The 56,053-nt window shown below is 67.2% G+C and carries 53 protein-coding genes, 3 pseudogenes and 1 other annotated feature (1 of these 57 cut by a window edge); of the genes and pseudogenes, 32 read left to right on the forward strand and 24 right to left on the reverse strand.

Features of this window, described 5'->3' with window-relative positions; genetic code table 11:
* Positions 1-182, forward strand: a 182-nt coding sequence (locus tag ABID41_RS18370; RefSeq protein ID WP_354298421.1) for a hypothetical protein, incomplete at its 5' end; no start/stop codon positions are given.
* On the opposite strand, the gene ABID41_RS18375 is transcribed toward ABID41_RS18370, so the two are convergent.
* The 3 genes from ABID41_RS18375 to ABID41_RS18385 form a co-directional block, all read right to left on the reverse strand.
* A complete protein-coding gene (locus ABID41_RS18375; RefSeq protein WP_354298422.1) occupies positions 127-780 on the reverse strand; it encodes a PEPxxWA-CTERM sorting domain-containing protein in 654 nt (217 codons plus the stop codon). The genes ABID41_RS18370 and ABID41_RS18375 overlap by 56 nt on opposite strands.
* Before the next feature lie 346 nt (positions 781-1,126).
* Entirely contained in the window at positions 1,127-1,522 is a 396-nt protein-coding gene (locus tag ABID41_RS18380; RefSeq protein ID WP_331930732.1) for a type II toxin-antitoxin system HicB family antitoxin, read from the reverse strand.
* Between the two features lie 8 nt (positions 1,523-1,530).
* Complete coding sequence (locus tag ABID41_RS18385; protein ID WP_354298423.1) at positions 1,531-1,719, reverse strand: type II toxin-antitoxin system HicA family toxin; 189 nt, start codon at positions 1,717-1,719, stop codon at positions 1,531-1,533.
* Positions 1,720-1,862: 143 nt separating this feature from the next.
* Between ABID41_RS18385 and ABID41_RS18390 the strand changes: the two genes are divergently transcribed.
* The 4 genes and pseudogenes from ABID41_RS18390 to ABID41_RS18405 form a co-directional block, all read left to right on the forward strand.
* Complete coding sequence (locus ABID41_RS18390) at positions 1,863-2,108, forward strand: hypothetical protein (RefSeq protein WP_354298424.1); 246 nt, start codon at positions 1,863-1,865, stop codon at positions 2,106-2,108.
* Positions 2,105-2,458, forward strand: a complete 354-nt coding sequence (locus ABID41_RS18395; RefSeq protein ID WP_354298425.1) for a hypothetical protein — start codon at positions 2,105-2,107, stop codon at positions 2,456-2,458. The genes ABID41_RS18390 and ABID41_RS18395 overlap by 4 nt, the downstream gene beginning before the upstream one ends.
* A 16-nt stretch (positions 2,459-2,474) precedes the next feature.
* Positions 2,475-2,786, forward strand: a pseudogene (locus ABID41_RS18400) (integrase core domain-containing protein); the annotation flags it as partial.
* A gap of 457 nt (positions 2,787-3,243) precedes the next feature.
* Positions 3,244-4,195, forward strand: a pseudogene (locus ABID41_RS18405) (transposase); the annotation flags it as partial.
* Positions 3,409-3,489: a sequence feature (AL1L pseudoknot), on the forward strand. (Overlaps the previous pseudogene by 81 nt.)
* Before the next feature lie 111 nt (positions 4,196-4,306).
* On the opposite strand, the gene ABID41_RS18410 reads toward ABID41_RS18405, so the two are convergent.
* From ABID41_RS18410 to ABID41_RS18430, 5 genes are all read right to left on the reverse strand, one after another.
* Positions 4,307-4,669, reverse strand: a complete 363-nt coding sequence (locus ABID41_RS18410) for a DMT family transporter (protein WP_354298426.1) — start codon at positions 4,667-4,669, stop codon at positions 4,307-4,309.
* A 3-nt stretch (positions 4,670-4,672) separates the two neighbouring features.
* Positions 4,673-5,761 carry a glycosyltransferase family 2 protein gene (locus tag ABID41_RS18415; protein ID WP_354298427.1) on the reverse strand — a complete coding sequence of 363 codons (1,089 nt, stop codon included), beginning with the start codon at positions 5,759-5,761 and terminating at the stop codon, positions 4,673-4,675.
* Complete coding sequence (locus ABID41_RS18420; RefSeq protein ID WP_354298428.1) at positions 5,761-6,360, reverse strand: hypothetical protein; 600 nt, start codon at positions 6,358-6,360, stop codon at positions 5,761-5,763. The genes ABID41_RS18415 and ABID41_RS18420 overlap by 1 nt, the downstream gene beginning before the upstream one ends.
* Positions 6,357-7,985 carry a hypothetical protein gene (locus ABID41_RS18425; RefSeq protein WP_354298429.1) on the reverse strand — a complete coding sequence of 543 codons (1,629 nt, stop codon included), beginning with the start codon at positions 7,983-7,985 and terminating at the stop codon, positions 6,357-6,359. The genes ABID41_RS18420 and ABID41_RS18425 overlap by 4 nt, the downstream gene beginning before the upstream one ends.
* Before the next feature lie 372 nt (positions 7,986-8,357).
* Entirely contained in the window at positions 8,358-9,221 is an 864-nt protein-coding gene (locus ABID41_RS18430; protein ID WP_354298430.1) for a LysR family transcriptional regulator, read from the reverse strand.
* A 346-nt stretch (positions 9,222-9,567) separates the two neighbouring features.
* Between ABID41_RS18430 and ABID41_RS18435 the strand changes: the two genes are divergently transcribed.
* From ABID41_RS18435 to ABID41_RS18445, 3 genes are all read left to right on the forward strand, one after another.
* Positions 9,568-9,735 (forward strand): hypothetical protein, encoded by a 168-nt coding sequence (locus ABID41_RS18435; protein ID WP_331930753.1) that lies wholly within the window; start codon positions 9,568-9,570, stop codon positions 9,733-9,735.
* A gap of 83 nt (positions 9,736-9,818) precedes the next feature.
* Positions 9,819-10,415 (forward strand): winged helix-turn-helix domain-containing protein, encoded by a 597-nt coding sequence (locus tag ABID41_RS18440; protein WP_354298431.1) that lies wholly within the window; start codon positions 9,819-9,821, stop codon positions 10,413-10,415.
* A gap of 107 nt (positions 10,416-10,522) precedes the next feature.
* Complete coding sequence (locus ABID41_RS18445; RefSeq protein ID WP_354298432.1) at positions 10,523-11,209, forward strand: sensor histidine kinase family protein; 687 nt, start codon at positions 10,523-10,525, stop codon at positions 11,207-11,209.
* A 26-nt stretch (positions 11,210-11,235) separates the two neighbouring features.
* Here ABID41_RS18445 and ABID41_RS18450 read toward each other — a convergent pair whose 3' ends face one another.
* Positions 11,236-14,166 (reverse strand): TonB-dependent receptor, encoded by a 2,931-nt coding sequence (locus tag ABID41_RS18450; protein WP_354298433.1) that lies wholly within the window; start codon positions 14,164-14,166, stop codon positions 11,236-11,238.
* A 365-nt stretch (positions 14,167-14,531) separates the two neighbouring features.
* Between ABID41_RS18450 and ABID41_RS18455 the strand changes: the two genes are divergently transcribed.
* The 6 genes from ABID41_RS18455 (at position 14,532) to ABID41_RS18480 (ending at position 18,974) form a co-directional block, all read left to right on the forward strand.
* Complete coding sequence (locus tag ABID41_RS18455; protein WP_354298434.1) at positions 14,532-15,101, forward strand: RNA polymerase sigma factor; 570 nt, start codon at positions 14,532-14,534, stop codon at positions 15,099-15,101.
* Positions 15,101-16,123: a FecR family protein gene (locus ABID41_RS18460; RefSeq protein WP_354298435.1), complete on the forward strand. Its 1,023-nt coding sequence runs from the start codon at positions 15,101-15,103 to the stop codon at positions 16,121-16,123. Before ABID41_RS18455 ends, ABID41_RS18460 begins: the two co-directional genes overlap by 1 nt.
* Before the next feature lie 121 nt (positions 16,124-16,244).
* A complete protein-coding gene (locus ABID41_RS18465) occupies positions 16,245-16,658 on the forward strand; it encodes a GlcG/HbpS family heme-binding protein (protein WP_331930765.1) in 414 nt (137 codons plus the stop codon).
* Between the two features lie 32 nt (positions 16,659-16,690).
* On the forward strand, positions 16,691-17,503 hold the full coding sequence (locus ABID41_RS18470; protein WP_354298436.1) for an SDR family oxidoreductase: 813 nt from the start codon (positions 16,691-16,693) through the stop codon (positions 17,501-17,503).
* A 134-nt stretch (positions 17,504-17,637) separates the two neighbouring features.
* Entirely contained in the window at positions 17,638-18,111 is a 474-nt protein-coding gene (locus ABID41_RS18475) for a DUF2721 domain-containing protein (protein ID WP_354298437.1), read from the forward strand.
* 437 nt (positions 18,112-18,548) lie between these two features.
* Entirely contained in the window at positions 18,549-18,974 is a 426-nt protein-coding gene (locus ABID41_RS18480) for an HlyD family efflux transporter periplasmic adaptor subunit (protein ID WP_354298438.1), read from the forward strand.
* A gap of 1 nt (position 18,975) precedes the next feature.
* Here ABID41_RS18480 and ABID41_RS18485 read toward each other — a convergent pair.
* The 4 genes and pseudogenes from ABID41_RS18485 to ABID41_RS18500 form a co-directional block, all read right to left on the reverse strand.
* Positions 18,976-19,833 (reverse strand): annotated as a pseudogene (locus tag ABID41_RS18485) (DMT family transporter); the annotation flags it as partial.
* Positions 19,830-21,281: an aldehyde dehydrogenase family protein gene (locus ABID41_RS18490; RefSeq protein WP_354298439.1), complete on the reverse strand. Its 1,452-nt coding sequence runs from the start codon at positions 21,279-21,281 to the stop codon at positions 19,830-19,832. The gene ABID41_RS18490 and the pseudogene ABID41_RS18485, both read right to left, overlap by 4 nt.
* 223 nt (positions 21,282-21,504) lie before the next feature.
* Positions 21,505-22,713 (reverse strand): type II toxin-antitoxin system HipA family toxin, encoded by a 1,209-nt coding sequence (locus tag ABID41_RS18495; RefSeq protein WP_354298440.1) that lies wholly within the window; start codon positions 22,711-22,713, stop codon positions 21,505-21,507.
* Positions 22,714-22,715: 2 nt separating this feature from the next.
* On the reverse strand, positions 22,716-23,393 hold the full coding sequence (locus ABID41_RS18500) for a helix-turn-helix domain-containing protein (RefSeq protein WP_354298441.1): 678 nt from the start codon (positions 23,391-23,393) through the stop codon (positions 22,716-22,718).
* Between the two features lie 274 nt (positions 23,394-23,667).
* Here ABID41_RS18500 and ABID41_RS18505 point away from each other — a divergent pair, with 274 nt between their 5' ends.
* Positions 23,668-24,618 carry a TetR/AcrR family transcriptional regulator gene (locus ABID41_RS18505; RefSeq protein ID WP_354298442.1) on the forward strand — a complete coding sequence of 317 codons (951 nt, stop codon included), beginning with the start codon at positions 23,668-23,670 and terminating at the stop codon, positions 24,616-24,618.
* Here the strand turns inward: ABID41_RS18505 and ABID41_RS18510 are convergent.
* On the reverse strand, positions 24,527-25,129 hold the full coding sequence (locus ABID41_RS18510; RefSeq protein WP_354298443.1) for a TetR/AcrR family transcriptional regulator: 603 nt from the start codon (positions 25,127-25,129) through the stop codon (positions 24,527-24,529). The genes ABID41_RS18505 and ABID41_RS18510 overlap by 92 nt on opposite strands.
* Positions 25,130-25,310: 181 nt before the next feature.
* Here ABID41_RS18510 and ABID41_RS18515 point away from each other — a divergent pair, with 181 nt between their 5' ends.
* Together ABID41_RS18515 and ABID41_RS18520 are read left to right on the forward strand one after the other, a co-directional pair.
* Positions 25,311-26,882 (forward strand): AMP-binding protein, encoded by a 1,572-nt coding sequence (locus tag ABID41_RS18515; protein WP_354298444.1) that lies wholly within the window; start codon positions 25,311-25,313, stop codon positions 26,880-26,882.
* Positions 26,883-26,912: 30 nt separating this feature from the next.
* Positions 26,913-28,112, forward strand: a complete 1,200-nt coding sequence (locus tag ABID41_RS18520; protein WP_354298445.1) for an acyl-CoA dehydrogenase family protein — start codon at positions 26,913-26,915, stop codon at positions 28,110-28,112.
* 36 nt (positions 28,113-28,148) lie between these two features.
* On the opposite strand, the gene ABID41_RS18525 is transcribed toward ABID41_RS18520, so the two are convergent.
* A complete protein-coding gene (locus tag ABID41_RS18525) occupies positions 28,149-28,991 on the reverse strand; it encodes a hypothetical protein (protein ID WP_354298446.1) in 843 nt (280 codons plus the stop codon).
* A 537-nt stretch (positions 28,992-29,528) separates the two neighbouring features.
* Between ABID41_RS18525 and ABID41_RS18530 the strand changes: the two genes are divergently transcribed.
* The 3 genes from ABID41_RS18530 (at position 29,529) to ABID41_RS18540 (ending at position 32,814) form a co-directional block, all read left to right on the forward strand.
* Positions 29,529-29,930 (forward strand): DUF2946 family protein, encoded by a 402-nt coding sequence (locus ABID41_RS18530; protein ID WP_354298447.1) that lies wholly within the window; start codon positions 29,529-29,531, stop codon positions 29,928-29,930.
* A gap of 65 nt (positions 29,931-29,995) precedes the next feature.
* Positions 29,996-32,131, forward strand: coding sequence for a TonB-dependent receptor (locus ABID41_RS18535; RefSeq protein WP_354298448.1), 2,136 nt, complete (start codon positions 29,996-29,998; stop codon positions 32,129-32,131).
* Positions 32,132-32,292: 161 nt separating this feature from the next.
* Entirely contained in the window at positions 32,293-32,814 is a 522-nt protein-coding gene (locus ABID41_RS18540) for an energy transducer TonB family protein (RefSeq protein WP_354298449.1), read from the forward strand.
* Here the strand turns inward: ABID41_RS18540 and ABID41_RS18545 are convergent.
* The 5 genes from ABID41_RS18545 to hutI are packed head-to-tail and all read right to left on the reverse strand — an operon-like array spanning position 32,811 to position 38,587.
* Positions 32,811-33,383, reverse strand: a complete 573-nt coding sequence (locus tag ABID41_RS18545) for a HutD/Ves family protein (RefSeq protein WP_354298450.1) — start codon at positions 33,381-33,383, stop codon at positions 32,811-32,813. The genes ABID41_RS18540 and ABID41_RS18545 overlap by 4 nt on opposite strands.
* Positions 33,383-35,050, reverse strand: a complete 1,668-nt coding sequence (hutU, locus tag ABID41_RS18550; RefSeq protein ID WP_354298451.1) for a urocanate hydratase — start codon at positions 35,048-35,050, stop codon at positions 33,383-33,385. Before hutU ends, ABID41_RS18545 begins: the two co-directional genes overlap by 1 nt.
* Positions 35,047-35,859 (reverse strand): N-formylglutamate deformylase, encoded by an 813-nt coding sequence (gene hutG, locus ABID41_RS18555; RefSeq protein ID WP_354298452.1) that lies wholly within the window; start codon positions 35,857-35,859, stop codon positions 35,047-35,049. The genes hutU and hutG overlap by 4 nt, the downstream gene beginning before the upstream one ends.
* Positions 35,856-37,385, reverse strand: a complete 1,530-nt coding sequence (gene hutH, locus ABID41_RS18560) for a histidine ammonia-lyase (RefSeq protein ID WP_435530039.1) — start codon at positions 37,383-37,385, stop codon at positions 35,856-35,858. The genes hutG and hutH overlap by 4 nt, the downstream gene beginning before the upstream one ends.
* Entirely contained in the window at positions 37,382-38,587 is a 1,206-nt protein-coding gene (gene hutI / locus ABID41_RS18565) for an imidazolonepropionase (RefSeq protein WP_354298453.1), read from the reverse strand. Before hutI ends, hutH begins: the two co-directional genes overlap by 4 nt.
* An 83-nt stretch (positions 38,588-38,670) precedes the next feature.
* Between hutI and ABID41_RS18570 the strand changes: the two genes are divergently transcribed.
* From ABID41_RS18570 to ABID41_RS18620, 11 genes are all read left to right on the forward strand, one after another.
* Complete coding sequence (locus ABID41_RS18570; protein WP_354298454.1) at positions 38,671-40,026, forward strand: formimidoylglutamate deiminase; 1,356 nt, start codon at positions 38,671-38,673, stop codon at positions 40,024-40,026.
* The gene (gene hutC / locus ABID41_RS18575; RefSeq protein WP_354298455.1) at positions 40,023-40,730 is read left to right on the forward strand and encodes a histidine utilization repressor; all 708 of its coding nucleotides are present in this window, start codon (positions 40,023-40,025) and stop codon (positions 40,728-40,730) included. Before ABID41_RS18570 ends, hutC begins: the two co-directional genes overlap by 4 nt.
* A gap of 138 nt (positions 40,731-40,868) precedes the next feature.
* The gene (locus ABID41_RS18580) at positions 40,869-41,447 is read left to right on the forward strand and encodes an ANTAR domain-containing response regulator (RefSeq protein WP_354298456.1); all 579 of its coding nucleotides are present in this window, start codon (positions 40,869-40,871) and stop codon (positions 41,445-41,447) included.
* Positions 41,444-42,400, forward strand: coding sequence for a CmpA/NrtA family ABC transporter substrate-binding protein (locus tag ABID41_RS18585; RefSeq protein ID WP_354298457.1), 957 nt, complete (start codon positions 41,444-41,446; stop codon positions 42,398-42,400). Before ABID41_RS18580 ends, ABID41_RS18585 begins: the two co-directional genes overlap by 4 nt.
* 223 nt (positions 42,401-42,623) lie before the next feature.
* Positions 42,624-43,847, forward strand: a complete 1,224-nt coding sequence (locus ABID41_RS18590) for a nitrate/nitrite transporter (RefSeq protein WP_354298458.1) — start codon at positions 42,624-42,626, stop codon at positions 43,845-43,847.
* 18 nt (positions 43,848-43,865) lie between these two features.
* The gene (gene nirB, locus ABID41_RS18595) at positions 43,866-46,322 is read left to right on the forward strand and encodes a nitrite reductase large subunit NirB (protein WP_354298459.1); all 2,457 of its coding nucleotides are present in this window, start codon (positions 43,866-43,868) and stop codon (positions 46,320-46,322) included.
* Positions 46,319-46,657, forward strand: coding sequence for a nitrite reductase small subunit NirD (nirD, locus tag ABID41_RS18600; protein WP_354298460.1), 339 nt, complete (start codon positions 46,319-46,321; stop codon positions 46,655-46,657). The genes nirB and nirD overlap by 4 nt, the downstream gene beginning before the upstream one ends.
* Before the next feature lie 2 nt (positions 46,658-46,659).
* Positions 46,660-49,314, forward strand: coding sequence for a nitrate reductase (locus tag ABID41_RS18605; RefSeq protein WP_354298461.1), 2,655 nt, complete (start codon positions 46,660-46,662; stop codon positions 49,312-49,314).
* Positions 49,304-50,083, forward strand: coding sequence for a uroporphyrinogen-III C-methyltransferase (gene cobA / locus ABID41_RS18610; RefSeq protein WP_354298462.1), 780 nt, complete (start codon positions 49,304-49,306; stop codon positions 50,081-50,083). Before ABID41_RS18605 ends, cobA begins: the two co-directional genes overlap by 11 nt.
* A gap of 126 nt (positions 50,084-50,209) precedes the next feature.
* Positions 50,210-51,025: an SDR family oxidoreductase gene (locus ABID41_RS18615; RefSeq protein ID WP_354298463.1), complete on the forward strand. Its 816-nt coding sequence runs from the start codon at positions 50,210-50,212 to the stop codon at positions 51,023-51,025.
* 76 nt (positions 51,026-51,101) lie between these two features.
* The gene (locus ABID41_RS18620; RefSeq protein WP_354298464.1) at positions 51,102-51,509 is read left to right on the forward strand and encodes a GlcG/HbpS family heme-binding protein; all 408 of its coding nucleotides are present in this window, start codon (positions 51,102-51,104) and stop codon (positions 51,507-51,509) included.
* Between the two features lie 112 nt (positions 51,510-51,621).
* On the opposite strand, the gene ABID41_RS18625 is transcribed toward ABID41_RS18620, so the two are convergent.
* From ABID41_RS18625 to ABID41_RS18640, 4 genes are all read right to left on the reverse strand, one after another.
* Positions 51,622-52,356, reverse strand: a complete 735-nt coding sequence (locus ABID41_RS18625; protein ID WP_354298465.1) for an SDR family NAD(P)-dependent oxidoreductase — start codon at positions 52,354-52,356, stop codon at positions 51,622-51,624.
* A 125-nt stretch (positions 52,357-52,481) separates the two neighbouring features.
* On the reverse strand, positions 52,482-53,396 hold the full coding sequence (locus ABID41_RS18630; RefSeq protein ID WP_354298466.1) for a LysR family transcriptional regulator: 915 nt from the start codon (positions 53,394-53,396) through the stop codon (positions 52,482-52,484).
* Between the two features lie 50 nt (positions 53,397-53,446).
* Positions 53,447-54,340 carry an AraC family transcriptional regulator gene (locus ABID41_RS18635; RefSeq protein ID WP_354298467.1) on the reverse strand — a complete coding sequence of 298 codons (894 nt, stop codon included), beginning with the start codon at positions 54,338-54,340 and terminating at the stop codon, positions 53,447-53,449.
* Positions 54,341-54,484: 144 nt separating this feature from the next.
* Positions 54,485-55,318, reverse strand: coding sequence for an oxidoreductase (locus ABID41_RS18640; RefSeq protein ID WP_354298468.1), 834 nt, complete (start codon positions 55,316-55,318; stop codon positions 54,485-54,487).
* Between the two features lie 279 nt (positions 55,319-55,597).
* Here ABID41_RS18640 and ahpC point away from each other — a divergent pair, with 279 nt between their 5' ends.
* Positions 55,598-56,053, forward strand: partial view of an alkyl hydroperoxide reductase subunit C gene (gene ahpC / locus ABID41_RS18645; protein ID WP_354298469.1) — the 5' portion only. The gene runs 108 nt beyond the window's last position; the window shows 456 of its 564 coding nt (coding positions 1-456); its start codon is at positions 55,598-55,600; the stop codon falls past the right edge of the window.

A 56,053-nucleotide genomic window follows, 5' to 3' on the forward strand; every position in this document is an offset into this window, starting at 1 on the left:
TGATAGCCAGGGTCGTGAAAGGCAAGCCGATGAGCGTGGACCTTCAAGGGCTGAGCGAAACCGAGGCTGCGCGACGGCTCGCCGAGATCGGGCCCTTGAAAACCAAGGGCCGGGTCATCGTGGACTTCAAGACGCCGGCAGAGAGCGCAGCGGCGCTCGCCGCTGTCCTCGCGCTCTCCTGAGCCCGGAGCCCACAAGACCGAAGCCGATGCTCATCATCGCCCACGTGGCGGGTTCAGGGACGGCGGTCGGGGGCCGATCGAAGTGCTCTAAGGTGTAAGTCTTTCCGGCGCTGCCCGGCTCCATCAACATGATCATGTAAAGATCAAGACGGTATTCCTCGTACTGCCAATAACCGCAGGGCTTATCGTAGAAATAGCAGCCATTGGAGTGCGTCTGCGTGTCAGGTGGCAGTTCGATATACAAAGTGAAGCCGTTGGGTGTTTGGGTAAACACGGGGGCGGAAACCCCCGACGCCTCCCACGGAATCGGCCAAAAGTGCGACGCGCCATCCCATGCGGTGAAATCGTCGCTATACTTGTATTCTCGCGACATGAGGGTCGCTGAAAAATCGTCGTAAGCTGCGATCGTTGCGTCAGATGTGAAGCGGTAGAATCCCGGTGCACCGCCGAGCCAGGCACCGCCGACATACAGCCGAGGATCTTCCTCACTGTAAGGCGCAATAACCCCCTGGAGCAGCACCGCTGCGTGCGCGACCGTCGCCACACCCGACCACGCGAGCACCGCAGCGCCCGCGAGCGTGCCCAACAGCTTCTTCATAGTAACTCTCGCCAGAGTGGCGTTAACCAACGCCCAGGGGCCCGGACTGTCAACCAGCGTTCTCCCAACGGGCGAGCGTCTCACCTGCTAAAATTCGGAGAACGCCGCCATGCACGACGGCCTGAGCACTGCTGCGCGCCTCCTGACGCCGGCCGGGGTCACCGTAAGAGGCGAGAAGGCGACCGCACCCCGGTTTATCCTCGCCCACCTACGTGAACGACGCCACCGTGACCCTGACGGACATCGACCGGCCAGCACAAACGGCTCGCTCTACGAGCTCTACTGATCCCTGCTGAACGACCTGAGCTACAGCGATCGCGCTGGCAGTCCTTCCGAACGGTGACCGCTACGCCGCTTCCATCGCACGACGCGCGGCCTGGAGCAGGAAGCCCGACCGGGTGAGCCCGTGCCCTTCGGCATAGGCGTCGATATCCTTCAGCGCCGGCTCGGGCAGGGTGACGTTGACGCGGACGGTCTTCACCGGGCTGTCGTTCAGGGGGACTAGGACGGCCACCGCCGAACGGTTCTCGGCATCCAGCATGACGCTCTCCAGGTTGGAGGGTTCGGGGATAGCCTCGCCATCCTCCACCATACCAGCCACATGCAGGGCCAAGGCCTCGGCCGCTTCGGCGCGGGCCTCGTCAAGGTTGGCCCCGGCGGTGATCACGCCGGGAAAGTCGGGAAACGAGACGCCGTAATCGCTGTCGGCGTCCTTATGGATCAGGGCGATATAGTTGCGCATCTCTCTGCCTATCTAAGGGATATGCCAGCTTGGCGTTCGATGGAGCGGAGCGTCCCAGTCGGGATGTCCCGCTTCGGATGAGGGACCGTCACCCGGCCCGGCTTGGTCAGGTGCTTGAACTGCTTATGCGAGCCCTTCTGGGCCACCTCGTACCAGCCGTCGGCGATCAGGGCGGAAATGATGTCGCGGCTGTTCATGTGTGTAGCGATACACACTGGACTAGTGCCGGTCAACTGAAATCCACATCAATACACACTAGTCAGGCGGCGCCTTAGCCGCCCGCGTCCCCTCTAAATTCCGGAGTGTCTGGCCCATGTCCCTTGAACCAGGCAGCGATCGCTTGCCCCATCCTCGAAAGATCGACACGGCCCTGATCGGGATCGTGATCACCATCGTCCTGCAGCTTGCCGGAGGTCTCTGGTGGGCTGCGACGATGAGCGGCCGCGTGGACAAGCTGGAGGCCGACGTTGCTCCAGCGCGCCAGGTGGCCGAGACGGTCGCCCGCCTGGACGAGCGGTTCAAGGCCATGGAGGCCAGCACCCAGCGCATTGAACGGAAAATGGACGCCGCGGAGACGCGCCGGTGAGCGGCCCGTTCAAGCGCCGCCCGGCCCCGTTTTCCGCCTTGTGGAGAGCCATCACCGACCCGGCCCTGGTGAAGGTCTGGGCGCGGGTTGGGGCCGGCGTCGCCATGACCGTAGCGGTCTTCGTCGCCGGGTATCTCATCGCACTTGGGCCGTGGAAGCCTGAGCACCAGGCCCGGCAAATCCTCTACCTGCTGATCCTGGCCGTTGGCTGCGAGGTGCTGATCCTCGTGGCCCTCGCGGCCATCTGGCGCATCGCCGTCGATCTGCACGGCGGGCGCGACGGCATCCACGTCACCATTGACCAGGACGGCCCAGCCTCGCCTGGCGACGGCCAGGAGGGCCGCCCATGACCCCCGACCCACCGGCGTTGACTGGCACTACATCGCGCCGGGCAAGCCGCAGCAGAACGGCTTCGTCGAGAGCTTCAACGGCAAGCTGCGCGACGAGTGTCTGAACGAGGAGGTCTTTGCCAACCGGGCCGAGGCCCGCGCCGTGATCGAGCGCTGGCGGCTCGACTACAACCACGTGCGCCCGCACTCGGCCCATGGCGGCCTCACGCCGGAAACCATGCGGCTGAACCCCGCGGCCGGCCGGCTGCGCAACTTGATCAGCTCCACCGGCCGGCCGCTACCGCCGGCGCTGGAGATCAACTATCAACCCCCTGGGCTCTCACAATGATCGAGGGACCAGAAGGGGGCAGGTCACCAGGGAACTCGCCGCTCTCACGAAAAAAGCCCGCCGGTTAGGGCGGGCTCTGATTGAATGATTGTGATCGGTTAGGACTTGGCCTGAGCGGCCTTGGCCGCCTCGATCTGTGCCGCCACCTTGTCTGGTGATCGGTATCTTCCACTTGCTCTTCTGGAGGAGACTCCAGAGGAGGTGTTTTGTCGCGTGAATCTAGAATTCCGGGCGGTGCAGGCGTCGGACCATTGCGGGAATGGGTGGAAAGGCTGTTCCCACTGAGCAGCGGTCCTTCTCCAAGGATCGCAACCTCGCCTCGGAGGCAGGGTGTCGCGGGGGAGAACGGAGCGGGGGGCCGCGCAACCGGCGACGCGATGCCTAAAGCCATGCACGGCGCTTGCGTGGGTGCGTTCGTGGCCTTCAGGATCCCTGGCAAATTTGCGTTTGGCGATTGAAGATCGGCTGCACCGCCCAAAGCGCTGAACGAGTGGGTGAAGAAGGCGGAGGTTGACGCCGGCAAGCGGGCCGGCGTGCCGAGCGATGTGGCCGAGCGGCTGAAGGCGCTTGAGCGGGAGAACCGCGAGTTGCGCCAAGCCAACGAGATCCTTCGCAAGGCGTCGGCCTATTTCGCCTGGGCGGAGCTCGACCGCCCGTTCAAGCGATGATCGGCTTCATCGACGATCACCGGGAGTGTTCGCCGAGAACTTCGCGGTCTATGGCGTGCGCAAGGTCTGGCGGCAGATGCGGCGAGAGGGCTTTTCGGTCACCCGCTGCGCCGTGGAGCGGCTGATGCGCGAGTTGGGCTTGCAGGGGGTGATCCGCGGCAAGCCGGTCCGGACCACGATCAGCGACAAGGCCGCGCCTTGCCCGCTCGACCATGTGAACCGCCAGTTCCACGCCCCGGCGCCGAACCGGCTGTGGCTGTCGGACTTCACCTATGTCGCCACCTGGGCGGGCTTCGTCTACGTCGCCTTCGTCATCGACGCCCCGGAGCAGCTTTGCACGAGCGGCGTCCGCAACGCTTGGGCGGCCTCATCCACCATTCCGACCGCGGGTCGCGATACGGGTCCATCAAGTACACCGAGCGCCTGGCCGAGGCCGGCATCGAACCCTCGGTCGGCAGTGTCGGCGACAGCTACGACAACGCCTTGGCTGAGACGATCAACGGTCTCTACAAGGCAGAGGTGATCCACCGGCGTGGGCCCTGGCGCTCCTTCGAGGCCGTCGAGTTCGCCACCCTCGAATGGGTCCACTGGTTCAACAACCGACGCCTGCTCGAGCCCATCGGCAACATCCCACCGGCGGAAGCCGAGGAACTCTATTACACCAGCCTGGACGCCACGTCTTTGGCTGCGTACTCAAACCAATCGGCCTCCGGCAAACCCAGCGCGGTTCAATCTGACTAAGCTGAGCGTTTTCGACAACTCACGTTGCGCCCTGTTGAGGTGGAAATCCGCTTCGCCTCCGCAGGGGCCAAATGTCTCGCCCCGCTCACGTTTAGGCCTGCGCCATCGCTGCTAGGGGGTGGTTTGGCTCACAACCACAAAGAAGCCGGCGAGGATCAGGCCGTAGCCGACGAGCATGGCCGGATTGAACGGCTCTTTGAAAAGCGCCCAGGCCGCAATGGGAACGAGCGCCGACCCGACCAGGGAGAAAACGTAGGCGCTGGAGAGCGGGACGCGGGTCAGCACGTAAAACCAGAAAAGCGCTGTCACTCCGTACCAGGCGAAGGCGCCAAGAAGCGGCCAGTTCTGAAGCACCCTTAACAGGAAGGGCCCATCGAGCCGAGTATTGTAGATGGAGGCATACTTGAACATCACCTGGCCAAGCGGCAGGGCGACGGCGAAGACCGAGCAAAGAACGGCGTCCCTCCAATGCATCGGTCAGTCGCTCCCCATTCGTTCCAGCGCGCGCAGATAGGGATGGATGGCGCGGGTCGGGGTGTTCATGACGTCGAAGTTGAGCGCTTGCAGCAGCAATTGCACCCCGATGATCACCGGTAAGGCGGCGGCCATCACTACGCCAGCGGGAGCCACATCGCCGGGGTCGCGGAGCGCGATCCAATGTAACCCGTAGACAGAGCCGAAGGCGAGCAGCAGCGCGCCGAGCACCATCTCCACCGTCGCGACATTGAAGTCGCGGAAGAAGTACTGGCCCGCGATGCGCACCAGGAAGTTGCGCCCATGCTTGAATGCAAACGGCCCCACCACGTCGCGGATGCGGAGGTTGGAGATCTCATCGCCATAGCGGGCTGGGATCGGCACGTCGCGTGCGACTGCACGTAAGGTTCCCAGGTGGTAGAGAATGTCGGTTTCAAAGAAGAAGCGACGCGCAACCTTCTTGTCGCGTATCTGGCGCGCGACACTGGCCTCGATGGCGGTGAAGCCGTTGGTCGGGTCGAAAATCCCCCAGTACCCTGTCGAGAGTTTGGCGGCAAAGGAGAGCATTGCGTTTCCGAAGATGCGGATTCTCGGCATCGGTCCGAGGTGGCCGACAGATGTGAAGCGATTGCCTTTGGTGTAGTCGGCCTCGCCCAGGAGGATCGGGGTGACGAGATGGGACAGGTAGCCTAGGTCCATCTGGTCGTCGCTATCGACCTTAACGAGAATCCGTCCGCCTCGCCGCTCGGCCTCGGCGTATCCAGCCAGGACGGCCCCGCCGACGCCTTGGTTTTCGGTCAAACGCAGCACCGCCACACGTGGGTCTAGGTCCTTTTGCATCTCTAGCAGGCCCGCCGTGTTCTGCGGACACGCGTCGTCGACGCAGACCACGCCTTCGACCCAACGCGGAATCTTGGCGATGACTCGTAGGATATGGGCCCGGGCCTTATAGCATGGGATGACGATCCAGACCCGTGCGCCGGCCAGCGCCCTTTGCAGGCCCGCGTCGTCCTGGCCAGCCAGGCCGGCGAGCACGACCGGATGGGTTGCACTGGCCGTCATCGGCGACGCAGCCGGTCGCTTCAGTTCCATCAGCCCGGCTCCCGGACGAGCGCGATCTGGTGGACGACTACCTCGCCGCCGCCGTTGGCGTCCAGATCGACACGCAGGCGCTTGATGACCGACTTGCGCCAGTCGCGCGCGCCTACCGGTGCGGCGCTCATGTCGTAGACAAGGATCGTAGTCCTCCCCAGCCGAGGAGGTTCAGTTCGCAGCGGCCGGTTCGTGAACCTTGCGGACTCCCCGTGCTTGGCGGTGGAGTAAAACATCGAGCCATCCCAGGGCCCGGCATCCTTAAGGCGCGTTAAGCGCACGACCAACAGGCCGCCTTCGGCGCCTCTTACGCCGACGGCGCCATCCGTGCGCAGGCCGGGGTCAGGCATCGTGCCATAGATTGCCAAGCCATCGCCAGGGCGGATACCGCCAAGCGCATTCAGTACCTCCACGCCGGAAGGATCGCGCGCCAAATCCCAGATTCTGATGACCTCCGCCTGTTCGCCGTCGAAGCGGAAGGTCCTGACAGCGTCGTCCCATTCGACCTTAGACCAGGTCGTCTGTACTTCCGGCGCATTGGGCTTGTCGCATGCGCTGAGCATCAACAGCGCGAGACCGGCGCTGAGCAGCCTCCTCATGGTGCTGTCTTCTCCATCTTGCGATCATAGATGCTCAAAGCCTCGCCCCTGAACGACCACGACCATTGCTCTCCGACAGGTCGGTCTCGGAGCACGACGAGATGGCGATAGCCGCGCGTAAGCTCTGGCGGCGGCGCGCCCGGATCGACGACCACGCTTGTGCGACCGTCGAGACGAAGGAAGGCAATGTGCCCATCGTTCATGTCGCTGGCGATGACCAGGGTCTTTGAGCCGGCCGTCAAGTTGCGGGCGATATGGAGCTCATGTTCCACGGCCCTATTGCGCCGCGCCAGCTCGCCGACCCATGCATCGTCGCTGCGGGTCGACAGCAAGCCGAGGATCACGAAGTAAGCCGGCCAGGCGACTCGAAGGCGCACACCGAAAAGCGTGGCGGCGGCGATCGCCACCGTGGCTACGAAAGCCAGCAGCCTTGAGCCGCCGAGATACCCGAAAGGAAAGCGCACGGCCTCAGGGGTCGTGAACGCCTCGATGGCCGTTCCGTCCCACGGGAAGAGTTGTACGCCCAGGGCGAAGACCAGCAGCAACCCGCAGGCCCCAAGAAGGATTAGAACGGCCGCCGGCAGGCGATCGCGCCATCTGGAAACCGCCTCCCAGCGGCTAAGCGGCCCCGCCGCCAGAAGCCAGAGCAAGGGCGTATAGAACTCGAAGTACCGTCCCCAAATTCGCCGAGTCTCGATGACCATGAACGAGACCTTGAAGGCGAAGATCGTCACCATCGCTATGGCGCCGGCCGCGCAGAGCAGCACAAAGAGGAAGACGACGTCACCTTGGTCAAGCTGCTCCTCAGTACGGCCCAGTAGCCGCAGGACAGGCTTGCGCAGCCCCGCCAGCACCGGCACGGCCATCAAGACCGCACACCAGGCGACCATCGAACCTGCAGCCAGAAGGGCGACGAACAGGCTGTCTGGACCGGGCGCGTGGCTGAGTTGCTGGCCGTAGTATGAACCCTGGAAGAACAACAGCGCCGCCGGCAAGGAGCGATCGGCCAAAAGGCCGATGGCCGTTCCGGTGGCCATGAAGGCTGCGGCGAACAGGATCAAACGTCCGCCCAGCGATGCCCAAGTCCCCTTTCTCAGCCAGGTGTCGATGAAGCTCACAACGACGAAGGAGATCGCCGCCACCAGGCCGTGCGGTTTGAGCAGGACCAGGATGGCGATCAGCGCGCCGGCGATGATCGCGTTCAGGCGCGGCCGCGACAGGTAGGTTTGGTGCAGCACCCAGGCGATGAGACAGAGCAAGCCAATGAACAGGCCTTCGGGCATCGCGGTGAAGACGAACCGATAGAACGGGAAGAGGGCGGCGATGAGCAGAAAGCCGAGCGCGGTCGTTCGGCCGCACGCCTTGACCGCAAGGGTGTAGAGCAGCCCTAAACCGCCGAAATAACTGGCCGCGCCGATCAGTCTCAACCAGGACAGGACATTGAGGGACAGGGCATCGACTAGCCGCATCAGGAAGAAGTAGACGGCATTGTCGACCGACTGCAGTTGCCGATAAGCGTCCGGATGGCTCAGCAACCGATCGCCGTAGAGAGCGCGGATGAGATAAGCGCCTTCGTCCCCAGCATAGAGCGGAAGTTCTGGAAACAAGCGATTGACGTAGAACAAGAAGACGCCAGCGCCAGCGCAGAGAGTCGCAGCCTGAATGGCCCTCGCCCCCCATCTGCGGAGTTGTTCTGTCAAAACTTCAGATCCCTCAATGCCGTCGGCGTCGCAGCCCACGCGGATGCACGAGATTCGCTCAGAGGGAAGCTATACAGCTGGGCGGATCAGAGATCACCACTCGCCCGTAAGGTGTGATGGCTGCGCGAGCGTGGCCGTCATCATCGCCCAGCGGCCATGGGCCCAAGTCGCGACGGCGCGCCCGACCGAGCAGCGGCGATCGCCCGCTCCAGTGCGGCGGTGTCCGCGCCGGCGATCATCTGATCGTTGACTAGGAAGGCCGGGGTCCCGTGGACGCCGAGCGCTCGCACTAACGCTTCAAGGTAGGCGCTGGCGAAGAAACTCAATGAGCGCGGACACTTTGCGCGGGGCACGGCGTCCAGGTGGGCGGACAACGAATAGAGCCGCCTGTGGCATGGGGAAATTTGACATTACGCGCCGCAGCCGGCCGGTCGCGATATGCTCGTCGGCCAGGAAGTCCGGCAGCATCACCACTCCCAGACCCGCGATCGCCGCGTCCACCAGAGCTTGTCCGCTGTCGGCCGTGAACCTTGCTCGGGGGCGCGCGACGATCACCCGGTCACCGTGTTGCAGCGGCCAGGTCTCGGTTCCCTGCGAGATCATGTCGTGGTTCATCAGGTCATCGGGGCTGGCAGGTTCGCCTCTCATCGCCAGGTAAGACGGGCTGGCGACCATCCGGCCGTCAATCGCGCTCAGGCGCTGTGCGATCAGCGCTGAATCAGCCAGGAATCCGACGCGAAGGGCAACGTCATAGCCCTCACCGACAAGGTCGACGATGCGGTCGCTGTAGGAGGTGTGAACGTGAAGCGCAGGGTGTGTGATCGCGAACTCTGCGATGGCGACCGCAAGTTCCAACGACCCGGAGGAGTTGGGAGCGGCGATCCGAAGTCGCCCTTTGAGCTCCCCGTGGGTGGAAAGCGCCTCCTGCGCCGCGTCGCACTCGTTGGCGATACGAATGGCGTGCTCGCGGAATGTTTCTCCAGCGTCAGTGATCAATGCCCCCCGGCTGGTACGGGTCACGAGGCGAACCTTCAGCGCCTCTTCCAGGCGCAGCAGGCGTCGGCTAACGACCGATTTCGAAATGCCGAGTCGCCGCGCCGCGCCGGTGATCCCCTGGGCCTCTGCAACAGCGACGAAGGTCTGCACGTCCTCCAGCCTCATGCCGGACGCCTGACTGTCATGGGAACCTCGGTGACAAGGCCACGAAACTCTAGCGCGGCCCCGGCGCATGATCGAGTTCAGCACTGCGGAGCGGTGTGAATCGTTGTGAAGCTATCAGCATGCTGACAGCCATCGTGTCGCGTAGTCAGCAACATGGGGTTGCGTGACTCGGCTCTATCAACGGCGAAAACGCCACGTCAGATTTGCTCCAAAAACGGAGCCGCGCATGCGAGATTTGGGCCTAGTGCGCGACGGCGTAAGCCTCAATCGCCTCTTGAGGATGCAACCTGACCAGGCCGCTGCCCTCCTTCGCGATAGGCAGACTGAAGCTGTGGCCGGATCAAACGTGCTGAAGCGTTGGTTGGCGATCGATGCAGCGAACCGGGTAGCGTGGGCTGACGTCAACGCCGCCTGGAATGATTTTGATGACGGCGACGATGATGAGATTTTGATCGCTATGCGGGTCGACGCCCGGCGCGCCGCGAAGCGACGCGCCAAGGAGGATGGGCGCTGACCGGCTGAAAAATTTTCGAACGGATCGGTGCGGGTTTCCAGTTGGCGCGCGACCTCATGGGCAGACCTCTGAGGGGACTGAACATGAACGCCACGGCGGTGAATGCTGCGAACAGGTCTGACGTTCACAGCGGCCCGATCTATCAGCCTGGAAGCGTCATCGCATTCGCGGACACTGCGCTCTGCTTCCGCACGTTCCGCCTCATGCCGGCAGCTCGAATTTTACTTTGCGAGGGCAGGCCGGTGGAGATCGGCAGCCGCGCCTTCGACCTCTTGCACATACTGCTGAGATCGCAGGGGGCCGTCGTCGAGCGCGAGACCATCATGCGTCAGGTCTGGCCGACGACGATTGTCGATGAGAGCAATCTCCGCTCTCAGGTATCGCAAGTCCGCAAGGCTTTGGGCGTGCATCGCGATCTGCTCAAGACTGTGCCCGGGCGCGGCTACCTGCTAGCCGCCGAAGTCGCGCCTCAGGGCGAGCATCGGGAGTGGCCGACGCCTCGGGTGACGCGGCCTGAGCAGATGCGAGAGTTCGCCGAGGCTGAGGGCCTGCGGTCTCTGCTTCGCTCCGTGCTCGACGAGCTCTGTCAGATGAGGCGTGAACTCGGAGTCGAGCGCGAGCTGCGCCTAGGAGCGGCTGCGCGTCAGCCACTGAACAGCGCGCGGGCGCTCCCCAGATAGCGCTCCACCTTGCGGGGCGAGCGCAGTGCGGTCTTGGCCGGATATCAATGAAGGCCCGTCCTCAGATCGCCCGATGTCAACTCGATATGCCTAGAGAGGATTGTCCCTTGTCAGTTTCAGGGCGTGCTGTCGATACAGGGCCCGGCGATGCGTTCCTGCTCGTTGAGGAAATCTGCCACCGGGTGATCAACGAGTACGCGCAATTGATCGCGTCCCTGACCGCCGCCGCTCAGGATACGCACGACGTCGTGGGACGCCGCGCCCTCGTGCGGGCCGCCGACACGCTGCACGACTATGCTGCGGCTCACCATGCCTTGCGCGCGCCGCCGTCAGGACAACGAGATCTTGCCGATTATCTGGAAGGCGTTTGCCTGGCCTTGTCCGTGGCGCGCCTTCGTCCGCGTGGGGTCAAGCTGTCGCTGTCGGCAGATGCCGTGGATCTGTCGGCGAGCCGCTGTTGGCGTGTCGGTCTGGTCATATCGGAGTTAATCTGCAATTTGCTTCGACACGGCTTCACCGAGCGGGCGGGCGACCTTCACATCTGCTTACGCCATGCGGACGGACAGATCTTGTGCCGAGTGAGTGGCGAGGGGGCTGGGTTGGAGCTGTTTGCGCCGGGCAACGGCCGCCGCATCATCCGCCGACTTGCGCGAGAGCTCGGCGGCAGCATCTGTTGGTCTGCGGGAAGCTGGGGGGGTTCCGTCGATTTGGTATTTCCGGCGGCGGAGCCCAGAAGCGATCGCAATGTGGTTGGCGAACGCTTCGACCACGGCGCTGACATTCAATGGCTATGACGGTGCGGGGACGTCGGCCGGGTTCTCTAAAAAATCGCTGATACGGTCAGCAGGAATCGACGTCGTCTCGGGTCGCCGTAGCGGCTGTAGCCGGACGTCGCCAGCCCAAGGGTCTGGAAGACAGCGAGACTACTCTCGCGAGGGGGCGCGCGGTCAAACACATTGATCACTCCAAGATCAACCTTGATTTCTCGAGCCGCGCTGGCCAGCGGCAGCTCACCGCGCCAGCTGACATTGAGATCGACATAGGTTTGAGCGGGCACCCTCATTGAGCCTTGGATCGCTTTTGCGGCGGCGATGAGGGTGGGATCCTGGTCCTCCGCCGGCGGGATAATGCGATAGCTGCCGAAGTATTGCATGTTCGCGCCGACGGTGACTTGCCCGATGCTCCAGTCGGCGCCGAGGTTCGCCCGTTGCGCCAGCGGGCTTGTAAGATAATTGACCTTGTTCACGCTCGACCCAATGGGCGTGATGCTGCGCTGGCGGAGATAGTAGGCGCCCTCGCCATAGACGCGCAGCCTGCCGTCTAGCAGCGCCGCCCGCCAATCCAGGCTCGCGTCGATCATGTCAAACTCGGCGCGGGCGGAGTTGTCTCGCCTCGCATCCAGCGCAACGATTGGGCCGGCGGTGTAACCTCGCGCACGGTCGGCGTCCGTCAGCGGGCCGCGGGTGACGCGTTGCGGCCAAAGGTGCTCGAATTGGAGGATAGTCGCCATGTCCGGCGCGAAGATTCCGCGCGTCTTGCGAATACCGGAATAGTCGACGGTCAGGCGGGGACCCTCTTCGCCGAGTGGCGTCAAGATCACGCCGAACGATGCTGTATCGACCTTGACCGATTGCAGATCGAGCGACCCTCCGGAGGTCAGTGAGAATGTCTCGGCCGGGCCGCCGCGTTGGGGATCTGAAGTTCGCGTCTGCGATTTCGCTTGGAGCAACTCGCCCATCAACGGCGGTGCTGCGCTGGTGGCGTAGCTTGCCCGTAGGGCCAGCCACTGCGCCGGCGTGACCTTGGCCCCGAGAGTGAAGGAGGCGTCAGTGTAACGATGGTCGAGCCGCTCGCTGTCGGGCGCGTAGGGGTTGCGGGCAAACTCGTCGGCCTGGCTGTCTCCGCGCACCGCCAACTGGACCTCCAAGTTCCGGAGCAAGGGCGTGGCTTGCGGTCCGAAAACCGGCGCTCTGAATTCACCATATAGGGACGTCGTCACTGTTCGGCGGGCGGCGATCGTGGAAACGGTGGAGGTTGCGCCCGACCCGGTTACGACGTCGTAGGCGGGCACGCTCTCTGTGTTCTCTTCCGCCAGCAGGGATAGTGTCGCGGGCCCATGCGGTGTCTGAAACACCGGCCCGGCCAGGCGCAAGGAAAGGTTCCGCAGCTCGGTCTCCAGCGTCAGAGCGCGCAGCGTGGTTCCAATGCCCGGGATCAGTGCGGCTTGAAACGCTTCCCAGTCGCCAAATGGACTGACGGGGGGCGCATTTGCGACGAAGGGCCTTCCGTAGAACGGCTTGCGTTCAGCGTATGCGTACCGCGCTGAACCGATAGCGGCTTCCGCTGTTGCGCGCCATCCCCGAGGCAGTGGAGCAACGACGCCAACGGCGTAGCGAGCGCTATCGATCTCGGTCGTCCGTTCGCCTTCGGCGGCTTCGATTGGGTAGGTGACCTGAATGGCCTGCGTGAAGGGGTTGAGCGGGGAGGTGGCGGGAAGGTTGCCGAAACCGTCGACCTGCCGCCAGCGATAGCGCCCACGATTCCAGAGCATGACCGCGTCGGCATAGGCCTCTACGTCGCCGTCGAAGCGATGACGAACATTGGCGAGGATAGCCGCTGTTCGCGGCGTCGAGCTGAGTTGGCTAGCAGCAGCTCCCTCGGAGAGCTCAGAGCTGATTCTGCCGGCGTTCAGAGCGATCGCTTGGGCGATCTCCGAGGAGTTTCCCGACAGACCGGGGGGCAGATAGCTGAAGGTGGAACTAAGCGTCTCGCCGCCGTATGCCGGCTTGAGTACAAGCGGGCCGGAGTTCAGGCTCGTGACGAACACCGCCCCGCCGCCCGTCTTGTTCGATTGTTGTGGAGCCAGATCGGAGTTGAGCTTGGCGTCGCGAGCAACGAAGTCGCGCTCGCCGTTTAGGAGGGGCTCTGCCTGCGAGCCCGCCGCGAACAGCATGAGGTCGGTACGCCCATCATTGAGCGATGCGCCGATGCGCCCTTCAAGCGTGATCTGTCGCGCGTCGCCGCGTGATGTCACGCCGCCCGCAGCATGCAGCTCGACGCCCGTTAGCCCACGCGCCAGGACGATGTTGACCACGCCGCCCTGAGCTCCGTAGCCATAGATTCCGCCCGCGGCGCCTGTAAGCACCTCCACGCGATCGATGGCGTGCAGGGGCAAGGCGTTCAGGTCAGGCTGCAGGAAGCCCTGGACCTGCGCAGGGATGCCGGGCATGCGCCGGCCATCAATGAGGACCAGGGTCGCCTCGGGGCCGAGCCCTCGCAGATCGATCTGCGAATTGGTCGCCCCGTTGAAGTCAAGACTGGGGCTTACGGTCGTCGTGTTCGACGGAACGCGGCTGGCGAAGTACTGATCGAGATTGTCGCGGCCGGCATGTTGAATTTCGGACCCAGTGGCCACGCGATAGGGTTGGATGTCGGTCTCAAGGCGGCGGATGTCGGCGTTCTGGCTTCGGCGACCGATCACCAACACCTCGGGCACAGTGACATCCTGGCGCGCCAGCGTCGGCGCGGACGGACGTTCGACAACGAACAGGCCGGTCGACGAGCGTCTCACGATAAGGCCGCTGTCCTGAAGGAGGCGCTTTAGAGCGGCCTGAGGCGGCATGGCTCCGCGAACGCCTGGCGTTTGTTTGCCAGCCGTTACTTCGCGGTCGAAGAGCAACTCGATTCCGGCCTGTTGCGAGAGCTGAAGCAACGCTTCCGTGAGCGAGCCGCCACGAATATTGAGCACCATGGCCGATTGCGCCGCCGCAGGGCCTGCCGCAGCGAGCACAAACAACCCGAGACCTACACCAACTGCACGACCTGTCACGCCACCCCCCTCTTGCCGTCAGCCGTGCATCATTTTCAAATTGAGACAACGTTGTTTTTTTTGTTTGGGGAGCCGTCTGGCGCGACTTTGGGCGGATTGTCCCATTCATCCGGCACAAACGAGGGCGTGCAAGGCAATTGGCTCCGGCGTCTTGTTGTCGAAAATCAAGGTGATCGAGTAGTGACGCAGAGGGTGATTTGTCGAGAGCTTGCTCTTGAGTTGAGGTTCGACGATCAGGGAACAAAGAAAATAATGCGGGAGTCGGCGGCTGTTGCGACCTCACATCGATGGAACTGGTCGGTACATGCGCCTGGGGAGCGGCCGACGCCCGGCCTCGCGTTGCGAGTCTCGGCGTGAGCGATAGACCTTTAGCTGTTCAGGCTGGGCCGCTGCGAGACGGCCTTACCCGCTATTTCAGAAACCGAGTGCCGGACCCGCACGAGGCGGACGACCTCGTCCAGGAAGTATTTGCTCGGATTGTAGCTCGCGACAGTGAAGAGCCGGTCGGCCATCTTGGCGGGTACGTGTTCGCGATCGCCGCCAATGTTCTGGCCGACCGTGCGCGTCGCCGCTTTGCCCGCAGGGCCGAGGCCCATGTGGAGTTCAATCCCGACAGCCATGGCGACGAGGATGTAGATCCTCATCGCATCTTGGCTGCAAAGGAAGATCTTCGCGGCGCGATCGAAGCCTTGCTGGCTCTGCCGCTTAGGACCCGGAGAATATTCATCCTGCGGCGCCTTGAAGGGCGGACTTCGCGCGAAGTGGCCGAGCAGCTGGGCATTTCGGTCAGCGCTGTCGAGAAGCATATGGTGCGCGCCGTGCAGCATCTGAGTGTTGTCCGGAAGGGACGGAAGTGATGCGGGAGGTGCTCACCCTCGACCGCTTGGCGGCGATGTCTCCCGACGAAGCGGCGGCGCTGCTGGTCTATCGACGCTCGGATGGCGCAGCTGACATTGACGCCGGTGTGCTCGCCGCCTGGCTGGCTCTTGATTCCAGTCATGCTGCCGCTTGGGAGGACGCCCAAGCCGCCTGGTCGGATTTCGACGGCGTCGTAGACGACGAAGTTATGGCAGCGTTGCGAGCGGACGCGCGCTCTGCGCGCCCGGAGAAGCCGAAATGGGCGCTGCAGGCGGCCGCGACGGCCGCGGTGATCATGTTGGCCGTCGTGGCCGCCGTCGGCGTCACCCAGTGGCTGCCAAGCGATCGCCAAGTGGCTCCAGCCATTGCTGTTCGCCAGCCTGAGCAGACGTTCGCCAATATTGAAGATGCGCCACAGACCTTCCAGCTCGCCGACGGAACTCAAATGACACTTGCGGGCAGAAGCTCAGCGAGCGTGGCGATGAGTAGCGCGCGGCGGGAAATTCGGCTTTCGCGCGGACGGGCGTTCTTTGCGGTGGCGCATGATGCGCAGCGTCCATTCGTGGTGCTCGCCGGCGAGCAGGCGATCGTCGCGTTGGGCACCCGCTTTGACGTGCAACTGCGTCCCGGTGAGGTGCAGGTGGTCCTGGAAGAAGGCCGGGTCTCTGTCAGTTCTGCGGGAAGTGGCGTGACGCCGATCGTGCTGAATCCTGGGCAACAGCTGATCGCGTCGGAGGGGAAGACGCCCGTGGTGGCTGCGGCGAACTTGGCCGTCGAAGGAGCGTGGCGCGAGCGCTACGTGGTGTTCAACAACGTGACGCTGGCCAACGCTGCGGCCGAATTGAACCGGCAGGGCGCGGGTCGCCTTGTCGTGCGCGATCCTGCGGTGGCCTCGATACGCATCAGCGGCCGTTTCAAGGCGACCGATCTTCCGCGCTTCGGACGCTCGATCTCTGAGCTCCATGCGGTCCGGCTCGTGCAGATCGGTCCGCAAGAGTGGGAGATCGTCGCCCGCCGTTAGCAGGCGCAGCGGCAGACGACCGCCGAGGCATGTCACTCCACGCCCCTTCACGTCGCTGCACGAGCGGCGTCTCGGCGGACAGGTGAAGATCGCTCCGTAGCCAAGAGGCAGGGAGCGTCAAATGCAGATCAATTCATATATCGCTCAGGCGATCATTGACGGCGCAGAGGTCAAGGCGCGCGAGGTCGGCCTGCCGGTGATCGTCGCGGTGCTGGACGCGGGGGGACACCTGAAGGCGTTCCACCGCATGGACGGCGCCGTTCTCGGCTCCATCGACATCGCGCTGCGCAAAGCAAAGACCGCGGTTCTGTTTGGAGCCGAGAGCGAGGCGGTGTGGGAATACTGCAAGCCCGGCGCCCCTGCCCCCGGCCTTGAGAATACGAACGGCGGCCTCGCTCCGTTCGGCGGCGGCATTCCACTGAAGGACAGAGACGGTTCGATCCTGGGCGCCCTAGGCGTCTCGGGTGGGTCCGTCGCTCAGGACATGGAAGTCGCCCGGGCCGGCTACGCCGCCTACCAGGCCACCGTCGCCTGACCCACTGATCTCAAACAAGCAAGGGACCCGTCATGGGCAAGAAGATTCTCATCACTGGAGCCGGTTCTGGCTTTGGCAAGGGCGCTGCGATCGGCATGGCCAGGAACGGCCACGACATCATCGCCACGGTTCACGTGGCCTCGCAGGTCACTCCGCTCCGCGAGGAGGTGGAGGCTCTGGGCCTGAGCGATCGGATCAAGGTCTACCGGCTGGACCTGACCGACCAGTACGACATCCAGCAGGCCATCGGCCTCGACTTCGACATCCTCTGGAACAACGCCGGCATGGGCGAGGCCGGGCCCGTCTGGGAAATCCCCGTCGATCTGGTCCGGAAGAACTACGAAGTGAACGTCTTCCTGCCGCTGGTGCTGACCCAGGGCGTGGTTCAGCGCTGGGTCCGCGAAGGCAAGGCCCAGGGCAAGAAGGTGGTGTTCACCTCCTCGATGGGCGGCCTCTTCACTCCGGCCAACTGGGGGACCTACGTCTCGACCAAGCACGCCCTGGAAGCCTTCGCCGAGGCGATGCAGCAGGAACTGGCCTCCTACGGGATCAAGGTGCAGACCATCAATCCGGGCGCCTACTACACCGGCTACAACGAGACCATGGCCGACAATCCGTTCCGCTGGCTCGACGACAGCAAGAACTTCACCAAGCGCGCCGACCTGCGGAAGGGCTTCGACGATTTCTTCGCTACGCCCGAAGGAAAGATGGACCCGCAGGAGATGATCGACCGGATGATCGAAATCGTCCCGGCCGACACTGGCAAGTTCCGCAACGTGGTCCCGAAGAAGATCGAGGACATGCTGAAGGACCATCAACTGGCCGCCTGGGAAAACCAGATCTGATGAGGTCGGGAGCGAGGGCGATCCCCTTAGTCGCCTTCGCCTCCGCAGGCCCGGACCGGCGACCCGAGTCTCCAGCCGCCGCCGGTCCGGTCGCCCGAACATGAGACTTCTCCAGCAATGAGGAGGCCGGCGCCATGGCGGCAGAGGTCAGCAATCCCTTCGTGGCGCTCACGTTCATCGTGGGGCCGGCCATTTTGACCAACGCCTGTGCGATCCTTCAGAACAGCGCGACTATGCGTTACGGACTGGCGATCCCTCAGTGGCGTGAATTCCGCGCTTCGATCGCCGTCGGCGATGGCGCACTCGAGCAACTTTATTCCAACCCGCAGGCGGCCTCGGCGGCGGCTGAGAAGCGTATTCGCCTGCTCCTGCGGGGTCTGAACCTGCTTTACACGGCCGTGGCGGTCTTTGCGCTCGCAAGCCTCCTGGGGCTGACGGGCGCTGTGCTGGCGACCGAAGGGCATCCGGAGGTGTCTGTCTGGCTCGTCGTCAGCTGCGGCGGTGCGGGACTGGTGCTGATGTTCGCCGCCATGTCGATGTTCGTCTCGGAGAGCCGCTGCGCTCGCGACATGCTGGAGCTCCAGCTCGACATGCCAGGGGGCGAGTAGGCGCGGGACAGGTCCCACGCGTCCATCAACCAATGGCGAGCACCCCATTCGGGGCCTTGCGCGCCGACAAGGAGATTCCGCGCGCGAACACTACGCGCAAGGTGCGCATCGGCCGATAGATCGGATGCTCGAGACGATGGCCGCAGCTGACGCGGACGAAGCCGCCATGATGGTCGCTGCAATGGTCGGCGCTGTCGCCCTCGCCCGCGCCGATGCCGACGCAGCGCGGTCAGCCGAGTTTCCTGAGCGAGTGCGCCGGCTCGGTAAGCGGCCCTAGAACACCCCTTCCTGAACGCCGAATTCGATGTGAACCGTGACCAGTCCGGCGTGATCCGGGCCAAGCGCGCGACCTAGAGGCCAACCTCGCCAAGGCCGGTGCGGCTGAAGCCGCCGCCTAGGCGGCGCTGGAGCTGGCGCTCCAAGACCAGGCCCACGCATTGATCCGCGCGCCAGTCGACGGCGTTGTCGGCGACCGCAAGGTCGAACCCGGGGAGTATGTGCAGCCGGGCGCCCAAATGATGCGGGTGGTTCCGCTCGGAGCGGTCTATGTCACGGCGAATTTCAAGGAGACGCAGGTGGCCCGGATGCTGGTCGGGCAATCCGCCAAGATCAAGGTGGACGCATCGAATGGGCCGGCCTTGACCGGGAAGGTAGTCAGCTTTGCGCCCGGCTCCGGATCGCAATTCTCGCTGCTTCCTTTCGAGCCGGGCGCTGGCAACTTCACCAAGATCGTCCAGAGGGTTCCTGTGCGGATCCGGCTGGATCTGGGCCAGTCTGATCTGTCGCGGCTGCGGCCGGGACTTTCGACGACCGTGACGGTGATGCTGAAGGACGGGCGTTGGCGGGGTCGCGAAGGGCGATGACGAGACCGGCTGACAACAAGGCCAAGCCGAGAATCTGATGCATCGTCGGCCACTCGCCGGCGACTGGTACGCCGATCAGGATTGCGACAGCTGGGGCCATGGCCGGAAACAGTGACGCGCGCCCTGGCCCCAGGTTCTCCACGGCCCGCGAGAAGGCGAAAAGGGCGATAACGCCGGAGAGCGCGCCCAGCATTACGGCCTGCTGCAGTAGCACCCAGGGATCGAGCGCTAGGAGCGGGGCGGCGCCCCTCCACGCGAAGTAGATCGGCGTATACGCCAGCGCCGACAAGACGGAGACAGCGGCAGTCGCCGGCAGGGCCTGAATATTCCACCGGCGCTGCAACACGGTGAAGACTGCCCACATGGTTCCGGCGGCGGCGAAGAGAAGGTCGCCTTTCCAGGCGCCTGCCATCGCTCCGAACGCGCCCGCGCCTGCAGTTGTCGTCAGGCCGGCGACGATGATGGCCATCCCGACGATGCGTTGGCGGCCGGGGCGCTCACCGATTAGTAGGGCCGACAGGACCATGCCCATCAAGGTGACCATGCCGAGTTGGATGACGGCGCTGTGGGCGAGCGGCGCGAAGATGAAGCCGGATGCTCCGACCAGAACAAACGGCGGCCCGGCCAGCAGGGCCAGAGCCGCTCCACGGCGCCAGCCCACGTCGGCCAACCGCATCGGCTTGTGAGTAAGTAGCCAGGGGAGCAGCAGCAGCCCCGCGGTCGTATAGCGCAGGAACGCTAGGTCGGCGGCGGTCAGACCGATCTGTATTCCCTGGCGGGTGACGGCGATGTAGCCGCCCCAGATGACAGCGGCGACAAGGCCGCAGAATAGACCAACGCGTTCACGGCTCCTGGTCACAGCCGCACGATGACGGACTTAGTCTGCGTATAGTGTCCGAGTGCTTCGATCCCCTGTTCGCGACCATAGCCGCTGAACTTGAAACCTCCGCAAGGCGTTTGGACGAAGCCGCCGCCGTATTCATTGACGACGATCCGACCGGCCTCCAGACGAGCTGCGACGCGGTGGACTCGGCCGATGTCACGGCTCCAGACACCGGCCGAGAGGCCGAAGTCGCTGTCGTTGGCGATCCGGATTGCGTCTGCTTCGTCCTTGAAGGGGATGACGACGACGACGGGGCCAAAGATCTCTTCACGCGCCAGGATGTGGTCGTTATCGACGCCCGTGTAGACCGTCGGGGCGATGAACCAGCCTCCGCCAAAACGGTCGCCTTCCAGCGCCGTCCCGCCCACAGCGCAAGTCAGGCCGTCAGCGTCTGCAATCTCAAAGTAGCTGAGAACCTTCTCGTACTGGGCGAGGGTCGTCATCGGCCCTGAAGTCGCGTCTGGCTCGGGACCTACGCGCAGCGCCTCAACCTCGGCGACCAACTTCTGGACGAAGGCGTCGTGAATGGACTCCTGCACCAAGAGCCTCGTGCCGGCTGCGCACCACTGCCCGCTGTTCCATGTGAAGGCGCGGACTGATCCTGCTGCGGCCGCGTCGAAGTCCGCATCGGCGAATACGATGTTCGCCGACTTGCCGCCAAGTTCCAGCGTGAGAGGAAGGATGCGTTCCGCGGCGATCCGCCCGAGGTCTTGCCCCGCGCGGACGCTGCCGGTGAAGGAGATCTTTTGGACGAGCGGATGGGCGGCCATCGCGCGGCCGACCGGGGGGCCGGCGCCGACGACGACGTTCAGCAGACCGGGGGGCAGTACCCCTTCGTCCACTGCCAGGCGGGCCAGTTCCACTAGTGATCCCGGCGTGTGTTCCGAGGGCTTGGCTACGATGCTGTTGCCGGCCGCCAGAGCGGGGGCGATCGCGCGCGCCGCCTGATGCATCGGGGCGTTCCAGGGGAGGATGACGCCGACCACGCCAAATGGGTCGCGCCGCGTATAGACGTGGTAGTCGGGACCCTCATTGATGATCTGACCGTCCATCACGTTGACGATGCCGCCATAGAACTCAAAAAACTGGGCGGTCAGGTTGATCAGGGCCGGCATCTGACCCGCAGGCTTTCCCGTTTCTTGGCTCTCAATTTCGCCTAGCCGTTCACCGTTTGCGCGGATCACCCTGCCGAGCTCAACGAGTATGCGGCCTCGTTCGGAGGGGCGCATATCCCGCCACGCCTCCTGGGCGATATGTGCCGCGTCGACCGCCGCGTTTAGGTCTTCCGGCCCGGCCTCGGCGACCAGCTTCATGAACCCGCCGGTGCGCGGATCGAATTTGTCGCGGTAGCGTCCGGTAAGCCCGACCACGGCCAACGTTGGCAGGAGGGAAGTTTGAGAAGAACGGCCCATCGCTTCCTCCATGGATCTATCCATTGGAGTCCTACAGGCCCCCGGGGGCATGTGGTCGTTCAGTCTTGTGAAGCGGTGTGAAACAGAGTCGGGCGGCAACCCTTAAGGATCTCCCACCTGGCAGGGGCATTGCCATGCTGATGTAGGCCGCCGCTCCCTGTCACCGAATTGAGGCAATGGTCGCCTGGGGCGTTCGACGGCAGCCGGTCCGTTCGGCGCTTGGCCGGCGCGCTAGCTAGGTGCGAGCAAGTGGAACGCGGTCAAGCTGGCTGAGCACGGCGGCGCGAACGTCGTCGCTGATCGGCAGGTGTGCTTGTCTCCCAGCCCAGGTTTGGCGAAAAGCGGAGACGGTTTCGCGGGCGATCTTTTGGGTCAGTCGTCGTGGCGCGCCGGACCCGTCCGCCAAGGCGGCGAGCTCATCCTCGCCAAAGTCGGTCCAGGCTTTGCTGCGCGCCACCTTCAGGGCGGCGTTGTCGTCGGGCAGGTAGGCGAGGGTCGATACGAAGTCATAGGCCGGTGCGAGCGATGGGGTGCGCCCGTCTCGGTAGATGAGCGACCAGTTTTTCAGATGCATATCGGCGTTGCCGATCAGGGCGCTGAACACGAGGCGGCGGACGAACTCGGCATAGCCGGTCTCCCCGGTCTCGCGCCAAAGGACTTGGCCGATGTTGCGGTAGGAGGCGCGCTGGTACTTGGTCTCCGGAAAGACCCCAAAAACCTGAGCGAAGTCTTCGACGTGGACCCGTACGCCACCGGCTGGGCGGTCGAACCGCTCGACGGCGTACGCTAAGCCCTGCAGTCGACCAATGTCGTCCGGTAGACGCGCGATTTCTTCGAGACTGAGGAGGCGCACGGCTGGGACCTCGATGCCGATGGCTGCGGCCAGGCTCATCATTGAGAATTCGTTCTCCGACACGCCGGCGAACCGTGTGGACGGAAGTTTGACTATCCAATCGCCGCCCACCCCCTGAGCCGGGATGGTGAGGCCGCCTTGCGCCTTCTCGACCGCCGAGAACTTCAACTGAACACCAGCGAGAGAGAACCGAAGCGCCGTCGCCTCGCCGCCGCCATAGAAGCGTGCCGGTTCAGCATCGCTCGGCAAGGGCGCGTCCTGTGGACGCAAGACGACGGCGCCGGGCAGGTCGTCGCCAAGCGTCGCCAGAAGATGCAGCTCGCGCGTGGGCTTCACACCGGCGCGCTTAGCCAAGTAATCGCGAAGCGGGCCTTCCGGCAGCAGGTTCGAGAAGTAGGGATGCACCCGCGCCCGTGTCGCGCGGACGTCGCGCAGCAGGCCGCCTGAAGCGCTTTTGAAGGCGAGGCTGAGGGTCGGGCGATCGGGATCATCGGCGTAGGCGTCGTCGAAGGCGAAAATCGACTGGTCGCCGCCAAGATATGTGAGCGCGCCCACGCGACGCTCACCGAGCCAGACATCAAGACCGGCCATGGCTAGTCCTCGTCGTCCAGGGAGTAGGCAGGGCGCCTCTCGCCGCGGCCCGCGAGCGCGAGGGCTTCGGTGAGAAGCTTCTGAAGCTCAGCTGTCGCAGGCTCGAGGCGTTGCGTGCTGTGCGCCTCTAAAGCCTCGTCCACCGCGATAGCCGCCGCGAGGACGTTCTTGCGAACCCATGGCGGTACGTCGGACGGATCCAGCTTCCGAAGATCGTCGGCGGCGTCGGCCACTCGCTCGTTAAGGCCGCCGGCCATGGCCTGCAGGGTGTTCGCCGCATCGTGCATGCGCGTAGCGATGTCCCGCAGATGCTGGCGATCGTCCTCGTTGGTCGTTTCCCGCACCAGAGCCTCCACAGCGTTGAGCGCCGTGCGAGGCGCCAACATCAGTTCAAGGTCCAGCGCCCGCGCCAGATCCTGCAGGGTGGAGACCTTGGGATCGATGGCGCCGCTCTCGATGCGGGAGATGTGGGCCTGCGGGATGCCAGCGCGCCCGCTTAGATCACGTTGGGACCAAGCCTTGGCGACGCGCGCCTCCCGGAGGTGAATTGCTAAAGCGGACATGATGATAACGACTTCGACATCAACTGAGAGATGTGATGTGATATCACACATCAAGCCTCCCCGAGTCAATGATGTTGTTTGTAGCATCAAAACACCACGTGATATCTTGAATGACATCTTGCTGGGCTCCGGCTTCACCGGCCTGAAGGGCATCGTCCAGGGCGGGGTCTCCAACGAGAACGATGTGAATCGGCCCCGCCCGCGCCTTCGCCGCCGGCGCGCTGCGGGCCGAGGCTGTTCTGGGGCGACGGCTGCGAGCCTGGGCGAGGAGATGGTGGCGCATATCCGGTCCGGCGGACCCTTGGTGAGCGCCCGCTAGCGCGCCCTCCGGGCTTGTGTGCTATGAGGGGCGCAGGGCGCGCCTCTCGTGCGCCTGCCAGCGAGCGCGGAATTGGACACAGCCCACAGGGTGACGCGCCAGGAGCTCTATGAGCTGGCCTGGACGAAGCCGATGACCCAGCTCGCCGCCGATTTCGGCATCACCGGCAATGCGCTGGCGAAAATCTGCGACCGGCTGCTGGTGCCCCATCCGCGGCGCGGCTATTGGGCCGCGGCGGACAGGTCGCGGCGCGATCCGCGACCGCCCCTGCCGCCCGCGCCGCCCGATTGCGAGGAGGAGATCTTGATCTCCTCGCGCCGCTCAACGTCCCGGCGCGAGCAGACCCGGCTCAGCCTGGCCGCCCGGCGCGAACACATCGCCGAGGCCGCTGCGGAGCTCGTTCTGCGCGACGGGCCCAATGCGGTGAACATGAAGGCGGTGGCCCGCGCCGCCGGCGTTAGCGAAGCGTTGGCCTACCGCTACTTCCCCAGCGTCGTGGAACTGCTGGCCTTCATGGCGCGCCGAGAGCAGGCGCTGATGTCGGAGATGCAGCAGGCGAAGATGGAGGGTCTGCCGACCTACAGCGAACTGGCCCAGGCGGCGACGGTGGGGTTCCTCGATTATGTGGCCAAGCGCCGGGGCCTGCTCCAGGCCCTGCTTTCCAGCGCCGAACTGCGCCGCACCCTGACTTCGGAGCACCGCAACCGGATGGCCTGGGCCGCGCAGGCGAGCGCTACGCGGATGGGTCAGGAAAACGGCGTGCCTGAGGCGATCGCCACGCCGGGCTGGCAAATCCTGCGGGCAGCGGCCAACCGGGCCGGCAAGCTCCTGGCCGGCGAGGCCATCGACCGCGAGACGGCCGGGCGGCTCTCCTCGGCGATCATGGACGGCGCTCGGAAACGGCTCTTGAACCTGAAACCCGACGGGCCGGTCAGGCGGCTGGGCGCGGCGGCAAGCGCTGAAGGCCGCCCTCGGTCATCTCGAGGGCCAGGGAGAGTCCCAACGCCGGATCGAGCCTCTTAGCAAACACCATGGCGCCGGCCTCCTCGGGCAGGGCCGCGAGGATATGGACGGCGGCGATCGCGTCGCTGCGAGCCACGCCGTACTGCTCGCGCAGGGCCATGGCCAGGCGCCGCATCAGCCGGCCATAGAGCGCCCGGAGGTCGGGCTCGATCGCCCTGGCCAGGAACGGATCGGAGAGCAGGATGTGCAGCAGCGGTCCGTGCCGGGCCACGTGCTCGAAATAGGCCGCGGCGCAATCGGCCGCCATGCGTCCTGGCCGGCCCGAGCGCAGGATCGGCTCGAGGGCCGCGGCCATGACCTCGAGATGCTCCCGCAGGATGCGGTTGGCCAGAGCCTGCTGGGTCGGAAAGTAGGCATAGATCAAGGCCTTGCTGATCCCGACGCGCTGGCTCAGCGCCTCCAGGGGCAAGGGCAGGGAGCCTTGTTCGACGATCAGTTGGGCGGCGCCGTCCATGATCTGGCGCTCTCGGGCGCTGCGGCTGAGACGGGCGCCGGCTTGAGGCTTGGCCATGCGCATTCCTAGCAGGTTCGTTCCGTTCGCAGAAGGAAGGCCGGAGCCGTGCTGGAGCTATTGACGGATACACCAATAGAACTTTAGCTGGGTGTCATTGGACGGCGGGCGCATGCTGCCGTCTTCGGCCTCAAAACGGCGACCAGAGACCGGCGAGGCGCAGTCAGGCGGAGGGAAGCGCATGGACGGCTCGCAGCAGCAATTGGACTTGGCCGAACGGGTCACCCGCGCCATCGGCTTCGGGATGATGCATGCAGTCTGGGCCGAGGTTCAGCCCGACAAGGTGGCGATCTTCGATCCCGACGGCCGCACCCGGACTTTCGGTCAGCTCAACGCCAACGCCAACCGGATCGCACGGCTGCTCCGAGAGGCGGGGCTGAAGCCGGGCGAGGGGGTGGCTCTGCTCTGCACCAATCGCGCCGAGTTCGCCGAGGTGATGAGCGGCGCCATGCGGGTGGGCCTGAGGCTGACGCCGATCAACTGGCACATGACCGCCGAGGAGATCGCCTATGTAATCAAGGACTGCGAGGCCAAGGCCCTGTTCGCCGACGCCGCGGTGGCGACGGCGAGGGAGGCCGCCGCGTCCTGCCCGGACCTGCGCCTGAAGGTGGCCATCGGCGGGGCGATCGGCGGCTTCGCCGACTATGACGCCACGCTCGGCCAGATGGATGCGACCGACATCCCAGACCCGCTGCGCGGCTACACCATGCTCTACACCTCGGGCACCACCGGTCGGCCGAAGGGGGTCTACAAGCCGAGCCACCCGGGGCCGGCCTACAGCCACGACTACGACCGCGAGCATGACCTGCACATGTGCCTGGGGCCCGCCTATCACGCCGCGCCGCTGATGGGCGACGTGCGCCGGCCGCTGCTGAACGGCGTGCCGCTGGTCTTCATGGACAAGTGGGACAGCGAGAAGGTGCTGCGCACCATCGCCGAGAAGAAGGTCACCAACGCCCACTTCGTGGCGATCATGTTCCAGCGTCTGCTGGCCCTGCCGGACGCGGTGAAGCGCAGCTACGACGTCAGCTCGATGAAGACCGTCTCGCACGGCGCCGCGCCCTGTCCGCCGGAGGTGAAGCGGGCGATGATCGAGTGGTTCGGGCCGGTGCTGTCGGAATACTATGCCGGCTCCGAGGGCGGCGCGGGGTTCATCATCAAGTCCGAAGAGTGGCTGCGGAAGCCCGGCAGCGTCGGCCGCCGACCCAGCAAGGACGCGGCCATCATCCTGGACGAGGAGGGCAATGAGTGTCCGCCCAACGTGCCGGGCGCGATCTACATGAAGGTGCCGGCCGAGGGCTTCGAGTACTTCAAGGACCCGGGGAAGACCCAGGGCTCGCGCAAGGGCGGCCTCTTCACCATGGGCGACATCGGCTATCTCGACGAGGACGACTACCTGTTCCTCACCGGGCGCAGCGCCGAGACCATCATCTCCGGCGGGGTGAACATCTACCCGCAGGAGGTGGACAACGAGCTCATCAAGCACCCGGCGATCGAGGACGCCTGCACGGTGGGCGCGCCCAACGACGAGTGGGGCGAGGAGGTGGTCTCGGTGATCCAGCTCAAGGCCGGCCACGAGCCGTCCGAGAAGCTCGCCGACGAGATCCTGGCCCACGCGCGGGCCGCGCTCGCTCGCTACAAGCAGCCCAGGCGACTGGAGTTCGTCGAGGCGCTTCCCCGCAGCGAGGCCGGCAAGATCCTGCGCAATCGGGTCCGCGCGCCCTTCTGGGAAGGCCGCGCCCGCCAGATCTGAAATCAACCCGACCGCGTCAGGAGCACCTGCATGTTCGACACCGAACCGGATCTGGAAGCCTTTCGGGCCGAAGCCCGCGCCTGGCTCGCCGCCAACTTCCCGCCCTCCCTGTCCTCGCGGCCGGAGGTCGCCGCCACGGCCGGCGGCGACGTGGAGGCCGACGCCGAGCGCTGGCGGATCGCCATGGGCGAGAAGGGCTGGGGCACGCCCACCTGGCCGGCGCCCTATGGCGCGGGCCTCGAGCCGGCGCAGGCCCAGGTGCTGGCCCAGGAACTGTCGCGGCTGGGCGCCCAGAACCCCATCGGCGGCATGGGCACGATGATGTTCGGCCCAACCTTGCTGGAATACGGGAACGAAGAGCAGAAGGCCCGCCACCTGCCGCCGATCGCCCGCGGCGAGTTGCGCTGGTGCCAGGGATTCTCCGAGCCGGGAGCCGGGTCTGACCTGGCCGGCCTGCAGACCAGGGCCGAGGATCGCGGCGACCACTTCCTGGTCAACGGCCAGAAGATCTGGACCAGCGGCGCGCACCATGCCGACTGGTGCTTCTGCCTGGTGCGGACGGACACGACCAAGAAGCACGAGGGCATCAGCTTCGTGCTGATCGACATGCGCACGCCCGGAGTGGACCCGCGGCCGATCCGGCTGATCAACGGCGCCTCGCACTTCTGCGAGGTGTTCTTCACCGACGTGGTGGTTCCCAAGGAGAACCTGGTGGGGCCGCTGAACGGCGGTTGGACGATCGCCAAGCGCCTGCTGCAGCACGAGCGGAAGGGCCTGGCCGCCGCGGCCCAGGCGCAGCGCGCCGAGGCCCGGGCCAGCGTTCCGGAGATGGCCAAGGAATATGTCGGCGTGGACGAGCAGGGCCGGCTCGCTGATCCCGACCTGCGCACCCGGATCAGCCAGTTCGACATCGACCTGCGCTGTTTCCAGCTCACCAACGCCAGGGTGGCGGCTCAGGCGAGGCGGGGGCAGGAGGTGAACGCCACCACCTCCATCCTGAAGCAGGTGGGTTCCTTCCTGCGCCGCGACGGCGCCGAACTCATCGCCGAACTCGCCGGCTGGCGAGGCATCGCCTGGGAGGGGGATGAGTTCACCGAGGCCGAGCTCGCCGACGGCCACAACCTCTTCTACAGCAAGGCTGGCGGCATCGCCGGCGGCTCGCAGGAGGTGCAGTACAACATCATCGCAAAGCGCATCCTGGGCCTGCCCGACCCCACGGCTTCGGCCTAGGGGCGGCCCCTCTCCCAGCCGGAGAGGGGAAGCGCCTCAGTTCGCCCAGAGCGGCGAGGACGCCTTCATGAAGCGCAGGCAGTAGAGCACGCGCCCGAGATCGGGGCCGCCGTCCTTGCCCTGGATGACCACCTCGTACCAGACGTTCTCGGTCTTCGGGCTTTCGGTGAGCTTCAGGATCTTGGTTCGGGCCATATAGTCGATCCCGGCCTTCAGCGGCCCGGCCAACTGCTGCACTTCCAGCGCCCCGAACAGGCCGACGGCGGGCTTCAGCTTCGCCATGGCCGCCGAGCGGGTCATGTGGGCCAGGCGCACCACGTGCGACGGGGGCAGGATCCCCAGGTCGCGATAGGCCGGCAGGTCCTCGGTGATGGTCTCCCGGCTTCGGGCCAGGGCTTCGGCCGCCACCTGCACGGAGAGGCCATGGTTTTCGTCGCCGACGGCGATGTCACCGAGAATGCGAAGGGTTCCCGGGGCCGCAGGAGCCTGGGCGTCCATCCGGCGGGCGAGCTCGGAGCCGGCGTCGAGGCCGTTTCCGCCGGCCGTGCCCTCGCAGATGAGCGCATCGGCCTCGTTGAACATGACCAGCCGCGCACGTTCGGCATCTGGGGTCACCTCCACCCGGACGGCTTCGTTATCTACGGTGGCCTGGGTGAAGTAGAGCGAGAGGCCGCCGGTCTCGAACCAGCGCTCGCCATAGATGTCGAGCAGTTGGGGGACGAACTGGTCCATGTGGATAGACCCAGGCACCGTGCCGCCTTTGAAGCCCAGTCTGGAGGCGGTGGCGTCGCTGTGGATGGAACCCTCCGCGCCGCTGAACATGTTGCGCGGGTTGCGGAACTCGCCTCTCAGCGGCGACGCCGTCTGAAGGTCGGTCATGGCGGTCTCCCTGGTCTGCTTCTTCTGTGTCAGGTGGTTTCAAGCTCGCCCATCTCGGGCGTGGTGGAAAGGTCGGGTTTGGGCTCCACGTCATCGGCGCGGGCCGCAACTCAGCGCTCTTGGCCTTGGTGGCTTAAAGGCGGCGCGGTCGATGCCGTAACGACTGTAGAACAGCAGCGCGACGATCCCGGGCAGGATCGTGCAGGGCCCGTAGACGATGGCCAGACCAGGGTGAGCGAGATCATCTCCGCGTCCGGTCCCAGGCCGAAGCTTATCTTGCTTCCCAGTGAGATCCGGCCCTCGCGGGCGGCCGTCAGCGACATCTTACCTCCCGTAGTCCGCCGGCCGCGCCGGTCTTCTTCCGTCTGGGCCAGCTTGGCCGCCACGATGGGCAGCTAATGCGTTATTGGAGCGTTCGTCAACAATGGTGGACCATGTAGACGCAAGCCGCCCATCGCCAAGACCGCGGGGGTGTCGGTCGGATCGGGACAATCACCTAGGCGACATCGTGAGGCGTCGGTCCTAGAAAGCGGGGCTGTGAGCGCGATCCGCACCTTTCTTGAGCAACATCGCTGGCTGGCCGTTTGGCTGGTCGGCGCGACGTTGTTGATGAAGGTGACGGTGCCGGCAGGCTTCATGCCCGGCCTGTCGGACGGCCAGATGCTAGTCGAGCTCTGCACCTCCCAGGGGGCGCAGACGCTGCTGGTCGAGCTTGCGGGCCAATCCGATGGCCACGATCCGGCGGACCGTAAGACGTTCGAGCCGCCCTGCGCCTTCTCGGGCCTGTCGTCGCCGGCGCTCGCCGCCGTCGATCCGGTCCTGCTGGCGATCGCGATCGCGTTCATCCTCGCCACGGGATTCCTTGCGACGCCCCGCGCGCCTCGGGTAACCCGATCCTTCCTGCGTCCCCCGCCCATAGGGCCGCCGCAACTCTCCTGATCCCCCTTCGCCTTTCGATTTTAGCGGCGCGCGGCCTCCCCGTGCGCCTGGATCAGGATTCATCCATGTCCGTTATTCTCAACGCCGCGCGCTCGGCCGCGGTCGTTTATGCCCTGTCTGCTTCGAGCGCGCTCGCCCAGGAAACCCTGGCCCTGCCTTCCATCGATGTCGCGTCCGGTAGTCTCGCCAATGCGCCCGGAGAGGCTCTTTCGCGCACCACGCTTGCGCCGCTGCGATCCACCACGAGCGATGCGGCGGCGCTGGTCGCCCGGACGCCCGGCGTCAGCACGTTCGGCGCTGGCGGCTTTTCCGGCCTGCCGGTGATCCGGGGGCTCGAAAGCCAGCGGCTGACCATCCTGGTCGATGGGGCGTCGATTGACATCTCCTGCCCCAACCAGATGAACCCGCCCTTGTCCTACGTCGATCCTCAGACGATCGACGCGATCAACGCCATCACCGGGGTGACGCCCGTGAGCATGGGCGGAGACAGCATCGGCGGGGCCATCCTGGTGGAAACCGCCGCGCCGCGCTTCGCCAAGGCGGGCGGCAGGCTGGTGACCGGCGAGGTCTCGACATACTACCGCAGCAACGGCGGCGGGGTCGGCGGCGCGGTCCTGTTCACGGCCGCCGATGATCGGCTCAGCTTCGCCTACTCCGGTTCCTTTGCGCAGGCCGGAAACTATGAGGGCGGGTCAGGCGACGGCGAGGTCCGCTCGACCGAACACCAGAAGACCGATCATGCGATCAGCCTTGCAGCCCAGACCGATGCGGGCCTGTTCGAGCTGAAGGGTGGGTACCATTACGCGCCCTATGAGGGCTTTCCGAACCAGTACATGGACATGACGTCCGACCGGTCCTGGCACCTGAACGGTCACTGGAAGGGCCTGTTCGATTGGGGCGACCTGGACCTCCGAGCCTTCTATCGCGACACCGACCACGAGATGAATTTCCTGGCGGACAAGGGGGGCGACGCCGGGCGCGCCATGCCCATGAACACCGAGGTCCACAGCGCTGGCTCCACGCTCAAGGGCGACATATTGCTGAGCAATCGAGACACGCTGCGCCTGGGCGGCGAGTTTCACCATCAATGGCTCAACGATTATTGGCCGGCGGTCGCGGGCAGCGCGATGATGGGGCCTGACACCTACGTCAACGTGAACGGCGCCAAGCGCGACCGGCTCGGCGTCTTCGCCGAGTGGGAGGCGCTGTGGACTCCCCAGGTCACGACGCTGGTCGGCGTGCGCAACGATCAGGTCTGGATGAATACGGGCAGGGTGCAGCCCTATTCGACATCCATGATGAACATGGCCGACGCCAAGGCCGCCGCGGCGTTCAACGCCGCCGACCGCCAACGGCACGACAGCAACTGGAGCGCCATGGCCCTGCTCCGCTATGCGCCCGACCAGCGCACGACCTTCGAGGTCGGCTATGCCCGCAAGAGCAGGTCTCCCAACATCTACGAGCGCTACAGTTGGGGGCGCGGTTCAATGTCGAGCCGGATGGTCGGCTGGTTCGGCGACGGCAACGGCTATGTCGGCGACGTTGCGCTGGAGCCTGAGCGAGCGGACACGGTGAGCGCCGCGGCGAGCCTCAAAGGCGACGGCGATGGCTGGGCGCTGCGGATCGCGCCTTATTACACGCGCGTTCACGACTATATCGACGTGGTCAAGCTCGCCGATTTCACGGACACGACCGGCGCCCCGACGGGTTTCGCGCAGTTGCAGTTCGCCAACCGCAAAGCTGAGTTCTACGGCGTCGATGTCTCGGGCGCTGTTCCCCTGTGGCGTTCGTCCGCAGCCGGCTCGACTAGGTTGACCGCGACGGCGAGCTGGCTTCGCGGGCGCAATCTCGACGGTGGCGGCGCGCTCTATCATCAGATGCCGTTCAACGCGAAGCTCGGCCTGGAGCATCAGCTCGGTGGCTGGGAAAGCGCGGCTGAACTGGAACTCGTGGCCGACAAGAACCGGGTCGATGCGAGGCGCAACGAGCCCCGCACGGCGGGGTATGCGCTGATCAACCTGCGCACCGGCTATGCATGGGGGCGCTATCGGCTGAACCTCGATGTGCAAAACCTGCTCGACAAGGACCATGACCTGCCGCTCGGCGGCATGTCGCTCGGCGACCTTAGGGCGACGGGGGACTTGAGGCCGGTTCCCGGCCGGGGCCGCTCGGTCAATATCGGATTGGCTGCGACGTTCTGAGCATGGCCAGTCCCGCACGGCCGTTGGCCAGCGCAGATGCCTCGAGGACCTTTGCGGTCCTCGGGTCACTGCTCGTGCACGGAAGCTTGCTTGCAGCCGTTCTGCTCGCGAGCAACACCGCCCGCTCCGCGCGTGAGGGCGGGGCAGGCGCTCCCATCGTCATGATCACGCTGTCCCCCGGGATCGCCCCCGGGACGCGGATGATCGCCAGGGAAGCTCCTCATGCGCGTGATGAGGAGCGATCGGCGCCTCGGGACGTTCGCACGACGGCCGCGCCGGCGTCGCTGGCCATGGAGGTTCAGCGCTCCGCCGTCGCGACGCCCGCCGCGTTCTCGTCGTCGCCGGCCAGCGAGGCTGGAGCGCCGCCTTCCAGGTCGCCCGAGCGCGCGACTGACCCGCCTGCGGCCCCGGAGGCTGATCGCGCAGCCTATGGGGGCCGGCTGTGGGCATGGATCGCCGCTCGACGGCCGGCCGGCATCCATTTCGAGGGCGAAGCGCTGGTGCGCTTTTCCGTCGATCGCGACGGCCGGCTGCGCAAGCTCTCGCTTGATCGATCCAGCGGCGCCGGCCAGCTCGACCGGCTTGCGCTTCGCACCGTCCGCCTGGCCGCGCCGTTTCCGCGACCGCCGGAAAGTCTGGCCGCGGACGAGTCCGAATTCACCCTGGCCTTTCATTTCAACTAGGCCGTGGCGTCGGTCAGATCGACCACGTACACCGTCGCGTCGGTGGCGTAGAGCGTGAGCGCCTGGTCGGTGGGCGCCAACAGCACGGCGTCATCGGGCTCCAGTTCGATGTCGACCGATCCCCTGGCCAGCACCCGATCGCGGACCAGCACCAGCCGGGCTCCGGAAGCCGGCGCGGTCACGCGTTTGCGCCGGACGTCGACCCTTGTGACGGCCGCCGAACTGACGGCGCGCCGGGTCATGACGTTGAGGTCGCTGACCGGCCCGTTCGGGACGCGCCCCATGATCGCCACGTCACCCGGAAAGCTGGCCGGAGCCGAGTCCGGACCCAGCTCCAGGTCGGCGCGCCCGTCAAAGCTCAGCACGAGGCGGCCCGAGAGCACGGTGAGGATGCGGTCGACGCCCGGAAAGAGTGAGAACGGGCCATCCTCCCGGACCTGCGCCATGCTCACCCGCCAGCGGAAGTCCTCGAAGCCGGCGCCGGGCGGCCAGGCCGCCACCTCACGCGTTACGCCGCCGCCGTTCTTCCAGGGCGTGGCGGCGCGGTCGGCGGCGCGCAGAACCTGCATCAGCCGAGGATGCCCGGCAGGTCCAGCTTCTTTTCGCGAGCCACCTCGAGGGCGATCTCGTATCCGGCGTCGGCGTGGCGCATCACGCCGGTGGCCGGGTCGTTCCACAGCACCCGCTCGATACGCTTGGCGGCGGCCTGCGTGCCATCGCAGACGATGACCATGCCCGCGTGCTGGGAGTAGCCCATGCCGACGCCGCCGCCATGGTGCAGGGACACCCAGGTCGCGCCGGAAGCGGTGTTGAGCAGGGCGTTCAGCAGCGGCCAGTCGGAGACGGCGTCCGAGCCGTCCCGCATGGCCTCGGTCTCGCGGTTGGGGGAGGCGACCGACCCGGAATCCAGATGGTCGCGTCCGATGACGACCGGAGCCTTCAGCTCGCCCTTGGCGACCATCTCATTGAACGCGAGGCCGAGCCGGTGCCGGTCGCCCAGGCCCACCCAGCAGATCCGCGCCGGCAGGCCCTGGAACTTGATCCGCTCTCTGGCCATGTCGAGCCAGTTGTGCAGATGCGGATCGTCGGGGATCAGCTCCTTCACCTTGGCGTCGGTCTTGAAGATGTCCTCCGGATCGCCTGAGAGCGCGACCCAGCGGAACGGCCCGATCCCGCGGCAGAACAGCGGACGGATGTAGGCCGGCACGAAGCCTGGGAAGTCGAAGGCGTTCGCAACGCCCGCGTCCTTCGCCACCTGGCGGATGTTGTTGCCGTAATCGACGGTCGGAACGCCGGCCTCGCGGAAGGCCAGCATCGCCTGGACATGCTCGGCCATGGAGGCGCGGGCCGCTTCCTCGACCTGGCTCGGGTCCTGTTCGCGCATGGCGAACCAGCGCTCCAGCGTCCAGCCCTTGGGCAGGTAGCCGTTGACCGGGTCGTGGGCTGATGTCTGGTCGGTGAGCAGGTCGGGCCTCACGCCGCGGGCGAGCATCTTTGGCAGCACCTCGCAGGCGTTGCCGAGCAGGCCGACGGAGATCGCCTGCTTCGTGCGTGTCGCCTCCTCGATGATCGCCAACGCCTCGTCCAGGCTCTCCGTGGCGCGGTCGAGATAGCCGGTGCGCATCCGCATCTCGATCCGGGAAGGCTGGCACTCGATCGCCAGGCACGAGGCGCCCGCCATGACGGCGGCCAAGGGCTGGGCCCCGCCCATGCCGCCGAGCCCCGCGGTCAGCAACCAGCGCCCCGAGAGGTCGCCGCCATAGTGCTGGCGGCCCATCTCGGCGAAGGTCTCGTAGGTCCCCTGAACGATCCCCTGGGTCCCGATGTAGATCCACGATCCCGCCGTCATCTGGCCGTACATGGCCAGGCCTTTGCGATCGAGCTCGTGGAAGTGCTCCCAGTCGGCCCAGTGCGGCACCAGGTTGGAGTTGGCGATCAGCACCCGCGGGGCGTCCGTGTGGGTGCGGAACACGCCTACCGGCTTGCCGGACTGCACCAGCAGGGTCTCGTCGTCCTCCAGCCGCCGCAGGGTCTCGACGATCCGGTCATAGCTCTCCCAGTCGCGCGCGGCGCGGCCGATGCCGCCGTAGACCACGAGCTCCTCGGGCCGCTCGGCGACATCGGGATGCAGGTTGTTCATCAGCATCCGAAGCGGGGCCTCGGTCAGCCAGCTCTTAGCGGTGCGTTCGGCGCCGGTCGCCGGGCGGATCACGCGGGTGGGGTCTTTGCGGGTCATTGTTTGGCGAAGTCCAGGCAGGCATTGAGGACGTCAATGAGGGCGGCGCGCATGGCGCTGGCGCGGGCGGCTTCGTAGGGCGTCGGCCAATTGTCCGGGCTTGGCGGGCCCGGTGGTTCGTCCATGTAGCCGCGGCAGGCGAGTTCCATCTGGATGGCGTGGACCCCCTGGCCGGGCTGTCCGTAGTGACGCGTGGTCCAGCCGCCCTTGAACCGGCCATTGGTGACGCGGTTGAACGGGCTGGCGTCGCACGCGGCCTCCACCGCGGCGGTCAGCTCGCGCGCGCAGCTCCGGCCGGCGTTGGCGCCGATGTTGAAATTCGGCAGCTCGCCCTCGAACAGCCGCGGGATGACCGAGCGGATCGAATGGGCCTCGTAGAGCACGACCTTGCCGTGAAGGGCGAGAAGCCGGTCCAGCTCGCCGCGCAGGGCGGCATGGTAGGGATCGAAATACTCGACGCGGCGGCGCTCGATCTCGGCGGCGTCGGGCCCGCCCGCCCGATAGAGCGGCTCGCCGTCGAAGGTGGTCGTGGGGCACAGCTCGGTCGTCGCCTGGCCGGGATAGAGCGAGGCGCCCGACGGATCGCGGTTCACGTCGATGACGGTCCGGCTGACGGCTGTGCGGACGGTCGTGGCGCCCAGAGATGGTGCGAAGTCATAGAGCTGTTCGATCCACCAGTCGGCGTCCTTGCGCGCCAGCCATGGCGAGACCACCTGGGCGGCGACCTTTGCCGGGATCTCGGTCCCGGTGTGAGGGAAACTGACGACGAGCGGCGCCGTCCCCCGGTGGATCTGCAGCCAGTCGGTCATGCCACACCCGGGAGCGACAGCGCCGCGGCCGCGGCGATCTTGCCCGACCGCACGAACGCGTTGGCGGCCTCGATGTCCGGGTGGAAGTGGCGATCGTCGTCGAGGTGCGGGACCTGGCCGCGCAGCAGGGTGCGGACTGCTTCCAGCGCCGGGCTGGAGGTCAGGGGACGGTGGAAGTCGCAGCCTTGCGCCGCGGCCAGCAGTTCGACGCCCACGACCGCCGTGGCGTTGCGCGCCATCGGCAGCAGCCGCGCCGCGCCGTGTGCGGCCATCGAGACGTGATCTTCCTGGTTGGCGGAGGTCGGGATGGAGTCGACGCTGGCCGGGTAGGCCCGCTGCTTGTTCTCCGAGACGAGCGCCGCGGCCGTCACCTGCGGGATCATGAAGCCCGAATTCAGGCCGGGCTTGGGCGTCAGGAACGCCGGCAGGCCGGAGAGCGCCGGGTCGACCAGCATGGCGATACGCCGCTCGGCGAGCGATCCGATCTCGCAGACCGCGAGGGCGATCATGTCGGCCGCGAAGGCCACCGGCTCGGCGTGGAAATTGCCGCCCGACAGCGCCTCGTCGGTCTCGGCGAAGATCAGCGGATTGTCCGAGACGCCGTTGGCCTCGTAGCCCAACGTCGTGGCCGCCTGGCGCAGGACGTCCAGAGCCGCGCCCATGACCTGCGGCTGGCAGCGCAGGCAATAGGGGTCCTGGACGCGCTCGTCGTCCTTCAGGTGCGAGGCGCGGATCGCCGAGCCCGCCATCAAGGCCCGCAGAGCGTCGCTGGTCTCGATCTGGCCAGGCTGGCGACGCAGCGTGTGGATGCGGTGGTCGAAAGGCGTGTCCGAACCCTTGGCGGCCTCCGTCGAGAGAGCGCCGGTGACCAGGGCCGCCTGGAACAGCCGCTCGGCGTCGAACAGGCCGGCCAGGGCGTTGGCGGTGGAGAACTGGGTGCCGTTCAGCAGCGCCAGCCCCTCCTTCGGCCCCAGAGCCAGGGGCTCCAGGCCCGAGGCGCGCAGCGCCGCGTCCGCAGGTTGGCGCACGCCGCCGACTTCGATCTCGCCGACGCCGATCATCGCGGCGGCCATGTGCGCGAGCGGGGCCAGATCGCCCGAGGCGCCGACCGAGCCCTGGCTGGGCACGACCGGGGTTAGGCCCGCGACGATCATCCTTTCGAGCAGGGCGACCGTGGCCGGCCGCACGCCCGAGGCGCCCTGGGCCAGGCTCGCCAGCTTCAGCGCCATCATCAGCCGTACGATGGCGGTGGGCGAAGGCTCGCCGGTTCCGGCGGCGTGGGACAGCACGATATTGCGCTGGAGCCGCGCCAGGTCCGCGTCGTCGATCCGGACGCTGGCCAGCTTTCCAAAGCCGGTGTTGATCCCATAGACGGGCGCGCCCTTGGCCAGGATGCGCTCGATCGCCGCCGCGCTCGTGGCCACCGGGCCCGCGGCCGAGCCGTGTAGGCGCACGGACGCCCCACGATAGACCTCGCGCCAGGCGGAGAGCGGCGTGTCGCCGGGAACCAGGGGGATGTCGCTCACAGACCTCTCCAGACGCGGGTATGCAGGGGGTTGAAGCCCATCCGGTAGACGAGCTCGGCGGGACGCTCGATGTCCCAGATGGCCAGGTCGCAGACCTTGCCGGCCTCGATCGTGCCGATGTCAGACTGGCGGCCCAGAGCGCGGGCGGCCTCGCGGGTCACGCCCGCCAGGCACTCGTCGACGGTCAGGCGGAACAAGGTCGCGGCCATGTTGAGGCTGAGCAGCAGCGAGGTCAGCGGCGAGGTGCCGGGGTTGCAGTCGGTGGCCAGGGCTATCGGCACGCCGGCCGCCCGAAGCGCTTCGACCGGCGGCGGCTTCGTCTCGCGCACGAAATAGTAGGCGCCGGGCAACAGCGTCGCGACCGTGCCGGCCTTGGCCATGGCCGCGATCCCGGCTTCGTCCAGATGCTCCAGGTGGTCGGCCGACAGCGCGCCGAACCCGGCCGCCAGCGCAGCGCCATGCAGGTTGGAAAGCTGCTCCGCATGCAGCTTGACGGGGAGGCCATGCGCCTTGGCCGCCTCGAAGACACGCCGGGTCTGTTCCACGTCGAAGCCGATCCCTTCGCAGAAGGCGTCGACGGCGTCGGCGAGGCCTTCGGCCGCCACCGCCGGGATCATCTCGCGGCAGACGAGGTCGACATAGCTGTCGGCGTCGTCCTTGAACTCCGGGGGCAGGGCGTGCGCTCCTAGGAAGGTGGTGGCGATCGTCACCGGCCGGACCTCGCCCAGCCGCCGCGCGGCGCGCAGCGACTTCAGCTCATGCTCCAGCGACAGGCCGTAGCCGGACTTGATCTCGATGGTGGTCGCGCCCTCGGCGATCAGGGCGTCGAGGCGCGGTAGCGCCTGGGCGACCAACTCGTCTTCCGAAGCGGCGCGCGTGGCGGCCATGGTCGAGACGATGCCGCCGCCGGCCCGCGCGATCTCCTCGTAGCTCGCCCCGGTCAGCCGCAGCTCGAATTCGTGAGCGCGGTCCCCGCCGTGGACCAGGTGGGTGTGAGGGTCGATGAGGCCGGGCGTGATCCAGCGGCCTTCGCAGTCGATGGTTTCGGCCGCCTCAAAGGCCGGGGCCGCGGCTTCGGCGCCCGCCCAGGCGATCTGGCCGTTCTGCGCAGCCACCACGCCGCGGTCGATCTCGCCCAGGCCGGGCAGGCCAGGCGCGAGCGTGGCGAGGCGGGCGTTCCGCCAGACTCGATCGCAGCGCAAAGGTTTCCTCCGATCAGTCGTTGCGTCTTACTAGCGACGATGTCGTAATTTGTATAGACATAATGGGATCAAGGAGAGCTCCGATGGGCGCGACCTTCCACTGGTTCCAGACAGCGCTGCTTCCTGCGGGATGGGCCCGTAACGTTCGCTTGAGCGTCGAGGACGGCCAGATTGCCTCGGTGGAGACCCGCGTTCCGACGGGCGGCTCGGATGTCCGGGCGGCGATCGGATTGCCCGGCCTGCCCAACCTTCACAGCCACGCGTTCCAGCGCGCCATGGCCGGGCTGACCGAGGTGCGCGGCCCCGAAGGCGACAGCTTCTGGACCTGGCGGGAGCTGATGTATCGGTTCGTGGGCAAGCTCTCGCCCGACGATGTCGAGGCCATCGCCGCCCTGGCTTTCGCCGAGATGCTGGAAGCCGGCTTCACGCGCGTGGGCGAGTTCCACTACCTGCATCACGACACCGACGGTCGGCCCTATGCAGACATCGCGGAGATGGCGGCGCGCATCGCCGCCGCCGCCGAGGCGACGGGAATTGGCCTCACCCTGCTGCCGGTGTTCTACGCTCACTCAGGCTTCGGCGGCGTCGCGCCCCTGGAGAGCCAGAAGCGGTTCTTGAACGACATCGCCGGCTATGAGCGGCTGTACGAGGCCGCCCGCCGTGCCGTGCGAGGCCTGCCCGACGCGGTGGTCGGCATCGCTCCGCATAGCCTGCGGGCGGTGACCGAGGCGGAGCTTGCGGCGGTGACCAGGCTGGACGGTCCGATCCACATCCACATCGCAGAGCAGGTGAAGGAGGTCGACGACTGCCTGGCCTGGAGCGGCGCACGGCCCGTGGAATGGCTGCAGGATCGCTTTTATCCCGATCGGCGCTGGTGCCTTGTGCACGCCACCCATATGACCGCGAGCGAGCGCGGGCGGCTGGCCGCCAGCGGCGCGGTGGCGGGCCTGTGCCCGATCACCGAGGCCAATCTCGGGGACGGCGTCTTCCCTGCGGCGGCCTACTTGGCTGAGGCGGGGGTGTTTGGCGTGGGATCGGACTCCAATGTGCGGATCGACGCGGCGGAGGAGCTGCGGCTCCTGGAATACGGCCAGCGCCTGAGCGAGCGCGCGCGCAACGTGCTGGCGCCGGCGCCGGGCGCCTCGACGGGAGGCGCGCTCTACCGCGGCGCCCTCGCCGGGGGCGCGCAGGCGCTGGGCGTCTCGCAGGTCGGCCTGGCGGTGGGGGCGTCCGCGGACATCGTGACCCTGGACGCCGAGCATCCCGACATCGCCGGCCGCGTCGGTGACGAGATTCTCGACGCCTTCGTCTTCGCGGGCGGCCGTCCGATACGAGACGTCTGGAGGGCGGGACGGCAGGTGGTCGCAGATGGCCGCCACGTCGGCCGCGCGACGATCGTGGCGCGCTACCGGCAAACGCTGCAGCGGCTGCTCGCATGACCGAGCCGCTGCACAAGCAGATCCGCGCCGACATCTCCGAGCGCATCCTGTCGGGCGCCTGGGCGCCGGGCCGCCGCATTCCGTTCGAGCATGAGCTGATGGCGCAGTACGGCTGCTCGCGCATGACCGTGAACAAGGCGCTCGCGCCCCTGGCCGAGCAGGGCCTCATCGAGCGGCGTCGCAAGGCCGGCACCTTCGTCGCCCGGCCGCGGATCCACTCGGTAGTGCTCGATATTCCGGACATCGCCTCGGAGGTCACCGCCCGCGGCGAGCCCTACGGCTACCAGTTGCTGGAGCGGCGCGTCGGGACGGCCAGTCCGCGTGACATGGACAAGCTCGGCCTCGATACGCCGGTGAACCTGCTGGCGCTCCGTTGCCTGCACAGGGCGAGCGACCGGCCTTTCGCCTTGGAGGAGCGGCTGATCAACCTGGACGCCGCGCCGGCCGCGGCCGAGGTCGATTTCGCCAAGACCCCTGCGGGCGGCTGGTTGCTGGGGCATATCCCCTGGACCGAGGCCGAGCATCGCATCAGCGCCGCCAATCCCAGCCGCGCGACCGCGGCGGAGCTGGGAATTGCGGCCACGGTGGCGTGCCTGGTGCTGGAGCGCCAGACCTGGCGCGGCGCCGACCGCATCACCCATGTGCGGATGGTCTTCCCCGGCGACGCCTATGATCTGGTGGCGCGCTTCGGGCCTCGCCCTTAGGGCTACTGGCAGCTCGATGACGAAGGCGCCCAGTCCGGCGGCGCCGCCTGACCGATCCCTGCGCATTTCCAGGCGCTTGATCTCGCGTCGATGACAAGGCTCTGCCATTCGCGCGATCACGGTTCGTAGTCGGCGGTCATGCGCGTGCTGGTGATTGATCCGGATTCGGCCCGGGCCGCTCTGGTGGCCGAGGGGCTGGCGGGTGTCGAACCGCTGGAGGTTCGGCATGCCGGCGCCTATGACGAAGCCGAGGCTGCGGCCTTCGCGCCCGACGTGGTCGTGGTCGCCGCCGAGAGCCCGGACCGCGACACCATCGACAGCCTGCGCGAGGCCAGCCTCTCCAACCCCCGCCCGGTGGTGATGTTCGTGGATCGCTCCGAACCCGGCTTCGCCGAGGAGGCCGTGCGCGCGGGCGTCGCGGCCTATGTGGTCGCCGGCCTGACGCCCGGCCGGGTGCGCGACGTGCTGGCGGTGGCCATCAGCCGCTTCCAACTCATGCACCAACTGCGCAAGGACCTGGAGAAGGCCAAGGCGGACCTGGCCTCCCGCAAGACCATCGAACGGGCCAAGGCGCTGCTGATGAAGGAGCGCGGGCTCGAGGAGGGGGCGGCCTACAAGCTGCTGCGCAAGCTCTCCATGGACACCGGCCGCCCGCTCGGCGCGGTCGCCGCCGACCTGCTCGCCTTCGCCGGAGTGCTCAAGGGAGACCAATCGTGAGCGTGCGCCTGAAGCTGGGGTTCGTGCCGCTGGTGGACGCCGCGGCCCTGATCGTCGCCCAGGAGGCAGGCTTCTTCGCCGACGAGGGGTTGGAGGTCGAGCTGTCGCGCGAGGTTTCCTGGGCGACCATCCGCGACAAGGTGGCGTTCGGGGCGCTCGACGCCGCGCACATGCTCGCGCCCATGGTGCTGGCCCAGACGCTTGGCGTGGGCAGTGAGCGGGCGGCCATGGTCGCGCCCCTGACCCTGGCCATGGATGCTTCGGCGGTGACCGTCTCGACCCGGCTTGGCGTCGAGGCCGATCCTAGCGGGCGGGCCCTGGCGGCCCTCGTGGCCAGGCGCCGCGAGCTGGAGGCCAGCCGGCTCACCTTCAGCGTCGTCTTTCCCTTTTCCACCCACAACTACCTCCTGAGACGCTGGATGGCGGAGGCCGGCGTCGATCCCGACCGGGACGTCCGGCTCACGATCGCCCCGCCGCCGCGCATGGCCGAGCTGCTCGCCGGTGGGGTGATCGAGGGCTTCTGCGCCGGCGAGCCCTGGAACGCGGTCGCCGTGGCCGCCGGCGTCGGGACCATCGCCGCCCACGCCGCGGAGATCGCCCCCGGCGCGCCCGACAAGGTGCTGGGCGTCACCGCCGCCTGGGCAGGAGCCAACCCCGCGACGCTCGATGCTCTGGTGCGGGCCCTCGTGCGCGCCCTGGCCTGGGCGCAAGCTCCGGAAAATCGCCGAAGCCTCGCGGCGCTGCTGTCTGGCCCCGATTATCTGGGCCTCTCGCCTGAGATCGTGGCCGCCGGTCTGCGCACCGTCGCCTTCGGAGCCCCTCGGCCGGCCCCGGAGCAGGCCGCTTGGCTGCTCGCCCAGATGCGCCGCTGGGGCCAGGTCCAGGGCGACGACGCCGCTGCCCGCGTGGTCTATCGGCCCGATCTCTATGCCCGTGCATTAGGCATCGCCTAAATTTCGATCAGGAGGGTCGGTGGCGCCCGATTTTTGATCTGCTGCACGAATTCGAGCATCCGCCGTTACGTAGGCAGATGACGGCCCGGCCCGGCCGCTGATTTCCTTCAATCCAAGGCCCAGGACAACGGCGTTCGCGGCTCCCTGGAACGGCTCGATGAGGAGCCGGACCGAACCCACGGCGACGCCGCCGCTTCCGTCCAATCCGTACGGGGCCAAACCCATGTTGAGTCGTTCGTTCCTGAAGGCGGGCCACACGCCCACCCTCCTGTCGTCCTTCCTCTATTTCGATCTCAGCTTCATGGTCTGGGTGATCCTCGGCCCCCTCGGGGTCGCGATCGCCCAGGACTTCCATCTCGATCCCGCCCAGAAAGGCTTCATGGTCGCCGTGCCGGTGCTCGCCGGCGCCCTGCTGCGGCTGGTGGCCGGCGTGCTGGTCGACCACATCGGGCCCAGGAAGACCGGGATTGCGGCCCAACTCGTCGTCCTGGCCGGGCTGGGAGCGGCCTGGGTCCTCGGGATCGACAGCTATCACCAGGTGCTGGCGCTCGGCGCGGTGCTGGGCGTCGCCGGGGCTTCGTTCGCCATCGCCCTGCCGCTCGCCTCCCGCTGGTATCCGCCCGAGCATCAGGGCCTGGCCCTGGGCATCGCCGGCGCCGGCAACTCCGGCACGGCCCTGGCCGCGCTCTTCGCGCCCGGCCTCGCCCAGGTGTTCGGCTGGAACAATGTCATCGGCCTGGCCTGCCTGCCGCTGGCCATCGCCTTCGTCGTCTTCCTGATTTTCGCCAAGGACGCCCCGAACCGCCCGCCGCCCAAGGCTCTGACCGAGTACCTCGACGTCCTCAAGACCCCTGACGCCTGGTGGCTGATGCTGCTCTACAGCGTCACCTTCGGCGGCTTCGTCGGCCTGTCCTCCTCCCTGACCATCTACTTCAACGCCGAATACGGCCTCTCGCCGGTGGCGGCGGGCGTGCTCACCGCGGCCTGCGTCTTCGCCGGCTCCTTCCTGCGGCCGGTGGGCGGGGCGCTCGCCGACCGCTTCGGCGGGGCGCGCGCCCTGACGGTGGTCTACATCCTGGCCGCCCTGGGCCTGGCGCTGGCCAGCTTCCATTCGCCGACGGTCTGGGTCGCCTTCGGCCTGATCCTCTTCAGCATGATGGCCCTGGGCGCGGGCAACGGCGCGGTGTTCCAGCTCGCGCCCCAGCGGTTCGGCAAGGAGATCGGCGTGGTCACCGGCCTTGTCGGCATGACCGGCGGCGTCGGCGGCTTCTACCTCGCCGCCAGCCTCGGCTGGGCCAAGCAGGCCACCGGCTCCTACCAGGCCGGGCTGCTCGCCTTCGCCGGGCTCGCGCTCATCGCCCTCACTTGCCTGACCGGCGTCAAGGCGCGCTGGCGCCGGACCTGGATCGCGGCGGCGGACGCCGCCGGCTCGGCCTCTCGCGTCTGATCTTTCGGAGTTTGCCTCATGTCCAAGGAACGACTTGTCGTCGTCGGCAACGGAATGGCCGGCTGTCGCGCCGTCCAGGAGATCCTCAAGCGCGATCCCGGCCGCTACGAGATCACCATCTTCGGCGCCGAGCCGCGAGTGAACTACGACCGCATCATGCTCTCGCCGGTGCTGGCGGGAGAGAAGGCCTTCGCCGACATCGTCATCAATGACGAGGCCTGGTATCGCGACAACGCCATCACCCTGCACGCCGGGCGCGCCGTCCAGGCCATCGACCGCGAGGCCCGGGTAGTCCGCGCCGAGGGCGGGCTGGAGATCGGCTACGACCGGATGATCCTGGCCACGGGCTCCGACCCGATCCGCCTGCCGCTGCCCGGAAGCGACCTTTCCGGCGTCGTCACCTTCCGTGACCTCGACGATGTGGACGCGATGATCGCCGCCTCCGCTCAGCCAGGCGCCAGGGCGGTGGTGATCGGCGGCGGCCTACTGGGGATCGAGGCCGCCTATGGCCTGGTGCGCCGGGGGATGGCCGCGACCGTCGTCCATCTGGTCGACGTGCTGATGGAGCGTCAGCTCGACGCCTCGGCCGGCTTCCTCCTGGCCAGCGCCCTCGCCGACAAGGGCGTCGCCACCGAGCTCGGCGCCGTCTCCGAGGAGATCGTCGGCGAAGAAGGCAGGGTCGCCGGGCTGAAGCTGAAGGACGGCCGAACCCTGCCGTGCGACCTGCTGGTCATGGCCGTCGGCATCCGGCCCAACACCGCGCTCGGCAAGGCCGCCGGTCTCGAGGTCGGACGCGGGATCGTGGTCGACGACGCCATGCGCACGTCCGACCCGCGCATCTCGGCGGTGGGCGAGTGCGTCGAGCATCGCGGCCAGTGCTACGGCCTCGTCGCCCCCATCTGGGAGATGTGCAAGACGCTCGGCGCCGACATGACCGGCGGCTCGGCGGCCTATGAGGGTTCGGTGCTCTCCACCCGCCTCAAGGTGTCGGGGGTCGACGTCTTCTCCGCCGGCAAGTTCTCAGGCGGGGAGGGGTGCGAAGACATCGTCTTCCGCGACGCCGGCCGCGGCGTCTACAAGCGCGTGGTCATCGAGGACGGCAAGGTCGCCGGCGCGGTGCTGTTCGGCGACGCCGCCGACGGCGCCTGGTACTTCGACCTCATGCGCCAGGCCGCGCAGGTCACCGACATCCGCGAGACGCTGATCTTCGGCCAGACGGTGACGGAGGGCCTTCGGGGCCTGGACCCTAGCGCGGCCGTTGCGGCTCTCGGCGACGACGCCGAGGTGTGCGGCTGCAACGGCGTGTGCAAGGGCGCGATCACCGAGGCCATCGCCGGGCAGGGCCTTTCGACCCTCGACGACGTGCGCGCGGTCACCAAGGCCTCGGCCTCCTGCGGCTCCTGCACGCCGTTGGTCGAGAAGCTTCTGGCCCTGACCCTTGGCGACGGCTTCAAGGCCCAGACCGGGCCCAAGCCGGTTTGCAGTTGCACCACCCACGGCCACGAGGTCGCGCGCAAGCGCATCGTCGCCGAGGGGCTGAAGTCCATGCCCGCGGTCATGCAGGCCCTGGAGTGGTCCACCCCCGACGGCTGCGCCTCCTGCCGTCCGGCCCTGAACTACTACCTGCTCTGCGCCTGGCCGGGCGAATACCAGGACGACAAGCAGTCGCGCTTCATCAACGAGCGCGTCCACGCCAACATCCAGAAGGACGGGACCTATTCGGTCGTCCCCCGCATGTGGGGCGGCATGACCACCGCCGCCGAGCTGCGCGCCATCGCCGACGTGGTCGACAAGTTCGAGATCCCGACCGTGAAGGTCACCGGCGGCCAGCGCATCGACCTGCTGGGCGTGAAGAAGGACGACCTCCCCGCCGTCTGGGCCGACCTCAACGCCGCCGGCATGGTCTCGGGCCACGCCTACGCCAAGGGCCTGCGCACGGTGAAGACCTGCGTCGGCTCCGACTGGTGCCGGTTCGGGACCCAGGACTCCACGGGCCTCGGCATGCGGCTGGAAAAGTTCATGTGGGGCGCCTGGACGCCGGCCAAGGTCAAGCTCGCCGTCTCCGGCTGCCCGCGCAACTGCGCCGAGGCCACCTGCAAGGACATCGGCGTCATCTGCGTCGACAGCGGCTACGAGATCCATGTCGGCGGCGCCGCCGGCCTGCACATCCAGGGAACCGAGGTGCTGACCAAGGTGGCGACCGAAGAGGAGGCCATCTGGACCATCTGCGCGCTCACCCAGCTCTATCGCGAGCAGGGCTTCTACCTGGAGCGGATCTACAAGTGGATGGCCCGGGTCGGCCTCGACGCCATCAAGGCCGCCGTCCTCGATCCTGAGACCCGCAAGGCCCTCTACGACCGCTTCGCCTACTCGCAGCGGTTCTTCCGCCTCGACCCCTGGGCCGAGCGGGTGGCCGGCCGCCACACCGACGAATTCAACCCCCTCAGCCGCCGCATGGAGTTCGCACCCGCATGAACGCGCTCGTCAAAGACCCGATGGTTTGGACCGACGTCGGCGCGGTCACGGACGTCCCCCTGCGCGGCGCCCGCCGCGTGCCGACGCCGGCCGGCGTGGTGGCGATCTTCCGTACCGGCGACGGGCGGGTGTTCGCCCTGAAGGACGCCTGCCCGCACAAGGGCGGCCCGCTCAGCCAGGGCATCGTCCACGGCCATGCGGTGACCTGCCCGCTGCACGCCTGGAACATCGACCTCGCCAGCGGCCAGGCCATGGGCGCGGACCGCGGCAAGGGCTGCACGCCGGTGGTCCCGCTGGAGGTCCGTGAGGGCCGCATCCTGCTGGGCCGCACCTGACCATGGCCCCGCGGCGCAGCACCTGTCCCTACTGCGGGGTCGGCTGCGGCGTGGCCGGCCAGGCGTCGGGCCGCGACCTGACCCTCTCCGGCGACGCCGCCCACCCCGCCAATCTCGGGCGCCTGTGCTCCAAGGGCGGCGCGCTCGCCGCCACCGTGGGGCTCGAGGGCCGCCTGCTGCATCCCATGATCCGCGATCGCCGCGCCACCTGGGACGAGGCGACCGCCCTCGTGGCGCGGCGGTTCTCCGAGACCATCGCCCGGCACGGCCCGGGCTCGGTGGCCTTCTACGTCTCCGGCCAACTCCTGACCGAGGACTACTACGCCGCCAACAAGCTCATGAAGGGCTTCATCGGCTCGGCGAACATCGACACCAACTCCCGGCTCTGCATGGCTTCGGCCGTGGTGGCGCACAAGCTGGCCTTCGGGGCCGACCTGGTTCCCGGCTGCTACGAGGATCTGGAGCTGGCCGACCTCGTGGTCTTCGCCGGCCACAACGCGGCCTGGACCCACCCGGTCCTCTTCCGCCGCATGGAGGCCGCGCGCGCCAGGGGCCAGCGTCACCTGGTCATCGACCCACGCCGCACCGACACCGCCGAGGTCGCCGACCTGCACCTGCCCATCGCGCCGCAGATGGACGTACGGCTCTGGAACGGCCTGCTGGCCGACCTCATCGCCCGCGGCGTCATCGACCGCGGCTACATCGCCGCCCATGTCGCCGGCTTCGCCGAGGTCGAAGCCGAGCTCGCCCGGACCGACCAGTCGATCTCCGCCGTCGCCGCCGACTGCGGCCTCGCCGCGCGCGACGTCGAGCGGTTCTTCCAGCTCTTCGCGGAGACGCCCCGGACCGTGAGCCTCTTTTCCATGGGCTCGAACCAGTCGGCCCAGGGCGTCGCCAAGGGCCTGGCCATCATCAACGCCCACCTGGCCACGGGGCGGATCGGCAAGCCGGGCGCCTGCCCGTTCTCCATCACCGGCCAGCCCAACGCCATGGGTGGGCGCGAGACCGGCGGCATGGCCACCACGCTTGCCGGCCACATGGACTTCGACGACGAGGCCCGCGCAAGGGTCGCCCGCTTCTGGGGCGCGCCGCACACGCCGTCCGGCCCCGGTCTCAAGGCCGTCGAGATGTTCGAGGCCGTCCATGAGGGTAGGATCAAGGCCCTCTGGATCATGGCGACCAACCCGGCCGTCTCCATGCCCGACGCCGGCCGGGTGCGTGAGGCGCTGGAAACCTGTCCCTTCGTCGTCGTCTCCGACTGCATGGAAGCGACCGACACCCTGGACTACGCCCATGTGAAGCTTCCGGCCCTGGCCTGGGGCGAGAAGGACGGCGCGGTCACCAATTCGGAGCGCCGCATCTCGCGTCAGCGCGCGCTCTTCGAAGCCCCGGGCGAGGCCCGCGCCGACTGGCGCATCGTCGCCGATGTCGCCACCGCCATGGGGTTCGGCGACGCCTTCTCCTGGCGCGCCGCCGCCCAGGTGTTCCGCGAGTGGGCGCGCCTGACCGCCTATGAGAACGACGGCCGCCGCATCCTGAACCTTTCCGGCCTCGTCGGCCTGACGCCCGAAGGCTACGAGGCGCTGGAACCGGTCCAGTGGCCGGTGACCGCGGCCGGCGGCACGGCCAGGCTCTTCGCCAGCGGCAGGTTCCAGACCCCCGACGGCCGCGCCCGCATGGTCAGGGCCTCGGCGCAAGGCCCGGCCCAGCCGACCGGCGCGGCCTATCCCCTGGCGCTGAACACCGGCCGCATCCGCGACCAGTGGCACACCCTGACCCGCACGGGCCTCGCCCCCGACCTCTGGCGTCACGCGCCCGAGCCCTTCGTGGAGGTTCATCCCGCCGACGCCGCGGCGGCGGGCCTCACCGACGGCGCCCTGACCCGCGTGCAGACGGCGCGGGGAGAGGCCGTCGCCCTGGCCCGCCTCACCGACCGCCAGCGCCCCGGCGCGATCTTCATGCCCATGCACTGGACGGCCGCCTACGCCCCAAGCGGCCGGGTCAATCCGCTGGTGGCCCCCAGCATCGACGCCCGGTCCGGCCAGCCCGAGTTCAAGCACACCCCGGCGCGGGTGCGGCCCTATCGCGAGACCTGGCGCGGCTTCCACATCTCCCGCCGGCCGTGGGCCCGGCCCGCCAGGCTCGACCTCGTCTGGCGGCGCATCCCCCAGGCCGGCTGCCACCTGCACGAGTTCGCCGGCCGCGGCGACGTCGAGGAACGCGAGGCCCTGCGCAAGCTCTTGCTGGCCGGGGTCTCAGGCGACGGTCTGCGCTTCGAGGACCCTGCCGCCGGCGCGTTGCGCGAAGCCTTCCTGGCAGGCGATCGCCTCGACCGCGTGCTCTTCACCACTGCTTCGGGGACGCTGCCGCCCAGGGACTGGCTGGTCGAGCTCTTCGCATCGGAGGCCCTGGGCGCCGGAGATCGGGCCGCCCTGCTGGTCGGCCGCGCTCCAGGCCGCCCCGCCGACGCCTCGCCCATCGTCTGCGCCTGCCGCAACGTGCGCGCCGCCGTCATCGGCAAGGCCGTCGCCGCCGGGGCTGCGAACGTCGACGCCGTGGCCGAAGTCACCGGAGCCGGGACCAACTGCGGCTCCTGTCGCCCGGAGATCGCCCGCCTGATCGCCCCTCGTCGCCTGGAGACCGCCGATGCTGCATGAGCCTGGAACCGTGAAGCTGGTGGGCGCCGGCCCCGGCGCCGCCGATCTCCTGACCCTGCGCGCCGCCCGACTCATCGAGGGGGCCGAGGCGCTGCTCTACGACGCCCTCGTCTGCGGCGAGGTCCTGGCCCTGGCGCCCGCCAACTGCCTGAAGATCCAGACCGGCAAGCGCGCTGGCAGGACCAGCATGAGCCAGGACACCATCAACCGCCTGATGCTGCGTCTGGCCCGGCGGGGGCTACGCGTGGTGCGCCTGAAAGGCGGCGATCCTGCCGTCTTCGGCCGGGTCGGGGAGGAGAGGGCGTTCCTCGCCGGCCATGGGATCGCCAGCGAGATCGTCCCCGGCGTGACCGCCGCCAGCGCCGCAGCCGCGCAGTTCGGCGCGCCCCTGACCCACCGCGGCGAGGCCCGGCGCTTGATGATCGCCACCGCGACCCTGCAGGGCGGCGCCCTGGCCGGGATCGACGATGCGCTGGCCGCCGACCGCGAGACCACCCTGGCGCTCTACATGGCGGGCCAGGCCTGCGGGCTCGTCATGGCCCGCCTGATCGCCGCCGGCCGCCCCGCGGCGACGCCTGCCATGGCGGTGGAGAACGCCGGCCGCCGCGACGCCCGCGCCATCGTCTCGGATCTGGCGGGCCTTCCCGGGGCGCTCGAGGAAGCGGCCTTCGATGGCCCGGTGGTGATCATCGCCGGCGACATCGTGCGGCAGGCGGACCTGGCGTGCGGCGCGCCGAGCGCCGGCAGCCTCCGCAGCGGGGCCTGCTGAATTCCTTCTTCCATCGCCGCAATATCGGAACAGTGGCCGCAAGCTGCGAACGGTCCGCCGCAACCGGCCTCGGTAGGTTCTTCTTCGACGGCGACAACGCCGACCCTGAAGAAAAGGACACCGATCATGGGCAAGAAGACCATCCTCATCACTGGAGCCGGTTCTGGCTTTGGCAAAGGCGCTGCGATCGGCATGGCCAGGAACGGCCACGACATCATCGCCACGGTTCACGTGGCCTCGCAGGTTACTCCGCTCCGCGAAGAGGTGGAGGCTCTGGGCCTGAGCGATCGGATCAAGGTCTACCGGCTGGACCTGACCGACCAGTACGACATCCAGCAGGCCATCGGCCTCGACTTCGACATCCTCTGGAACAACGCCGGCATGGGCGAGGCCGGGCCCGTCTGGGAAATCCCCGTCGATCTGGTCCGGAAGAACTACGAAGTGAACGTCTTCCTGCCGCTGGTGCTGACCCAGGGTGTGGTTCAGCGCTGGGTCCGCGAAGGCAAGGCCCAGGGCAAGAAGGTGGTGTTCACCTCCTCGATGGGCGGCCTCTTCACTCCGGCCAACTGGGGGACCTACGTCTCGACCAAGCACGCCCTGGAAGCCTTCGCCGAGGCGATGCAGCAGGAACTGGCCTCCTACGGGATCAAGGTGCAGACCATCAATCCGGGCGCCTACTACACCGGCTACAACGAGACCATGGCCGACAATCCGTTCCGCTGGCTCGACGACAGCAAGAACTTCACCAAGCGCGCCGACCTGCGGAAGGGCTTCGACGATTTCTTCGCTACGCCCGAGGGAAAGATGGACCCGCAGGAGATGATCGACCGGATGATCGAAATCGTCCCGGCCGACACCGGCAAGTTCCGCAACGTGGTCCCGAAGAAGATCGAGGACATGCTGAAGGACCATCAACTGGCCGCCTGGGAAAACCAGATCTGACCGCCGCTCCGGCCGCGGCGCCCTCAACGGGCCGCTGCGGCCGGAGGCCGCCTCCGGAGCTCAAGGAACGATCGTGATGAGCATCACCCAAGAACAGGCCGATGCGGTCCTCGCCGCCGGCCGACGAGCGGCCGAAACCCTCGGCGTGCCAATGAACATCGCCGTGCTCGACGCCGGCGTCCACCTGAAGGCCTTTGCGCGCATGGACGGGGCCCTGCTGGGCTCCATCGACATCGCTCTCGGCAAGGCGCGGACCTCGGCCCTGTTCGGCATGGCCACCGAGGCCATCGGCGAGTTCTCCAAGCCCGGCGGGACTTCGCCTGGCCTGGAGCAGACCAATGGCGGCCTGGTCGTCTTCGCCGGCGGGCTTCCGCTGCGCGCCGCTGACGGGACCTTGCTGGGCGCCGTCGGCGTCTCCGGCGGCGCCGTGGCCCAGGACCTGCAGGTCGCCACCGCCGCGGCCGCGGGCATGGCCGCATCCTGAGCCTCGCGAGACGCCGACCGAACCCACGCGACGTCGCGACGTCGGGTTAGAATGGCGGTGGGCCTTCCGGCCCGCCGTCACTATTCAGCGCTCAGCGAAGCCTAGTCGACGCTCACCAGGGATATGCCCCGTCGGGGCCAGTGAAATTCCCGGTAGGGCTTTCGGTGTCGAGGGCCGCAAGCACAAGCGGCCGGGCTCCGGTCTCGACGCTGTCGGTCCCCTGGAAATCGTTGATGGCGGTCGCTGTGTAGCTCGGACTGACCGCCCGAACCTTGACGCCGGCGTCCTCAAGCTCGATCGCAAGCGCCATGGTCATGGCGTTGAGGGCCGTCTTTGACGCCGAATAGGTCACGCCGTAGTGCGGACGGAAGGGGAAATCGGGGTCGGAGTTGAGCGTCAGTGAAGCCACCCCGCTTGAGACATTCACGATGCGTCCTGCGGAGGACAATCGGATCAGCGGCAGCATCGCCTGCGTCACGGCGAGCGCGCCGAAGACGTTCGTCTCGAAGACCGCGCGGACTTCGTCCAGCGGCGCGACGCTCGCCGCGCTCGCGGCGATGATTTCCTGACCTGACGCATACCGGCCCGATTGCGAGATCGCGGCGTTGTTGACCAGGAGATCGAGCCGGCCGAATTCCGCGGCGACGCGTTCCGCCGCCTTCGCTATGCTGGCGGCGTCCGTGACATCGAGCTGAATAGCGACGGCGCCGTCCCCGATCTCCTCGGCGGCCTTTTGTCCGTTCGAAAAGTCCCTTGATCCAAGAAGAACTGTGTAACCGTGTCCGGCCAGTTCCTTTGCGACCTGCTTTCCGAGCCCTTTATTCGCCCCGGTGACCAGGGCCACCATCTTCTCCTGCATTCTTTTTGCTCCGCTTAGGTATCCGCTCTCGCAGTTCGCGCGAGCGCTTCGCCACGTACCTATGAAGAGCCAGAGAGTGCGGAAGGCCGAAGCCGGGACTAGCCGCTATTCCCTTATGGAATAGGTTGCCGGAGCCGGACGCTGGGCTGCTTGTGCAGGCACTGCGCGATGAAATCGCTCACGATCCTGGCCCGTTGCGGAATTCGATTACTGCCGTAGATCACATGAATGGGGACCGGTTCGGGAACAAAGCCCGCCAGCAACTCGACCACCGCTCCAGATCGAAGTTCCGCCTCAAACAGAGCGCGTGCGCTTTGCGCGATCCCAAGGCCTGCAAGAACGGCGGCGTGCACGTCGGCTGGATCGTTGCAGCTGAATCTCCCCGAGGTTGGCGTCACCACCTCTCGCTCGCTGTGCTGAAAACGCCAGGCGCCGACCGCGCCGAGATATCGATTCGCCAGGAGGTGGTGCGCGTCCAGATCGGATGGCGTCAGCGGCGCGCCGTGGCGCGCCAGATATTCAGGACTGGCGACTGTCGCAATCTGCAGGCTTCCGATCCTGCGCGACAACAGCCCGGAGCTATCAAGATTGCCGATGCGAATGGCCAGGTCGACGCCCTCCTGCACCAGGTCGGCGTATCGCTCGGAGACGACGAATTCGACGGCGATGCCGGGGAAGCGGAGGAAGAACTCGGGGAGCTCAGGCACGATCATCATGCCGGTCAGGATCGGTGGCGTCGCCACTCTGACGGCCCCGCTCGGCTGCTCATGAGCGTTGGCGACCCGGCTCTCGGCGTCGTCCAACTCACCCAGTATGCGAACCGCGGCCTCGTAAAAATCGGCGCCGGCCGGAGTGAGGCGAAGCCGGCGGGAGGTTCGATTGAGTAGCTGCGCTCCAAGCCGCCGCTCAAGGGCTGCGACCTGCTTGCTGACGGTCGGCTGCCCAACGCCAAGCTCGCGGGCGGCTTGGGAGAAGCTCCCGCTCTCAACGACACGAACGAAAAACTGTAACGCCGCTATCCGGTCCATTCCTTGAGAGAATAGAAGGGGCGAGCCTTGTTGCCAACGCGAGCGCCGCTCTAGACGCCCTGCCTGAACGCCGACGGGGTCATGCCCGTGGCCTTTCGGAAGCTTGCGGCGAAGGCCGAGGGCGTCTCGTAGCCGACGGCCAGGGCGATCTCGGTGACTGGCAGGTCCGGCCGCAGCAGCAACTGGCGCGCCCGCTCGATCCGCAAGGCCACGAGCTGCTCGTGCGGGCTCTTGCCGGTCGCCGCCTTGAACGCTGTGCAGAAGTGAAAGCGGCTGAGGCCGGCCAGCGCCGCCAGTTCGTCGAGCCCTACCGGCGCGTCCAGGTGCGCGCGCATGTAGTCGGTCACCTTGCGCACCTGCCAGTCGGCCAGGCCGCGTCGCGGCGCCGGCCCCTGCAGCGCGCTGAACGAGGAGTGCCCGCGCACGAGCTGGGTGCACAGGAGATCGGTGGCCTGCTCGACGAACAGCCGCGCCGACGGATCGGGCGCGGCCGCTTCGCGTCCCAGCATTTCCATGACGCGCCCGGCGAGCGGGTCGTCGAATCCCACCCGCGCCAGCAGGTCGACCGTCTTGCCCCCGGCGATGTCCTCGGCGCAGGCCTGCAGCCGCTCCTGGGAAAGGAAGACGTGGGACACGCCGATCGAACCGGCGATGTCCCAACGGCCGTCGTGCCCCTCGGGGATGATGGTGATGGAACCGGTGCGCGTCTGGCCCGCCAGGCGCTGCCCTTCGACCCGCCAGACGATGTCCTGCGGCTGGCCGTAATAGGTGATGATGACGTGACCTTCCATGCCCGGAAGGTGGTCGTGCAGTTCGCCGTGGCCCCAGCGGCCGGTAAGGGTCGTTTCGCCCCGCAGCGGATCGCTTACGACCGGCGGGGCGCTGTCCAGGATGCGCGCGAGCGCCTCTGGAGCCTTGCCGAATCCTGAGCTCGCCGCCTGCACCTTCGATCCTGGTCCCGTGAACAGCGTCTCATTCGCATACTGCGTATCCGAGCGCCCGCCAATCGAAGATCAGGAGCCAAGGCGTCGCAATGGCGCGGCCCGGGACAAGTTGTCCCGGGCCGCGCTTTAGGACTGTTCCGGTCGTCAGGTCGCGGCGAAGTCCGTGGAAGTCGAGACCGCTCGCCACTGAGCGAGGATCGCGCTGTCGGAGGCGTGCTTTGCCTCGATCGCCGCGACCGTGTCGCTGCCGAGCGGCAGGCGGACCGGCGGGTTGGGCGCATCCACGAACTCGACAAGGACCTGGGCCAGGCGGTCGGGATCGCCCGGCTGGGCCTGGTTCAGATTCGCCGCGCGGGTGCGGACCGTTCCGGCGGTGGCGCTGTAGTCCTCGATCCTGTTCCGGCTCACCGACAGCGAGCTGGCGTCGAGGAAGTCGGTCCGGAAATATCCTGGCTCGATGGCGGTGACATGGACGCCCAGCGGCTTGAGCTCGGCGTGGAGCGCCTCGGTCAGCCCTTCCACGGCGAACTTGGTCGAGGAGTAGACGCCGAAGCCCGCCGCTCCGCGATACCCGCCGATGGAGGAGATGTTGAGGATCCGCCCCGACCGCTGGGCGCGCATGGCGGGCAGGACCGCGCGCGTCACCGCCAGCAGGCCGAAGACATTGGTGCGGTAGAGCCGCTCGACCTCTTCGGCCGTGGCTTCCTCGACCGCGCCCAGCAGGCCGAACCCGGCGTTGTTGACCAGGACGTCGATGCCGCCGAACCGCTCGACGGCGGCGGCCGCCGCCGCCTTCGCCTGGGCTTCGTCGGTGACGTCTAGGGACAGGGCTAGCAGGCTGGGGTGGTCGCCGAGCCGCGCGGTCACGGCCTCGACCTTGCGCGCTGTGGCTACGACGTTGTCGCCCTTGGCCAGGGCGAGGGCGGCGATACGGGCGCCGAAGCCGCGCGATGCGCCGGTGATGAGCCAGGTCTTCATGGACGTCTCCTTCAGAAAGATCATGGAGACGGATTAGCCCTCGCCATTGTCCCGGGCCGTCCGCCGATTGCGGCGGCTGTCGCAATCTTGCGGCGCGCGGCCGGTTCCTGCGCGCTTCGTCACGAAACCTGACGATAGGAGGCCGTTCGGCGGGTTCCTGCGGCCGGCTGCCGATGGCGGCTATCCATCGGACAAATCTATTGCCGGAGTTGATATTATCGATTGGACCTATGTCCTGCGAGGCCCTATCCCTGCAACTCCCAATCGCAGGAGCATTCCATGTCCTTGATCAACACCGAGATCAAACCCTTCAGCGCGCAGGCGTTCAAGAACGGCAAGTTCATCAGCGTCAGCGACGCGGACCTGAAGGGCAAATGGTCCGTCGTGTTCTTCTACCCGGCCGATTTCACCTTCGTCTGCCCGACCGAACTCGAAGATCTGGCCGACAACTATGCCGAGTTCCAAAAGCTGGGCGTGGAAATCTACTCGGTCTCGACCGATACGCACTTCTCGCACAAGGCCTGGCACGACACCTCGCCGGCCATCGGCAAGATCCAGTACGTCATGGTCGGCGACCCGTCGGGCGCCATCACGAACAACTTCGGCGTCATGCGCGAAGGCCAGGGCCTGGCCGACCGCGGCACCTTCCTGATCGATCCGAACGGCGTGATCCAGTTCACCGAAGTCACCGCCGAAGGCATCGGCCGTAACGCCGCCGAGCTTCTGCGCAAGGTG

This window comes from Phenylobacterium koreense (assembly GCF_040545335.1).
Classification (GTDB): domain Bacteria; phylum Pseudomonadota; class Alphaproteobacteria; order Caulobacterales; family Caulobacteraceae; genus Phenylobacterium; species Phenylobacterium koreense.

Bases quoted from the DNA above. Each gene is read 5' to 3' on its own strand.
- ABID41_RS18375 (WP_354298422.1), bottom strand. From the start codon at position 780: ATGAAGAAGCTGTTGGGCACGCTCGCGGGCGCTGCGGTGCTCGCGTGG.
- ABID41_RS18380 (WP_331930732.1), bottom strand. From the start codon at position 1,522: ATGCGCAACTATATCGCCCTGATCCATAAGGACGCCGACAGCGATTAC.
- ABID41_RS18385 (WP_354298423.1), bottom strand. From the start codon at position 1,719: ATGAACAGCCGCGACATCATTTCCGCCCTGATCGCCGACGGCTGGTAC.
- ABID41_RS18410 (WP_354298426.1), bottom strand. From the start codon at position 4,669: ATGCATTGGAGGGACGCCGTTCTTTGCTCGGTCTTCGCCGTCGCCCTG.
- ABID41_RS18415 (WP_354298427.1), bottom strand. From the start codon at position 5,761: ATGGAACTGAAGCGACCGGCTGCGTCGCCGATGACGGCCAGTGCAACC.
- ABID41_RS18420 (WP_354298428.1), bottom strand. From the start codon at position 6,360: ATGAGGAGGCTGCTCAGCGCCGGTCTCGCGCTGTTGATGCTCAGCGCA.
- ABID41_RS18430 (WP_354298430.1), bottom strand. From the start codon at position 9,221: ATGAGGCTGGAGGACGTGCAGACCTTCGTCGCTGTTGCAGAGGCCCAG.
- ABID41_RS18440 (WP_354298431.1), top strand. From the start codon at position 9,819: ATGAACGCCACGGCGGTGAATGCTGCGAACAGGTCTGACGTTCACAGC.
- ABID41_RS18450 (WP_354298433.1), bottom strand. From the start codon at position 14,166: ATGGTGCTCAATATTCGTGGCGGCTCGCTCACGGAAGCGTTGCTTCAG.
- ABID41_RS18455 (WP_354298434.1), top strand. From the start codon at position 14,532: ATGGAACTGGTCGGTACATGCGCCTGGGGAGCGGCCGACGCCCGGCCT.
- ABID41_RS18460 (WP_354298435.1), top strand. From the start codon at position 15,101: ATGCGGGAGGTGCTCACCCTCGACCGCTTGGCGGCGATGTCTCCCGAC.
- ABID41_RS18465 (WP_331930765.1), top strand. From the start codon at position 16,245: ATGCAGATCAATTCATATATCGCTCAGGCGATCATTGACGGCGCAGAG.
- ABID41_RS18470 (WP_354298436.1), top strand. From the start codon at position 16,691: ATGGGCAAGAAGATTCTCATCACTGGAGCCGGTTCTGGCTTTGGCAAG.
- ABID41_RS18475 (WP_354298437.1), top strand. From the start codon at position 17,638: ATGGCGGCAGAGGTCAGCAATCCCTTCGTGGCGCTCACGTTCATCGTG.
- ABID41_RS18490 (WP_354298439.1), bottom strand. From the start codon at position 21,281: ATGGAGGAAGCGATGGGCCGTTCTTCTCAAACTTCCCTCCTGCCAACG.
- ABID41_RS18495 (WP_354298440.1), bottom strand. From the start codon at position 22,713: ATGGCCGGTCTTGATGTCTGGCTCGGTGAGCGTCGCGTGGGCGCGCTC.
- ABID41_RS18500 (WP_354298441.1), bottom strand. From the start codon at position 23,393: ATGTCATTCAAGATATCACGTGGTGTTTTGATGCTACAAACAACATCA.
- ABID41_RS18510 (WP_354298443.1), bottom strand. From the start codon at position 25,129: ATGGCCAAGCCTCAAGCCGGCGCCCGTCTCAGCCGCAGCGCCCGAGAG.
- ABID41_RS18515 (WP_354298444.1), top strand. From the start codon at position 25,311: ATGGACGGCTCGCAGCAGCAATTGGACTTGGCCGAACGGGTCACCCGC.
- ABID41_RS18520 (WP_354298445.1), top strand. From the start codon at position 26,913: ATGTTCGACACCGAACCGGATCTGGAAGCCTTTCGGGCCGAAGCCCGC.
- ABID41_RS18525 (WP_354298446.1), bottom strand. From the start codon at position 28,991: ATGACCGACCTTCAGACGGCGTCGCCGCTGAGAGGCGAGTTCCGCAAC.
- ABID41_RS18535 (WP_354298448.1), top strand. From the start codon at position 29,996: ATGTCCGTTATTCTCAACGCCGCGCGCTCGGCCGCGGTCGTTTATGCC.
- ABID41_RS18540 (WP_354298449.1), top strand. From the start codon at position 32,293: ATGATCACGCTGTCCCCCGGGATCGCCCCCGGGACGCGGATGATCGCC.
- ABID41_RS18545 (WP_354298450.1), bottom strand. From the start codon at position 33,383: ATGCAGGTTCTGCGCGCCGCCGACCGCGCCGCCACGCCCTGGAAGAAC.
- hutU (WP_354298451.1), bottom strand. From the start codon at position 35,050: ATGACCCGCAAAGACCCCACCCGCGTGATCCGCCCGGCGACCGGCGCC.
- hutG (WP_354298452.1), bottom strand. From the start codon at position 35,859: ATGACCGACTGGCTGCAGATCCACCGGGGGACGGCGCCGCTCGTCGTC.
- ABID41_RS18570 (WP_354298454.1), top strand. From the start codon at position 38,671: ATGGGCGCGACCTTCCACTGGTTCCAGACAGCGCTGCTTCCTGCGGGA.
- hutC (WP_354298455.1), top strand. From the start codon at position 40,023: ATGACCGAGCCGCTGCACAAGCAGATCCGCGCCGACATCTCCGAGCGC.
- ABID41_RS18580 (WP_354298456.1), top strand. From the start codon at position 40,869: ATGCGCGTGCTGGTGATTGATCCGGATTCGGCCCGGGCCGCTCTGGTG.
- ABID41_RS18590 (WP_354298458.1), top strand. From the start codon at position 42,624: ATGTTGAGTCGTTCGTTCCTGAAGGCGGGCCACACGCCCACCCTCCTG.
- nirB (WP_354298459.1), top strand. From the start codon at position 43,866: ATGTCCAAGGAACGACTTGTCGTCGTCGGCAACGGAATGGCCGGCTGT.
- nirD (WP_354298460.1), top strand. From the start codon at position 46,319: ATGAACGCGCTCGTCAAAGACCCGATGGTTTGGACCGACGTCGGCGCG.
- ABID41_RS18605 (WP_354298461.1), top strand. From the start codon at position 46,660: ATGGCCCCGCGGCGCAGCACCTGTCCCTACTGCGGGGTCGGCTGCGGC.
- cobA (WP_354298462.1), top strand. From the start codon at position 49,304: ATGCTGCATGAGCCTGGAACCGTGAAGCTGGTGGGCGCCGGCCCCGGC.
- ABID41_RS18615 (WP_354298463.1), top strand. From the start codon at position 50,210: ATGGGCAAGAAGACCATCCTCATCACTGGAGCCGGTTCTGGCTTTGGC.
- ABID41_RS18620 (WP_354298464.1), top strand. From the start codon at position 51,102: ATGAGCATCACCCAAGAACAGGCCGATGCGGTCCTCGCCGCCGGCCGA.
- ABID41_RS18625 (WP_354298465.1), bottom strand. From the start codon at position 52,356: ATGGTGGCCCTGGTCACCGGGGCGAATAAAGGGCTCGGAAAGCAGGTC.
- ABID41_RS18630 (WP_354298466.1), bottom strand. From the start codon at position 53,396: ATGGACCGGATAGCGGCGTTACAGTTTTTCGTTCGTGTCGTTGAGAGC.
- ABID41_RS18640 (WP_354298468.1), bottom strand. From the start codon at position 55,318: ATGAAGACCTGGCTCATCACCGGCGCATCGCGCGGCTTCGGCGCCCGT.